The organism is Niallia circulans NBRC 13626, assembly GCF_001591585.1.
In the GTDB taxonomy this organism is placed as follows: domain Bacteria; phylum Bacillota; class Bacilli; order Bacillales; family Cytobacillaceae; genus Niallia; species Niallia circulans.
This window is the reverse complement of sequence record NZ_BCVE01000007.1, coordinates 1-57671: the sequence shown is the minus strand read 5'-3', so window position 1 is coordinate 57671 and position 57671 is coordinate 1. Positions and strand designations below refer to the sequence as shown.

46 protein-coding genes, 2 tRNA genes, 1 riboswitch and 2 other annotated features (1 of these 51 running past the window's edge) are annotated in these 57671 nt (G+C 36.0%); of the genes, 41 read left to right on the top strand and 7 right to left on the bottom strand.

Features of this window, described 5'->3' with window-relative positions; translation table 11 throughout:
• Positions 1-480 carry the 3' portion of an excinuclease ABC subunit UvrC gene (gene uvrC, locus BCI01S_RS10830; protein WP_047941927.1) on the top strand. 1293 nt of this gene lie to the left of the window's left edge, so 480 of the gene's 1773 nt are visible here — the last part of the coding sequence; its start codon lies beyond the left edge, outside the window; its stop codon occupies positions 478-480.
• Between the two features lie 60 nt (positions 481-540).
• Positions 541-723: riboswitch (Lysine riboswitch) on the top strand.
• A 169-nt stretch (positions 724-892) separates the two neighbouring features.
• Positions 893-2122, top strand: coding sequence for an aspartate kinase (locus BCI01S_RS10825; RefSeq protein ID WP_047941928.1), 1230 nt, complete (start codon positions 893-895; stop codon positions 2120-2122).
• Positions 2123-2198: 76 nt separating this feature from the next.
• Here the strand turns inward: BCI01S_RS10825 and BCI01S_RS10820 are convergent, their stop codons facing one another.
• Positions 2199-2660, bottom strand: coding sequence for a YslB family protein (locus BCI01S_RS10820; protein ID WP_061798693.1), 462 nt, complete (start codon positions 2658-2660; stop codon positions 2199-2201).
• A 587-nt stretch (positions 2661-3247) separates the two neighbouring features.
• Between BCI01S_RS10820 and BCI01S_RS10815 the strand changes: the two genes are divergently transcribed.
• The 3 genes from BCI01S_RS10815 to sdhB are packed head-to-tail and all read left to right on the top strand — an operon-like array spanning position 3248 to position 6427.
• On the top strand, positions 3248-3856 hold the full coding sequence (locus tag BCI01S_RS10815) for a succinate dehydrogenase cytochrome b558 subunit (protein WP_047941930.1): 609 nt from the start codon (positions 3248-3250) through the stop codon (positions 3854-3856).
• Positions 3857-3903: 47 nt separating this feature from the next.
• The gene (sdhA, locus tag BCI01S_RS10810; RefSeq protein ID WP_047941932.1) at positions 3904-5667 is read left to right on the top strand and encodes a succinate dehydrogenase flavoprotein subunit; all 1764 of its coding nucleotides are present in this window, start codon (positions 3904-3906) and stop codon (positions 5665-5667) included.
• Position 5668: 1 nt separating this feature from the next.
• Positions 5669-6427: a succinate dehydrogenase iron-sulfur subunit gene (gene sdhB, locus BCI01S_RS10805; protein ID WP_047941933.1), complete on the top strand. Its 759-nt coding sequence runs from the start codon at positions 5669-5671 to the stop codon at positions 6425-6427.
• Positions 6428-6462: 35 nt separating this feature from the next.
• On the opposite strand, the gene BCI01S_RS10800 is transcribed toward sdhB, so the two are convergent.
• Positions 6463-7611 (bottom strand): hypothetical protein, encoded by a 1149-nt coding sequence (locus BCI01S_RS10800; RefSeq protein WP_047943545.1) that lies wholly within the window; start codon positions 7609-7611, stop codon positions 6463-6465.
• A gap of 345 nt (positions 7612-7956) precedes the next feature.
• Here BCI01S_RS10800 and gerE point away from each other — a divergent pair, with 345 nt between their 5' ends.
• The 4 genes from gerE (at position 7957) to BCI01S_RS10780 (ending at position 10937) form a co-directional block, all read left to right on the top strand.
• Positions 7957-8181, top strand: coding sequence for a spore germination transcription factor GerE (gene gerE, locus BCI01S_RS10795; RefSeq protein WP_016201768.1), 225 nt, complete (start codon positions 7957-7959; stop codon positions 8179-8181).
• Between the two features lie 248 nt (positions 8182-8429).
• Positions 8430-8888 (top strand): MarR family winged helix-turn-helix transcriptional regulator, encoded by a 459-nt coding sequence (locus BCI01S_RS10790; protein ID WP_047943546.1) that lies wholly within the window; start codon positions 8430-8432, stop codon positions 8886-8888.
• Positions 8889-8897: 9 nt separating this feature from the next.
• Complete coding sequence (gene racE, locus BCI01S_RS10785; protein ID WP_047943547.1) at positions 8898-9695, top strand: glutamate racemase; 798 nt, start codon at positions 8898-8900, stop codon at positions 9693-9695.
• A 174-nt stretch (positions 9696-9869) separates the two neighbouring features.
• The gene (locus BCI01S_RS10780) at positions 9870-10937 is read left to right on the top strand and encodes a GerMN domain-containing protein (RefSeq protein WP_047943548.1); all 1068 of its coding nucleotides are present in this window, start codon (positions 9870-9872) and stop codon (positions 10935-10937) included.
• A 103-nt stretch (positions 10938-11040) separates the two neighbouring features.
• Here the strand turns inward: BCI01S_RS10780 and BCI01S_RS10775 are convergent, their stop codons facing one another.
• Entirely contained in the window at positions 11041-11820 is a 780-nt protein-coding gene (locus BCI01S_RS10775; RefSeq protein ID WP_047943549.1) for an alpha/beta fold hydrolase, read from the bottom strand.
• A gap of 337 nt (positions 11821-12157) precedes the next feature.
• On the opposite strand from BCI01S_RS10775, the gene BCI01S_RS10770 reads away from it, so the two are divergent.
• The 4 genes from BCI01S_RS10770 to BCI01S_RS10755 all read left to right on the top strand — a co-directional run bounded on the left by BCI01S_RS10770 (position 12158) and on the right by BCI01S_RS10755 (position 13724).
• Positions 12158-12763: an XTP/dITP diphosphatase gene (locus BCI01S_RS10770; RefSeq protein ID WP_047943550.1), complete on the top strand. Its 606-nt coding sequence runs from the start codon at positions 12158-12160 to the stop codon at positions 12761-12763.
• Between the two features lie 6 nt (positions 12764-12769).
• On the top strand, positions 12770-13279 hold the full coding sequence (locus tag BCI01S_RS10765; RefSeq protein ID WP_047943551.1) for a metallophosphoesterase family protein: 510 nt from the start codon (positions 12770-12772) through the stop codon (positions 13277-13279).
• A gap of 131 nt (positions 13280-13410) precedes the next feature.
• Positions 13411-13484, top strand: a tRNA-Arg gene (locus BCI01S_RS10760).
• A 166-nt stretch (positions 13485-13650) separates the two neighbouring features.
• Positions 13651-13724 (top strand) — tRNA-Arg (locus BCI01S_RS10755).
• 318 nt (positions 13725-14042) lie between these two features.
• Here the strand turns inward: BCI01S_RS10755 and BCI01S_RS10750 are convergent.
• Positions 14043-14438 (bottom strand): general stress protein, encoded by a 396-nt coding sequence (locus BCI01S_RS10750; RefSeq protein ID WP_047943552.1) that lies wholly within the window; start codon positions 14436-14438, stop codon positions 14043-14045.
• A 530-nt stretch (positions 14439-14968) separates the two neighbouring features.
• Here BCI01S_RS10750 and BCI01S_RS10745 point away from each other — a divergent pair.
• The 14 genes from BCI01S_RS10745 (at position 14969) to yihA (ending at position 34066) form a co-directional block, all read left to right on the top strand.
• Positions 14969-15160: a YolD-like family protein gene (locus tag BCI01S_RS10745; RefSeq protein ID WP_047943553.1), complete on the top strand. Its 192-nt coding sequence runs from the start codon at positions 14969-14971 to the stop codon at positions 15158-15160.
• Between the two features lie 431 nt (positions 15161-15591).
• Positions 15592-15845 (top strand) — a binding site (T-box leader).
• Positions 15846-15970: 125 nt separating this feature from the next.
• Positions 15971-17686 (top strand): acetolactate synthase large subunit, encoded by a 1716-nt coding sequence (gene ilvB, locus BCI01S_RS10740; RefSeq protein ID WP_061798691.1) that lies wholly within the window; start codon positions 15971-15973, stop codon positions 17684-17686.
• The gene (gene ilvN, locus BCI01S_RS10735) at positions 17683-18201 is read left to right on the top strand and encodes an acetolactate synthase small subunit (protein WP_047943555.1); all 519 of its coding nucleotides are present in this window, start codon (positions 17683-17685) and stop codon (positions 18199-18201) included. Before ilvB ends, ilvN begins: the two co-directional genes overlap by 4 nt.
• 48 nt (positions 18202-18249) lie before the next feature.
• Positions 18250-19272, top strand: a complete 1023-nt coding sequence (ilvC, locus tag BCI01S_RS10730; RefSeq protein ID WP_061798688.1) for a ketol-acid reductoisomerase — start codon at positions 18250-18252, stop codon at positions 19270-19272.
• The gene (locus BCI01S_RS10725; protein WP_061798685.1) at positions 19259-20794 is read left to right on the top strand and encodes a 2-isopropylmalate synthase; all 1536 of its coding nucleotides are present in this window, start codon (positions 19259-19261) and stop codon (positions 20792-20794) included. The genes ilvC and BCI01S_RS10725 overlap by 14 nt, the downstream gene beginning before the upstream one ends.
• 47 nt (positions 20795-20841) lie before the next feature.
• Complete coding sequence (leuB, locus tag BCI01S_RS10720; RefSeq protein WP_061798682.1) at positions 20842-21942, top strand: 3-isopropylmalate dehydrogenase; 1101 nt, start codon at positions 20842-20844, stop codon at positions 21940-21942.
• 261 nt (positions 21943-22203) lie between these two features.
• On the top strand, positions 22204-23616 hold the full coding sequence (gene leuC / locus BCI01S_RS10715; protein ID WP_061798680.1) for a 3-isopropylmalate dehydratase large subunit: 1413 nt from the start codon (positions 22204-22206) through the stop codon (positions 23614-23616).
• Between the two features lie 14 nt (positions 23617-23630).
• Positions 23631-24221 (top strand): 3-isopropylmalate dehydratase small subunit, encoded by a 591-nt coding sequence (leuD, locus tag BCI01S_RS10710; RefSeq protein WP_047943560.1) that lies wholly within the window; start codon positions 23631-23633, stop codon positions 24219-24221.
• 186 nt (positions 24222-24407) lie between these two features.
• Positions 24408-25430 carry a tetratricopeptide repeat protein gene (locus tag BCI01S_RS10705; RefSeq protein ID WP_047943561.1) on the top strand — a complete coding sequence of 341 codons (1023 nt, stop codon included), beginning with the start codon at positions 24408-24410 and terminating at the stop codon, positions 25428-25430.
• Between the two features lie 215 nt (positions 25431-25645).
• Positions 25646-26932 (top strand): trigger factor, encoded by a 1287-nt coding sequence (gene tig / locus BCI01S_RS10700; protein WP_047943562.1) that lies wholly within the window; start codon positions 25646-25648, stop codon positions 26930-26932.
• Positions 26933-27295: 363 nt separating this feature from the next.
• On the top strand, positions 27296-28561 hold the full coding sequence (gene clpX, locus BCI01S_RS10695; protein ID WP_047943563.1) for an ATP-dependent protease ATP-binding subunit ClpX: 1266 nt from the start codon (positions 27296-27298) through the stop codon (positions 28559-28561).
• A gap of 396 nt (positions 28562-28957) precedes the next feature.
• Positions 28958-30631 (top strand): ATP-dependent protease LonB, encoded by a 1674-nt coding sequence (lonB, locus tag BCI01S_RS10690; RefSeq protein ID WP_047943564.1) that lies wholly within the window; start codon positions 28958-28960, stop codon positions 30629-30631.
• A 523-nt stretch (positions 30632-31154) separates the two neighbouring features.
• Positions 31155-33482, top strand: a complete 2328-nt coding sequence (gene lon, locus BCI01S_RS10685) for an endopeptidase La (RefSeq protein ID WP_047943565.1) — start codon at positions 31155-31157, stop codon at positions 33480-33482.
• On the top strand, positions 33479-34066 hold the full coding sequence (gene yihA, locus BCI01S_RS10680; RefSeq protein ID WP_047943566.1) for a ribosome biogenesis GTP-binding protein YihA/YsxC: 588 nt from the start codon (positions 33479-33481) through the stop codon (positions 34064-34066). Before lon ends, yihA begins: the two co-directional genes overlap by 4 nt.
• A 176-nt stretch (positions 34067-34242) precedes the next feature.
• Here the strand turns inward: yihA and BCI01S_RS10675 are convergent, their stop codons facing one another.
• A complete protein-coding gene (locus tag BCI01S_RS10675) occupies positions 34243-34731 on the bottom strand; it encodes a LiaI-LiaF-like domain-containing protein (protein WP_061798678.1) in 489 nt (162 codons plus the stop codon).
• A 366-nt stretch (positions 34732-35097) separates the two neighbouring features.
• On the opposite strand from BCI01S_RS10675, the gene hemA reads away from it, so the two are divergent.
• The 8 genes from hemA (at position 35098) to BCI01S_RS10635 (ending at position 43201) form a co-directional block, all read left to right on the top strand.
• Positions 35098-36447, top strand: coding sequence for a glutamyl-tRNA reductase (hemA, locus tag BCI01S_RS10670; RefSeq protein ID WP_061798676.1), 1350 nt, complete (start codon positions 35098-35100; stop codon positions 36445-36447).
• Positions 36448-36652: 205 nt separating this feature from the next.
• Positions 36653-37477, top strand: coding sequence for a cytochrome C assembly family protein (locus BCI01S_RS10665; RefSeq protein ID WP_047943569.1), 825 nt, complete (start codon positions 36653-36655; stop codon positions 37475-37477).
• A gap of 38 nt (positions 37478-37515) precedes the next feature.
• A complete protein-coding gene (gene hemC, locus BCI01S_RS10660; RefSeq protein ID WP_061798674.1) occupies positions 37516-38451 on the top strand; it encodes a hydroxymethylbilane synthase in 936 nt (311 codons plus the stop codon).
• Positions 38444-39208, top strand: a complete 765-nt coding sequence (locus BCI01S_RS10655; RefSeq protein WP_061798672.1) for a uroporphyrinogen-III synthase — start codon at positions 38444-38446, stop codon at positions 39206-39208. The genes hemC and BCI01S_RS10655 overlap by 8 nt, the downstream gene beginning before the upstream one ends.
• A 15-nt stretch (positions 39209-39223) precedes the next feature.
• Positions 39224-40198, top strand: a complete 975-nt coding sequence (gene hemB, locus BCI01S_RS10650; RefSeq protein ID WP_047943572.1) for a porphobilinogen synthase — start codon at positions 39224-39226, stop codon at positions 40196-40198.
• Between the two features lie 14 nt (positions 40199-40212).
• Entirely contained in the window at positions 40213-41502 is a 1290-nt protein-coding gene (gene hemL, locus BCI01S_RS10645) for a glutamate-1-semialdehyde 2,1-aminomutase (RefSeq protein ID WP_061798668.1), read from the top strand.
• A gap of 206 nt (positions 41503-41708) precedes the next feature.
• Positions 41709-42452 (top strand): ABC transporter ATP-binding protein, encoded by a 744-nt coding sequence (locus BCI01S_RS10640; RefSeq protein ID WP_061798666.1) that lies wholly within the window; start codon positions 41709-41711, stop codon positions 42450-42452.
• On the top strand, positions 42449-43201 hold the full coding sequence (locus BCI01S_RS10635; RefSeq protein WP_235844484.1) for an ABC transporter permease: 753 nt from the start codon (positions 42449-42451) through the stop codon (positions 43199-43201). The genes BCI01S_RS10640 and BCI01S_RS10635 overlap by 4 nt, the downstream gene beginning before the upstream one ends.
• 286 nt (positions 43202-43487) lie before the next feature.
• Here BCI01S_RS10635 and BCI01S_RS10630 read toward each other — a convergent pair whose 3' ends face one another.
• Both BCI01S_RS10630 and BCI01S_RS10625 read right to left on the bottom strand, forming a co-directional pair.
• Positions 43488-44453: an ABC transporter substrate-binding protein gene (locus tag BCI01S_RS10630; RefSeq protein ID WP_061798664.1), complete on the bottom strand. Its 966-nt coding sequence runs from the start codon at positions 44451-44453 to the stop codon at positions 43488-43490.
• A 10-nt stretch (positions 44454-44463) separates the two neighbouring features.
• Positions 44464-45219, bottom strand: coding sequence for a polysaccharide deacetylase family protein (locus BCI01S_RS10625; protein WP_235844483.1), 756 nt, complete (start codon positions 45217-45219; stop codon positions 44464-44466).
• A gap of 292 nt (positions 45220-45511) precedes the next feature.
• Between BCI01S_RS10625 and spoVID the strand changes: the two genes are divergently transcribed.
• The 6 genes from spoVID (at position 45512) to BCI01S_RS10595 (ending at position 57589) form a co-directional block, all read left to right on the top strand.
• A complete protein-coding gene (gene spoVID / locus BCI01S_RS10620) occupies positions 45512-46735 on the top strand; it encodes a stage VI sporulation protein D (protein ID WP_047943577.1) in 1224 nt (407 codons plus the stop codon).
• A 191-nt stretch (positions 46736-46926) separates the two neighbouring features.
• Complete coding sequence (ysxE, locus tag BCI01S_RS10615) at positions 46927-48015, top strand: spore coat protein YsxE (RefSeq protein ID WP_235844482.1); 1089 nt, start codon at positions 46927-46929, stop codon at positions 48013-48015.
• 167 nt (positions 48016-48182) lie between these two features.
• Positions 48183-48412, top strand: a binding site (T-box leader).
• Positions 48413-48478: 66 nt separating this feature from the next.
• Positions 48479-51124, top strand: coding sequence for a valine--tRNA ligase (locus BCI01S_RS10610; protein ID WP_061798660.1), 2646 nt, complete (start codon positions 48479-48481; stop codon positions 51122-51124).
• A 145-nt stretch (positions 51125-51269) separates the two neighbouring features.
• Positions 51270-52571 (top strand): bifunctional folylpolyglutamate synthase/dihydrofolate synthase, encoded by a 1302-nt coding sequence (locus tag BCI01S_RS10605; RefSeq protein WP_061798658.1) that lies wholly within the window; start codon positions 51270-51272, stop codon positions 52569-52571.
• 182 nt (positions 52572-52753) lie between these two features.
• Positions 52754-54469, top strand: a complete 1716-nt coding sequence (locus BCI01S_RS10600) for a sensor domain-containing diguanylate cyclase (RefSeq protein ID WP_053215746.1) — start codon at positions 52754-52756, stop codon at positions 54467-54469.
• A 267-nt stretch (positions 54470-54736) separates the two neighbouring features.
• Entirely contained in the window at positions 54737-57589 is a 2853-nt protein-coding gene (locus BCI01S_RS10595) for a vWA domain-containing protein (protein ID WP_061798656.1), read from the top strand.
• The last annotated feature ends 82 nt before the right edge of the window (positions 57590-57671 follow it).

The window sequence follows — 57671 nt, the reverse complement described above, 5'->3', positions numbered from 1 at the left end:
GTTCGAAGAAGATATCAGCGCGTTTTAAAAGAAGGGCTGCCACTTCCAGATTTACTATTAATTGATGGTGGAAAAGGGCATCTTGAAGCAGTTAGAGAAGTTCTACTCGACGAATTAAGCTTAGATATTCCAGTTGCTGGCTTAGTAAAGGATGATAAGCACCGCACTTCTCAACTACTATTCGGAAATCCATTGGAGATTATCCCGCTTGAGCGAAATAGTCAGGAATTCTATTTATTACAAAGAATCCAAGACGAAGTTCACCGCTTTGCAATTACGTTTCATCGTCAATTAAGAGGGAAGAATGCTTTTCAGTCTTTATTGGATGACATTCCTGGAATTGGAGAAAAGCGCAGAAAATTACTTTTAAAAACCTTTGGATCTGTGAAGAAAATGAAAGAAGCTACGATCGAAGAATTTGTGGAAGCAGGTATTCCCGCAAATGTGGCTGAACAATTACTTGCTAAATTAAAGGAATAAAAAATTTATTTGTCGGAATGAATCCACTGTGCTATAATGATGGCAACTTATAACTTAATAAGTGAAGGTAGAGGTGCGAACTTCAAGAGTAATAATTCGGAGAAGAATGAGCTTCAGGGAAGAATTATGAAAGGGATAGATCGCCGAAGTAAGGAAAGTTCTCATGACTTTCTTTGCTGGTTTTGCATTGAATAAATGTAAGACTGTCAAAACAAGGAACTGTTTTGGAGAGCTATCTCACTGTTTGTGCATAAATATATTATATTCAACTGCACGGCAATGAGATATTCTCATTGCTTTTTTTATTTGTCTTTTATTCATTAAGATAGCCAAAGAGAAATAAAAAGTACATAAAGAAAAGTAATGAGAAATAAAAAGAAACCTCTAAGATTACAAGAAGGTAGGGAATGAAGTGGGATTAGTTGTACAAAAGTTTGGTGGTACTTCCGTAGGCAGTGCAGAAAGAATTCTTCATGTAGCAGAAAGAGTAATCGAAGAAAGAAATCGTGGCAATGATGTAGTCGTCGTCGTATCCGCTATGGGGAAAACAACCGATTCGCTTGTAACGCTTGCAAGTGAAATAAATCCAAAGCCATCTAAAAGAGAAATGGATGTCTTACTATCCACAGGAGAGCAAATTACCATCAGCTTACTATCTATGGCTTTACAGGCAAAAGGAGTAGACGCCATTTCCTATACTGGCTGGCAAGCAGGAATAGAAACAGAGGATGTTCATGGGAATGCGCGAATAGTAAAGATACAAACAGAAAAAGTACAAGAACAGCTACAACAAGGAAAAGTAGTAGTAGTTGCTGGATTTCAGGGAGTGACTGACACAGGGGATATAACAACACTTGGACGAGGTGGATCTGATACAACGGCGGTTGCGATTGCAGCAGCTTTAAAAGCAGATAAATGTGATATTTACACAGATGTAACAGGCGTTTTTACAACCGACCCTCGTTTTGTGAAAAGTGCACGAAAACTATTAGCGATTTCTTATGATGAAATGTTGGAATTAGCTAATTTAGGGGCAGGAGTCCTACATCCAAGAGCAGTAGAATATGCAAAAAACTATCAAGTACCATTAGTGGTTCGCTCAAGTATGGAACAAGAAGAAGGAACAATCATCGAGGAGGAAGTTTCCATGGAACAAAATTTAGTTGTACGCGGAGTGGCATTTGAGGACAATATTACGAGTGTGACGGTATTTGGCTTAAGAAATCCCTTAACAAGTCTCTCTACTATTTTCACCACCCTTGCGTCCCATCATATAAATGTCGATATTATTATTCAAAGCTTAACAAATGACCAGCTGACAAACTTATCTTTTTCGATAAAAGATAGTGACTTAGAAGAAACATTGAATGTGCTAGAAGAAAATAAAGCGGAATTAGGATACGATAAAGTAACTTCTGAACAAGGATTGGCAAAAGTATCGATAGTCGGTTCTGGAATGATTTCAAATCCTGGTGTTGCAGCAGATATGTTTAAAGTATTATCACAAGAAAAAATTATTATTAAAATGGTAAGCACATCCGAAATTAAAGTATCAACAGTAATTGAGAAAGAGAAGATGGTGAAAGCTGTAGAAATTCTTCACGATGCATTTGAATTAAGCAAATTGCCTGTGCATGTATAAGAAATGATTAGTAGAAGCAAAAAAGACTCCAAAGGAAGGAAGACTATTAAAATTCTTCTCTCCTTTAGAGTTCTTTTTACTCTTCTATAGGATCTTTACTATCCCAGCGAACCGTTATGGTTACTTTTTTTTCTTTTCTTTTTGGATCTTCAAAGGCTTCAGCAATAACCTTTTTTGTATGTTCATATTGTTGAGCTAAATAACCTGCTTCTAATTGAAATGTGCATTTCCCTTTTTCCTTTAATCTTTTTTCAATCAGCTCGCTGGATAATTGATAGATAATTTCGTTTTTTGTTTGCTTAACTACTTCTAAATTTCCCCATCCGACTTTTTGAAAAAAAGCGTACGCTTCTTCTACAGCATTTAAAGGAAATAATCGGGCAATACGTTTACCGGCCCAATATAACAGATCAGGCGTATCCCGGCCTAATAATTCGGGGATAAGTATCTCTCGAATTAATTCATATCCATATGCGGGAACAGTAAGGGGATCTGACTCCACCTGTGTTTTTTCTTCTAAGGATGTTAAATCACTCAATATGCTCTCCTCTTTCTATGATTCTATTATATTTACATAATTACAAGATAGTCTCTTCATAAAAGTAATCATTTTGGCATTTGCGATATTTCCATACATTGGTTATGCCAAAAGTACGGAATCCAAATAAAATAGAATAAAATATATTGTCTAAATAGTATACTGTAAAAACGGAAAAAAATCATAAGAAAAGGGAACGATTTTTGAATTAGGGTGACTAAAAAACGGGAAAAATCTATTTGAAAATAAGCGATTTTTTAAATTATGTTTTAAAATATCTTTTCCTTTTAAAGGAAAAAGTTTTGCTTTCATAACGATAAAATCAATATTTGTTCATGTCCTTTGCATTGATTCTATTATTTGATTTGTATGTTAAATTTATGCGAAGAAGAGAAAAGAGGAAATTTTTCCTTTTTTTGGACATATAGATAGAAAAAAAGCGAAAGAAAATTTATTTAATGTATCCGTTTTCTTGACCGCATTTTTTTTTAAGAGTACAATTAAATTGTCACTAAATTGTAAGAATTTTTGGTTATGTTATCGCTTTATGGGCAATGGGAGTATGTCATCAATTAGGGGGGAATTTTATGGCAGCAAATCGAGAGTTTTTATTCAGAAGGCTTCACTCGTTATTAGGAGTGATCCCAGTAGGTGTATTTTTAATCCAACATTTAGTTGTCAATCACTTTGCAACTAGAGGTCCAGAAGCTTTTAACAAGGCAGCTGGCTTTATGGAGCATTTACCTTTTCGGTATTTTCTTGAAATTTTTGTAATATTTTTACCGATTTTGTATCATGCAATTTATGGAATTTATATTGCGTTTACAGCCAAAAATAATACAAAAAATTATAGTTTCTTTCGAAATTGGATGTTCTATATCCAAAGAGTGACAGGGATCATTACGTTAATTTTTATCGTTTGGCATGTTTGGGAAACAAGAGTAGCAGCTCAATTAGGCCAAGAAGTAAATTATGACATGATGAGTGAAAATTTAGCAAATCCTTGGATGCTTGCATTTTATTTAGTGGGTGTAATCTCCACGATTTTCCACTTCTCAAATGGTTTATGGTCATTCTGTGTAAGCTGGGGAATTACTGTTTCGCCAAAGTCTCAACGAATTAATACATATGTAACGCTAGGAATATTTGTTGCATTATCAATTGTAGGTGTACGAGCAATCTTCGCGTTTGTTTAATAAATACTAGATTAGTAGAGCAATAGATGAAGGAGTGAACGTTTGTTATGAAGAAAGGGAAAGTGATCATCGTTGGCGGTGGTTTAGCAGGATTAATGGCAGCAATCAAAGTAGCAGAGACAGGGACTCCTTTAGAATTATTTTCCCTTGTGCCTGTAAAAAGATCACATTCTGTTTGTGCTCAAGGCGGGATCAATGGAGCGGTGAATACAAAGGGAGAAGGAGATTCTCCATGGGAGCATTTTGATGATACGGTTTATGGCGGTGACTTCTTAGCAAACCAGCCACCGGTTAAAGCAATGGCGGAGGCAGCCCCGGGCATTATCCACTTGATGGACCGAATGGGAGTTATGTTTAATCGTACACCGGAAGGATTACTGGACTTCCGCCGTTTTGGAGGAACACAGTATCACAGAACCGCTTTTGCAGGTGCAACTACAGGACAACAGCTTCTATACGCATTGGATGAGCAAGTAAGAAGATACGAAGTCGACGGGCTTGTCGTGAAATATGAAGGCTGGGAGTTCCTTGGAATTATCACAGATGATGAAGGGGTATGCAGAGGAATTAAGGCACAGGATTTAAAAACAATGGAGATTAAGTCCTTCCCTGCAGACGCTGTTATTATGGCAACTGGCGGCCCTGGAATTATCTTTGGGAAATCCACAAATTCCATTATAAATACTGGTTCAGCAGCATCTGTTGTTTATCAGCAAGGAGCTTATTATGCAAATGGTGAATTTATTCAAATCCATCCAACTGCAATACCTGGTGATGATAAATTACGTTTAATGAGTGAATCAGCTCGTGGAGAAGGCGGTCGTATCTGGACGTATAAAGATGGAAAGCCATGGTATTTCTTAGAAGAAAAGTACCCAGCTTATGGAAACCTTGTACCAAGGGATATTGCCACACGCGAGATTTTCCATGTATGTGTCGATCAAAAGCTCGGCATCAATGGAGAAAACATGGTGTATTTAGATTTATCCCATAAAAATCCAAAAGAGCTTGATATTAAACTGGGCGGCATTATCGAGATTTACGAAAAATTCACTGGTGAAGATCCTCGTAAACTTCCGATGAAAATTTTCCCTGCTGTTCATTACTCCATGGGTGGATTGTGGGTAGATTACGATCAAATGACAAATATTCCAGGCTTATTTGCTGCTGGTGAATGTGATTATTCACAGCATGGAGCAAACCGCTTAGGTGCCAATAGCTTGCTTTCAGCAATTTATGGCGGCATGGTAGTTGGTCCGAATGCGGTTAAATATATAAGCGGATTAAGCAAAAGCGCAGAAGATTTATCATCATCCATATATGATTCCGCTATTAAAGCAGAAGAAGCTAAATGGCAGGGTATTTTGAAAATGGATGGAACAGAAAATGCCTATGTGCTTCATAAAGAATTAGGGGAATGGATGACAGATAACGTTACAGTAGTTCGTTACAACGATAAGCTGCTGGCAACAGATGACAAGATTCAAGAGCTGTTAGAGCGTTATAAAAATATTAATATCAATGATACAGCAAAATGGTCTAACCAAGGAGGCGTATTTACGCGTCAATTAGAAAATATGCTTCAGCTAGCACGTGTGATTACCCTCGGTGCATATAACCGAAATGAAAGCCGTGGAGCACATTATAAACCAGAATTTCCAGAAAGAAATGATGAAGATTTCTTAAAAACAACAATGGCTAAATTTGTGGGCGCAAATGAGGCACCAGATTTCCATTACCAAGAAGTAGATACCTCCTTAATTAAACCGAGAAAAAGAGATTATTCAAAGCAAAAAGAGGGAGTGAAATAAAATGGGGGAGCAAAAAACAGTAACATTACAAATTGAAAGACAAGATGACCCTAATTCACCATCTTATGTAGAAGAATTTACTTTGCCTTATCGTCCTAATATGAACATTATTTCTGCATTAATGGAGATTCGCAGAAATCCAGTTACAAGCGACGGAAAAAAAACCTCTCCAGTTGCTTGGGATATGAACTGTTTGGAAGAAGTTTGCGGAGCCTGTTCTATGGTCATCAATGGTAAACCACGCCAATCCTGTACAGCGCTTATTGATCAATTAGAACAGCCGATTCGTCTAGAGCCAATGAGAACATTCCCTGTGGTGCGCGATCTGCAAGTCGATCGAAGCCGCATGTTTGACAGCTTAAAGAAAGTTAAAGCATGGATACCAATTGATGGCACATATGATTTAGGACCTGGACCAAGAATGCCAGAGAAAAAACGCCAGTGGGCATATGAGCTATCGAAATGTATGACATGTGGAGTCTGCTTAGAAGCTTGCCCGAATGTAAATAGTAAATCTAATTTCATTGGACCAGCACCGCTTTCTCAAGTTCGTCTCTTTAATTCACATCCAACAGGAGAGATGAATAAAGAGGAAAGACTGCATGAAATAATGGGAGATGGCGGACTAGCTAACTGCGGTAACTCTCAAAACTGTGTGCAGTCCTGTCCAAAAGGCATTCCACTGACAACGTCGATTGCAGCCTTAAACCGAGAAACAACGTTCCAAGCATTTAAAGAGTTCTTTGGAAGTGATCATTAAACAAAAGACCACCAGTTAAGGTGGTCTTTCTTGTGTTAATATTTTTCCTTAAATTGATGATAAGTGAAAATGAATTCCTCTGCTATTGTTTGTTCCTCGCTAGCTAGTCTACTAACATTTGTCTCTAGATATTCAATGGCATCTTCCAGGGCTTGCAGATTCTCTGTTAAGATACGTTTATCTTCCTCATTTTTTATATCAGCAGTCTTTTGCCCGTAATCATACTGGTATAATGTATCATATACTTCATTATTACTGGCCGCTAAGGCCATTTTTCTTTGCAAGCATGGCAGACAAATTCCGCATGGTACTTTCGCTGATATATACCCATCTCCTCTCATCCGGAGACACTCTGCCGTGTTTTTTATTTGTAGCTTATATTCTTTAGGCATCTCATTGATCACACGATAGAAGGGGCGATGTAAGATAGGCGTTTGGATAGTCAAATCAAGCTCCAAACCGGAATAAAGAGCATTTAATAAATTAAATGTTTTTGGATGAGTAGCTTTAAGCAGTACATTCCCATCGATAGAAATGTCCTTATTAATTTTGCTATTTTGATAGACATATACATTGCCTTTCCCGTTAAAATATGTTTTTGCTGCTGCAATCGATACAAGCAAGCATATGCTTGCGGCTGATCGTTTTCTTCTGACCTTCTTGCAAATCGCCGAACCTAAATGAATGATCTCTCCAGAATCTGAAACATTACTGCGCAAAAAAGCAGCTAGTTTTTCCTGTTTACTCTGTTCATTGTTCATGTTTTTAAGTCGAATGTAGTCTGAGGCGATGGGTAGATCTGGGAATTTATTTTTCGCAACACCCACAAGTGATGCCATATCATCCAAAAACAATGTTACTTCCTGATTATTTGGAAGGAAAAATGATGGAGCCAACAGCGCTGCTTCATTTTGCTGGAAATTCAGATAAACTGGTTCATCCATTATCCAATCTATTAGCTCTTTTAAGACATCGTTATTTTTTTCCCAGAGACTTAAATTAAAAACAGGTACAATTAAGTGATTATTTTTTCGCGCCTTTTTCGTTTGTTGTTCAAAGTAAAATAGACTCCCCATAATCGTTACCATATCAATATATGGAGTACTGTTCTCTTCATAATCAAAATACATATCCTGAAGAATTTTTTTATGTAAATTTGTCAATAATTCAATGTTAAAGTCCATCTATATCACCAAAACTTTCTTTGATAACAGAAATTTACTACGATACCAAGGTTCATTGTTTAAATTATAACACGGTTTTTTAGAAAGTTTGGAAAAAGTGATTATAATTGCACGTACTACATTTTGACTATTTCATCCTGAAAATTCGTGTGTTGAAAGTTCATAAGTACGTAAAATTATAGTCAAATGATGGAAATGGAGTACTAATGATGAAAAACCGAAAAAACCTTTCCTAATTTGCTTAAATCCAGTCACTCCAAGGTGTCATCCTACATAATATATTCAGACTATAACTATACCCATCCCAAAGTTCATAGCTGGCAAAGGCAAGGAGGGTTACACTACTTGAAGGAGAATGAATTTACTCACAAGCCATTATTAACTAAAAGAGAAAGAGAAGTATTTGAGCTGTTAGTCCAAGATAAAACGACTAAGGAAATCGCGAGTGATTTATTCATAAGCGAAAAAACAGTTCGAAATCATATTTCTAATGCTATGCAGAAGCTGGGCGTGAAGGGGCGTTCACAGGCTGTTGTAGAACTCCTTAGAATGGGAGAACTAGAACTATAATAAAGAAGATGATCATGTATAAGCAGGCAGGAAATTCCACTCCTTACCCCGCTTATATGGGTCATCTTCTTTTTAATGTGAATAAGTAGTGGAATCATGGCTTTATTCGGCAATTTTTACATGGACATTAACTTTTCACCTTATACATTTACGAGGGAAGAATTGTAGATTATAATTAAAGGTACTGATTTATAGAAAATTGTCGGATATTCATTATATTTGTATATTTATATATGGGAGTTGTAATCATGATGACTGAAGAGAAAGATGTAAAGGAATACTTAGAGAATATAGCTACAATCGAAAAGGATATGCGCTACATATCTGGTATTATCAAACAAAAGGGGAGAGAGATTTTAAGTAATTATACGATGACTCCTCCTCAATTTGTGGCCTTACAATGGCTATTTGAAGAAGGAGATATGACGATTGGGGAATTATCTAATAAAATGTTCCTTGCGTTTAGTACTACGACAGATTTAGTTGATCGAATGGAAAAAAATCAGTTAGTCCAAAGAGTGAAGGATCCCAATGATCGACGTGTGGTTCGTATTCATATGCTAGAAGAAGGAAAAAGATTAATTGACGAAGTTATCAAGAAGCGTCAGGGCTATCTTCAAGAGGTATTAAATGAGTACTCAACGAAAGATATTGAAGAATTAAAGAAAAATTTTATGCGGTTACATCAAGTAATGCGAGAAAAATGAGGCGGTTTTTTGGAAAGAGCAATAGGGGTTATAGATTCTGGGGTTGGTGGATTAACAGTTGCAAAGGAGATAATGCGCCAGCTTCCTTTTGAAAATATCGTTTACTTAGGGGATACGGCAAGATGTCCATATGGCCCAAGAACGGGAGAAGAAGTGAAGAAATTCACATGGGAAATGACTAGGTTCCTGTTGAAGAAAAATATAAAGATGCTTGTGATTGCCTGTAATACAGCTACTGCGGTCGCACTAGAGGAGATACGCGAACAGCTGTCTATTCCGGTGATTGGCGTAATCGTTCCAGGTGCACGGACAGCAATAAAGGTAACGAAAAATAATTATATAGGCATGATTGGAACAATAGGTACTGTTCGAAGTCGGGCATATGAAACAGCACTAAAGAAGATTAATAATCGAGTTAGAACAGTTAGTTTAGCATGCCCGAAATTTGTCCCTTTAGTGGAGAGCGGCGAATATGATGGACCAGTCGCAAGGAAAATTGTGAAAGAAACGCTGTGGCCATTAAAGAATAAAGAGATAGATACTCTAATTCTTGGCTGTACCCATTATCCTTTGTTAGCAAAAGTTATACAGGAAGAGATGGGAAAAAAGGTTAAGGTAATTAGTTCTGGAGCAGAAACTGCCCGCGAAGTTAGTACTATTCTCAACCATCATGATGAACTTGCTTCTGAAGAGAATCAAGTAGAACATTATTTTTATACAACTGGATCAAAAGAGATGTTTGCCCGCATCGCGTCCAATTGGCTGAATCAAGAAATACATGCTGTTGAAACAGTTAAATTAACATAATAAAGAAGACTGCCTTCTGTCTCATTACATCATGTTTAGACGATTTTCTATCTAGACATTTTGCAATGAAAATAGGGAGACAGTCTTTTTTTTGAAAAAAATATCCTAAAGACGGTCTAAAAAAAATATAGGCTCGTATATATATTAGTACAAACTGTCTTAGGAGTGATGAAGATGTCTAAGAATAACAAATTGACCATTGTTTCAGCGGTTATCATATCATCTGTGTTGATCTCTGGTTGTAGCTTGTTAGGAGATAAAGAAAAAGTCGATCCACCGCAAACTACTTCGTATGAAGAGGATGCAGTTAAAAAGGAGGCGGACAAGGAAACGACAGGTGAAGTTGCGAAAGAGGATTCAATGCCAGTTGAATTATACTTAATGGATAAAAACGGGTATGTTGTTCCTCAAACTTTAAACCTGCCAAAAACGAATTCGATTGCAAAAGAAAGCCTAGAATATTTAGTTAAGGGTGGGAAAGTTTCTGAATTGCTGCCAAATGATTTCCAAGCAGTAATTCCTCAAGATACAAAAATAAGTATTAATGTAGATAAAGATAAAGTGGCTACTGTAGATTTTTCTAAGGAATTCAAAGAATACGAGGCTAAAGATGAAGAGAAAATCCTGCAATCCATTACATGGACATTGACACAATTTGATTCCATCGATAGTGTGAAACTTTCATTAAATGGTCATGAGCTGACAGAGATGCCTGTAAATAAAACGCCAATTCAAGGTGCATTAACAAGAGCTGATGGCATCAACATTAATACAGATGATGTCACAGACATTACAAACACAAGACCATTGACTGTTTATTATATTGGCGGAGAGTTGGACTCCTATTATTATGTGCCAGTAACGAAGCGTATTAGCAATGGCGAAGAAAATAATGTCGCTGCTGCAGTAGGAGAGCTAATAGAAGGACCTGGTATGGGCGGAGCAGCAGCACTAACAAGTTTATTACCTAATGACGTAAAGCTGTTGGATGATCCAATTGTAGAAGATGGCAAGGTTACGTTAAACTTTAACGAGAATATATATTCTAGTGGCTTAAATGGAGAAGAAAAGGTACTGGCTGATGAAGTATTAAATTCATTAGTATTATCCTTAACAGAGCAAGAAGGCATTGAAAGTGTTGCTGTTACTGTGAATGGAGAAGCAGATTTAGTGAACGCAGAAGGGGAAAGCTTAACTAAACCAGTGACTCGTCCAGAAAATGTAAATACTGGTAGCTTCTAATATTAATGGGTAAAGGGGATGAGAATGGTTATATTCTTATCCCCTTCTTCGTATGAGCGTTATTTTTTAGGAGACAAAAACTTTCCTTAGCAAATAATAAATATTACCTTATCACTTTACATTCATTTGGTAAAACACCTTTTTGAATCCACGTTTCGACCATATGATTAAAAAAATCAGGCATAGCGAAAGATACTCCATGGCCAATATTAGGGATAATCACGCCGATTCCATTCGAATTTGCCTCCACAATATCTTTTGCGGATTTTTTCATCATGGCTTTTTCCTTTTCACCAACCGTAACCAATATTTTTCCAGTGGCCTCTGCAAAATTTTTAGGGAGTTGAAAGGACATATTTTCTTCCAATACTCGAACAAGGGTATCAGAACTTATTTGACAACTTTCTTCATAATATTTTTCAAAATAGTCATCGCTGATATATAGTGTACTGGCTTGCAGTTTGGAAAAGGTTTTATTTTGAATTAATGGGTAGGTTAATGCAATAGTAGGTTTTATTATTTTCTTTGCCCATAAAATCGGTCTAACTGAAGCGCTATTGATTATGGCAAGATTCATTATATCTGGTTTCATACTGATCATTTCCACAATGACTTGAGAACCTAAAGAAAATCCAATTAAGATTACTTTCTTTCCTCTGGCTTTATCTTCCACTAATTTAATTAATGCTTCTGCACTCCCTTTTATAGTAAATTTAACTTTATCATTATTCAATCCATGTTCAGGTAAGAGGGGAACAACACAGTGATAATGAGTGAAGTATTGAATTTGCTTATCCCACATCCAATCACTTACTCCACCACCATGTATAAATAGCATCAGTGGAGCACTTTTATCACCATATTCCTGATAGTGTAAAGACATGTTTTACCTCTTTTCTTTGATTAGTGGTATAAATTGGCTTGTTATAATAAATACGTTCTAAGGGTGAAATTGTTTCGTTCAAATGAAATAACAATTTTATTTGAAGGTGTTATTTTTATTTAGTGATAAGTGATTCTAGGAATAATGGTTTGCTTTCTGTAGGTGAGCGAATGGATATCATCGCATAAACTTCACAAAACTGCCTTTGGAAATAAGAAAGAAAGGGTATATACTGATATTAGACGGATGATTTTAAGCGTAGTAAACTATAAGAAAGTACATAATTTACATAGTTCAACATAAGAAAATAACAAATAGAGACTAAAGGAGTTTTACAATGAAAGAAATTATTATTGCAACTAAGAATACAGGCAAAGCAAAAGAATTTGTACAAATGTTTTCACCACTTGGCTATGAAGTAAAAACACTATTAGATTTCCCAGATGTCCAAGATGTAGAAGAGACAGGAACAACATTTGAAGAAAATGCTCTCCTTAAAGCAGAAACGATTTCTAAGCTGCTAAATCGTGTCGTTATTTCAGATGATTCTGGTCTTGTTATTGATGCATTAAACGGGAGACCAGGAGTATACTCCGCACGTTACGCAGGAGAACAAAAGAATGATCAAGATAATATGGACAAGGTTTTGCATGAATTAGAGGGTGTACCATTAGAAAAACGAACTGCTCGTTTTTGTTGTACATTAGCAGTTGCGATTCCAAATGAAGACTCCTTAACATTTACTGGAACTTGTGAAGGGGTTATTCTGGAGGAAAGAAGAGGAGAATATGGATTTGGCTATGATCCAATCTTTTATGTAGAAGCAGAAGAAAAGGCAATGGCGGAATTGCCGCCTGAGAAGAAAAATAAAATTAGTCATCGTGCAAACGCATTGAAAAAACTAAAAGAACAGCTTCCGACTGTTTTTAAAGAAGGGAAATAGAACTGGATGAAAATTTTGATTGTAAGTGACAGTCATGGATTGGTATCCGAGTTAGGTACTTTAAAAAAAAGACATGAAGAAGATGTCGAGTTATTTCTGCATTGTGGAGATTCTGAACTATCAGCAAGTGAAGAAGTGATGAAGGGATATATTACTGTTCAAGGTAACTGTGATTATGAAGACAAATTTCCAACAGAGACCACTCAAGAAATTGCAGACAAAAAGATTTTTTTAACACATGGACATCTATATGGCGTCAAATCCTCCCTTAATAACTTGCTGTATAAGGCAAAGGAAGTGGGAGCAAATATTGCCTGTTTCGGCCATTCTCATTTCTTGGGGATGGAAGTAGTTGATGATGTTCTTTTCATTAATCCCGGTAGTTTAAGACTGCCTAGAGGAAGAAAAGAACAAACATATGTTATTTTAACTATTGAAATGGACCGATTTGTAACGGAAGTTTATGATTTTTATAGTGGATTGCTACCAGAATTAACAAGTGAATTTCCTTTTTAGTCGGCTTTTTCCTAATGAGGAAGAAAAAAATTCCTCATTAGGAAAAAAAGCTTCACTAAACTATTGACTTTATGTTGCTATAATCATATAATAACTATTGTCCTCATAAGGACCGAATAAATACATAGCATGTCCCAGTAGCTCAGCTGGATAGAGCAACGGCCTTCTAAGCCGTCGGTCGGGAGTTCGAATCTCTCCTGGGACGTATTTTTGTAAGTATTTAAATAGATTGTTTCAGGATGTATGTTTGTATGTATTACAGATGAATAATGAACCAGAAGATTTGCTTAGAAGAACTATTCTAATTACCTGGTATATGATATACTATTAAAGGTAGTTATCGCTGAAATAATTAATTACAAATAAAACATGTCCCAGTAGCTCAGCTGGATAGAGCAACGGCCTTCTAAGCCGTCGGTCGGGAGTTCGAATCTCTCCTGGGACGTACCAATTAAGGATTCTGTCATGACTTCGGTCATCGATTCAGAATCCTTTTTTCTATTATCCAAGCATTTTTAAATGTGCTTGAAATGACCTCCAGTTTTAAATGTAACTGAAGGATTTTTATGTACAAGAAGAATAAATTTCACCTAATTAAAAGAAATTACTTCTTGGTCTACTTTTCTTAAAATAAAGTAGATAACGAAATCCTTTGGAACGGAGCATTGACTTTTTTATAATTAGAGGCTTGACTATAACGGAATAAGTTAGAGGTGAATTTAATCTCAAAAAAAAGAGGGTTTAGTCCACCCTCTTTTTCTATTTATACTTTTTTGCGTTCTACTGTTGTATTCATCGTTTGAGATGGCATAACTTCTACTTCATTATTATCGAAGTTTAATTTATTTAGCTTCTCTTCTTCTGATTCGGCGTCATTATCAAGAAGAACAATGTATTTCCCTTCTTGTAACTCTTTTTCATAGGGCTCTGTATCAGTATCGGAAAAGAAAGTCTTTAACCGATCTAAAAAAGATGTGGGTTCTACTTCATCAATTCCACTTGCAGTGTCTACATTAGTCTCTTGCTCGATTAATGCAGTTTGTTCACTTCTTGTAATAACGGAAATATGATTTGGTGAATATCCTTTAGAGAGTAGTTCCTCAATAGCATTTACTGTAGCTTCAGGAGAATCATATATACCTACAATACTTTTTGTCATATACCTATTCCTCCTTTAAACAATTAATTCTTGCATATAGTATATATTCCCACTTATGAAAAGAATAAACGGTAAATATCTTTGGCAAAAAAGATTCCTTTTTATAATTGTTGACAAGTTTGTTTTTCAAATGGAAAGAAAATACTTCTATCTTATTTTAGAATAATGATGGAGAAATATCCTTTATTAAATCCTTTTATAAGCTCTTTATTAGTTATCTTTTTTAACAAACAATGTAAGAGTTGAAAAGATATAGCTCTTTCCTATTTAAGTGTTTGTTCGCGCTTAATTTCCAATCCCTTCAGGATACAAATTTCCAGGAAAGAGGATGATGAAATTACCTGCAAAGGTATAAAGAGAAATAAAATAGGTAATAATGGAAGTAAGAAAAATAATGTTCAGAAAATCACGTAAATTACTTGAAAACGCTTACTATTATTGTGTATAATAGATTTAAGTTAAATAAACAAGAAATGAAATAATGTGAATAGATGAACATTAATATAAAAATGTAGAAGGAGATATGCACCATGATTCTCAAGGAATTAGGAAGAAGTAGGCTTATAGTCATTAACTATTATAAGAATGGATTATTAGAAACAATTAAAGGACAGGTTCAGAAGTTAAATCTCATCGATCAAACGATTGATTTAAAAGATGACAAAGAAAATACGTATCAAATCCGCTTATCGTGGATTCAAGATATTTGTGCTGTATCTTAATTTAACCCACTAATGCAATCGCTTTCTTCGGGAACGATTGCATTTCTTTTTTTAGGGAGAAGGTTCCATAATGAAAATACCATGTTAGATTTTTTAACACTTTTCTTTAAAAGAAAGAATTATTTTATTATAATGAGCACCATAGGAAAATGAAAATGTAAGAAAGTAGATATATTTTCAGTAAAAAAAGAATTTTAAAAAATTTTTTAAACGATTAAAAAGTACAGGCATTCTTTATAGACCAATAATGTAAGCGTTTCCTGATTAGTGGATTGTTGTTTAAATAATCAAATAATTCTCAAAAATGGTGTTGACTCTTGTTTAAATTCAGCGTAAGATAACCTCAATAAATGAAAAACACAAGATGTTTAACTTGTAAAAACATCCAAAAGACAACATGACAAACTGACTTTGTTTAACATAGTAAATATAGTAATTCGATGAAGAGGATAAGTAGTTTTCTATTTGGATTCCAAAGAGAGCCGGTGGTTGGTGTAAATCGGTGAACCAATAGTTAATGAACTCACCTCAGAGTGTTAGCTTGAAAGGTCTCCCTATTAGAGCTAACCGAGTGTTTCCACTCGTTATCAAAAGAGAACGAACCGTTCATAAAGTGCATACACTTATCCGTTAGTGTATGAATGAGGGTGGTACCGTGGAAAGGAAATGCCTTTTCACCCCTTTGTTTACTAAAAAACCATTAGTAATCATTGGAGGTGGGAAGGTTTTTTTATTAGCAAAGCCTTTCTTGGTAGTATTTATGTAAAGTAGTAAGAAGTAAAAGGAAAGTATTTTAGGGAGGTTATACAAATGTTACAGGAGACTGCCTTTGAAAATACAAAGGCCCAAGTGAAACCGTTAACTGGTGCTGATCTCTTATTGCAGGCTTTGGAGAAAGAAAATGTAGAATTTATTTTCGGATACCCAGGGGGAGCTGTCTTACCAATTTATGATAGGATCTACGATTCGAAAATATTTCATGTTCTACCTAGACATGAGCAAGGCGGTATTCATGCAGCAGAAGGGTATGCGAGAATTTCCGGTAAACCAGGAGTAGTCATTGCGACATCAGGTCCAGGGGCAACTAATATTGTAACAGGGCTTGCCGATGCGATGATGGATTCATTACCGCTAGTTGTCTTTACAGGCCAGGTAGCAACAGGGGTGATTGGTACAGATGCTTTTCAAGAAGCAGACATTTTAGGGATCACTACCCCAATAACAAAATATAATTGTCAGGTTCGTAACCTTGAAGATATTCCACGAATCATTAAAGAGGCGTTCTATATAGCGACAAGTGGAAGACCTGGTCCTGTATTAATTGATATTCCAAAGGATATTGCTGCAACCATTTCGGATGTTCCTGCTGAACAGGATATTGAGCTTCCTGGTTATCAGCCAAAGACACAGCCGAATTACTTGCAGATTCGAAAATTAACTGAAGCTGTAAGTGCTGCAAAAAAACCAGTAATTTTGGCAGGTGCTGGTGTCAATTTTGCAAAAGCGAGTGCAGAATTACTCGAATACGCAGAACAACAACAAATTCCAGTTGTACACACGCTTCTTGGATTAGGCGGTTTTCCAGCTGATAATAAGTTGTTTGTTGGGATGGGAGGAATGCATGGGTGTTATGCCGCTAATATGGCCTTATATGAGGCAGATTTGTTAATCAATGTCGGAGCAAGATTTGATGATCGATTAACAGGAAATCTAGTTCATTTTGCACCAAATGCTATTAAAGCCCATATCGATATTGATCCAGCAGAAATCGGCAAAATTATCCCAACGAAAATTCCAATTGTTGCAGATGCGAAAGAAGCATTAACTATGTTAATAAAGCAAAAAGGCTTGCAATCAGACCATAAAAAATGGTTAGAAAAGATTGAAAATTGGAAAAATGAGTATCCATATTATTACAAAGAATCCGATCTTCTAAAACCGCAGCAAGTATTGGAGATGCTCTTTGAAAAAACAAAAGGGGAAGCGATTGTTACAACAGATGTTGGACAGCATCAGATGTGGGCAGCGCAATACTATCATTTTAAAGAATCCAATCGATGGGTAACATCTGGAGGTTTAGGAACAATGGGATTTGGTCTTCCATCCAGTATTGGAGCGCAATTAGCAGATCCAAAAGCAACAGTGCTTGCAATCAGCGGGGATGGCGGCTTCCAAATGTGCAGTCAAGAGCTTGCCTTAATAAGAGAATTGAATTTGCCAATCAAGATTATTATCTTTAATAATCGGGCGTTGGGTATGGTAAGACAGTGGCAAGAAATTTTCTATGAATCTCGTTTTTCACATAGTAAAGAATCTTATCAACCGTCGTTCGTTGCTTTAGCAGAAGCATATGGAATAAAGGGATATCAGATCTCATCAGTTGATGAAGCTGCTAATATTCTAGATGAAGTGTTAGCGATAAGAGAACCCGTATTATTGGATTTCCGTATTGATCCAGATGAGAATGTCTATCCAATGATTGCACCAGGTAAAGGATTACACGAAATGGTAGGGATGAAGCCATGAAGAAAATAATTAGCCTAACTGTTATGAATAAATCTGGTGTGTTAAACCGAATTACTAATCTTTTTTCAAAACGAAACTACAACATTGAAAGTATATCGGTAGGGCATACGGAGCATGAAGGAATTTCAAGGATTACTTGTGTGGTGCATGTTGAGAGTGATGGCATCATTGAACAAATCACAAAACAGCTAAATAAGCAGATTGATATTTTGAAAGTGGTGGATATCACCGATCAAGCAATTGTCCAAAGAGAGCTAGCTTTAATTAAAGTACTTGCAACACCGCAGACAAGGCATGAATTATATTCTGTAATTGAACCATTTAGAGCTTCTGTAATCGATGTAAGTAAAGAAAGTCTCGTTATTCAAATTACAGGAGAATCATCTAAAATTGAAGCTTTTATTGAACTGCTTAGACCATATGGGATTAAAGAATTGGCTAGAACAGGCACAACCGCCTTCCCTCGTGGCTCTCAAAAAATAGCAGCTCATAAAAGTAACTATTCTATCGTTTAATTCTAATATTAAATAAATCTAATTTTACAGACGAAAGGGAGATTAATTATGGCAAAAATGTATTATAACGGAGACGCAAATTTAGGATATTTTAACGGAAAAACAGTTGCAGTGATTGGTTATGGATCACAAGGCCACGCACATGCTCTAAATATGAAGGATAGTGGTGTTTCAGTAATCATCGGGTTAAGAAAAGGGAATTCATGGAATAAAGCAGTGGAAGACGGATTTGACGTATTCCCAGTTGGAGAAGCAACAGCAAAGGCTGATATTGTGATGATTTTGCTTCCAGATGAATTACAAACAAAAGTATATAATGAAGAAATTAAACCTAACTTAACAAATCAAGCTTTAATGTTTGCCCATGGATTTAATATTCATTTTAATCAAATTGTCCCACCAAGTGAGAGTGATGTACTATTAGTTGCTCCTAAAGGTCCAGGTCACCTAGTAAGAAGAACATATGAACAAGAAGCAGGAGTTCCAGCATTATTTGCAATCTATCAAGATGTAACTGGTGAGGCGAGAGAGCTTGCACTTGCTTACGCAAAAGCGATTGGGGCATTACGTGCAGGTGCGCTGGAAACAACGTTCAAAGAAGAAACAGAAACAGATCTTTTTGGTGAACAAGCGGTTTTATGTGGAGGGCTTACAGCACTAGTAAAAGCAGGCTTTGAAACATTAGTAGAAGCTGGATATCAACCAGAATTAGCATATTTTGAATGTTTACATGAGTTGAAATTAATTGTTGACTTGATGTATGAAGATGGAATGGCGGGAATGAGATATTCTATTTCCGATACAGCACAGTGGGGCGATTTTGTAACAGGACCACGTATTGTTACAGATGAGGTGAAAAAAGAAATGAAAGCTGTCCTTACAGATATTCAAGAAGGAAAATTTGCAAAAGGATGGATTCTTGAAAATCAAGCGAATAGACCAGTATTCAACGCAATTAATGATAGAGAGAGCGAGCATCTAATCGAGAAGGTTGGGAAAGAATTGCGTGCAATGATGCCATTTGTTAAAAGCTCGCGAAAGAAAGAAGTGGTTGGTAGTGGCAAAAATTAAGATATTTGATACGACATTGAGAGATGGGGAACAATCTCCCGGCGTAAATTTAAATTTGGCTGAGAAGCTGGTTATTGCTGAACAGTTAGAAAAATTGAATGTAGATATTATAGAGGCAGGCTTTCCTGCTGCCTCTAAAGGTGATTTTCAATCTGTTCAACAAATTGCACGCACTATTAAAAATAGCTCTGTTACTGGTCTAGCAAGAGCAGTAACATCCGATATCGATGCTGCTTGGGAAGCATTAAAAGACGGAGCAGAACCGAGAATTCATATATTTTTAGCAACAAGTCCCATCCATCGAGAATATAAGCTAAAACTTTCGAAAGAGCAAGTGATTGAAAGAGCGGTTTCAGCTGTAAAGTATGCAGCCGAAAGATTCCCAGTTATTCAATGGAGTGCAGAGGATGCATGTCGGACAGAATTGCCTTTTTTAGCAGAAATAATAGAAGAAGTTATTCAAGCAGGAGCGCGGATTATTAATATTCCAGACACAGTAGGCTATATAACACCCAACGAATATGGAGAAGTTTTTCAATATTTAAAAAATAATGTGCCGTCTATTGACAAAGTTTCTCTCTCTACTCATTGTCATGATGATTTAGGGATGGCAACAGCAAACTCATTGGCAGCTATCGAAAATGGGGCAACACAAGTAGAATGTACGATTAATGGTATCGGAGAGCGTGCTGGCAATGCTTCTATGGAGGAAATTGTGGTAGCGCTTCATATTAGAAATGATCATTATCAAGAAAAGACAAGAATTAATTTAAAAGAAATTAGTAGAACAAGCGGACTTGTGAGTGAATTAACCGGTATGCTAGTTCCTGGAAATAAAGCAATTGTTGGTCGCAATGCTTTTGCTCACGAATCTGGTATTCATCAGGATGGTGTTCTTAAGGAGAAAACAACTTATGAAATTATTTCTCCAGAGCTTGTAGGCAATGTAAATAACAATAATATGGTTCTTGGGAAACATTCAGGCAGCCATGCATTCAAAACAAAGCTGAATGAACTAGGGCTGGGAGTGAATGAGGAAGATGTGAAAGATCTTTTTATGGCATTCAAGGATTTAGCAGACCATAAAAAAGAAATTTCTGATGAAGACATTATTGCTATTGTATTAGAGAAAAAGCTGGCTAAAGAAGAGAAATATTATGAGTTAGTGGACGTAAAGGTTCAACATAAAAATGATAATGAAGCAGATGCAACAGTGAAAATTTCCGGTCCGAAAAATGAACTGATTATTCAACATGGCACTGGTTCTGGAAGTGTTGAAGCATTATATAACACATTGGAAATGTCTATATCTGGCCAAGTGCAGTTGGAAGATTATCGAATTCAGTCACTGGGTGCTGGCAGAGATGCGTTAGCTCAAGTATTTGTCAGAGTTCAATATGACGAAAAAGAAAGTACTGGAAGAGGTTTAGACCAAGATGTATTAATAGCATCTGCAAAGGCCTATATAAATGCGATTAATAGAGGGATTCTTGCCAAAGAACAATTTCTTGAAAAGGTGTAGGTTTCCGTGGCTAAAACATCAAGGTTTGATATAGGGAGCGAGTAGAAATGAAAAAAAGAATCGCCGTATTGCCAGGTGATGGAATTGGACCTGAAATAGTAGCAGGCGCTATAAAGATTTTGCACACAATAGAGACATTATTTAGTCATCAGTTTGAAATTACATTCGCAGATATTGGTGGATGCGCGACAGATAAAACAGGTACGCCATTGCCTAATGAGACGATTGCCATTTGTAAAAATAGTGATGCAATTCTTTTAGGGGCAGTAGGGGGACCGAAATGGGATGCGCTTCCTGTTGAAAAACGTCCAGAACAAGGATTATTAAAAATAAGAAAAGAATTGAACTTATTTGCAAATATTCGTCCAACAACCTGTTATGAAAGCTTGGCGGAAGCATCTCCCCTTAAAGCAGATATTATTGAAGGAGTAGATTTGGTTGTTGTCCGCGAATTGACAGGCGGCATCTATTTTGGAAAGCCAAGCGAACGAACGACTATCGATGGGAAACCTGGTGCTGTAGATACACTATTATACAAAAATGAAGAAATCGAGCGAGTTATCGAGAAAGCATTTGAAATTGCTAAAACGCGTTCAAAAAAAGTTACATCTGTTGATAAAGCAAATGTTTTAGAGACTAGTAGAGTATGGCGGGAAATCGCAAGCAAAATAGCGGAAAAATATCCAGATGTTATGCTTGAACATATGCTTGTAGATAATGCAGCAATGCAGCTTGTTCGAAATCCAAAACAATTTGATGTGATTGTCACAGAAAATATGTTTGGCGATATCTTAAGCGATGAAGCATCTGTTTTAACAGGGTCATTAGGAATGCTGGCATCTAGCAGCATGTCAGCAGATGGACCATATCTTTATGAACCGATCCACGGATCTGCTCCAGATATTGCCGGAGAAAATATCGCTAATCCCCTTGCGACAATTTTATCTGTAAGTATGATGCTGCGATTATCTTTTCAAATGGAGAAAGAAGCTGCGATTATAGAAGAGGCGGTAAATAATGTTCTAAATCAAGGTTATAGAACAAGAGATATACTTTCACCGAATTGTAAAATTGTTTCGACAACTGCGATGGTGGAAGCAGTAGAGAAAGAAATTCATCAGCTTGTTAAAGTGACACAAGTTATATAAAAAGGCTGCTGTTATGCTGTGGGATTATGAGTTTGGCTGATAACAAGTTAGCTGAAAAAAATAGAAAACCACCTTGAGAACAGCTCATATTTATGAAAACTGCATAACAGGCATATAAAAAAACACAGTTCGTCAAAAGTGGCAGTGATTGGATAAGGGACTAATAATAGAGAGATAGAATGTTAAAGGGCTCGTCAAAAGAATACTTTGACAGCCCTTTAATCAACAACAGGGAAAAAATATGGATTGGAGGGTAAAGTAATGGGAAAATCCATTATCGATAAAATTTGGGAAAAACATGTAGTACATAGAGAAGAGGGAAAACCGGATTTATTATATATTGATTTGCATCTTGTCCATGAAGTAACCTCACCACAAGCATTTTCCGGATTAAGAATGAAAAATCGCAAAGTGAGAAGGCCAGACCGAACGTTTGCCACAATGGATCATAATGTGCCAACGATTAACCGTTTTAAGATAGATGACGAAGTTGCCTTAAATCAAATGACGACATTAGAAAAGAACTGTTTAGAATTTGATATCCCATTAGCTGGTCTGCAAAGTCCGGAGCAAGGGATTGTTCATGTGATTGGTCCGGAACTTGGATTAACACAGCCAGGTAAAACAATCGTCTGTGGGGATAGTCATACATCAACACATGGTGCGTTTGGGGCGCTAGCATTTGGAATAGGCACAAGTGAGGTAGAACATGTACTCGCCACGCAAACGTTATGGCAGACAAGACCAAAAACATTAAAAGTAGAGGTCAATGGAAAGCTAGCATTTGGTGTAAATGCGAAAGATGTTATTCTTTATGTGCTTTCTAAGCATGGAGTCAACTTTGGAACTGGTCACGTTATTGAATATACAGGGGAAGTAATTCGCAATTTATCGATGGAAGAAAGAATGACTATATGTAATATGTCTATTGAGGGCGGAGCGCGTGCAGGCTTAATTTGTCCAGATGAAACGACTTTTGCCTATTTAAAAGGTAGAAAACACGCGCCAAAAAATTGGGAGGAAGCAGTACAAGAATGGCGTAATTTAGCTTCAGATGAGGATGCTATTTATGATAAAGTTATCACGATTGATGGCAATGATATTGCGCCAATGGTAAGCTGGGGTACCAATCCATCTATGACTGCTAAAGTAGACGAAAAGATTCCAACAGCAGATTCTTACCAAGAGGAAACGGATCGCCGCGCTTTACATAGTGCCCTTCAATATATGGGTCTAAAAGAAGGAATGGCGATCACCGATATCGAGATACAGCATGTGTTTATTGGTTCTTGTACGAATTCAAGAATAGAAGATTTAAGACAAGCTGCATCGGTGGTTAAAGGACAAAAAGTTTTTCCAGGAGTAAGAGCACTAGTTGTACCAGGTTCACAGCAAGTTAAAAAACAGGCAGAAGCAGAAGGCCTAGATAAACTGTTTGTTGAAGCAGGGTTTGAGTGGCGGGATGCAGGATGCAGTATGTGCTTAAGCATGAATAACGATGTAGTTCCAAGCGGTGAGCATTGTGCTTCCACTTCTAATCGTAATTTTGAGGGAAGACAAGGAGCTGGTGCTAGAACCCATTTAGTCAGTCCCGCAATGGCAGCAGTAGCAGCGTTAAATGGGCGATTTGTTGATATTCGCAAAATGAATGCAGAATTACAAGCAACAGTGTAAAGGAGGAGTCTCTTATGAGTGGTTTTAAGAAGCTTTATGATAAAGCAGTAGCAATGGATCGAGTAAATGTGGATACAGATCAAATTATCCCTAAACAATTTTTGAAGCGTATCGAAAAGACTGGATTTGGTAGATTTGCGTTTTTTGATTGGCGCTATTTGAAAAATGGCGAACCGAATCCTGAATTTGAACTGAATCAACCTGAAAATCAAGGAGCCTCTATTTTAATTGCGAATAAAAACTTTGGATGTGGATCGTCAAGAGAGCATGCACCATGGGCATTGCAGGATTTTGGCTTTTCCGTTGTTATTGCTCCCTCTTTTGCAGATATCTTTTATCAAAACTGTTTGAAAAATGGGATGCTTCCTATTCAATTGCAGACAGACGAAGTAGAATATCTTTTAAAAGCTGCCCAAAGTCAACCCTATTTTCTTGATATAAATCTTGAAGATGAAACGGTAGAGGATGACCAAGGGTTCTCCACATCATTTTCTATTCATCCATATTGGAAAAAAATGTTGATTAACGGCTGGGATGAAATCGAAATCACCCTTCAATATAGTGATAAAATAGCAGAATACGAAAATAAAACCATTTCAAAGTAATCGAATGAAATAGATAGGACCCTTAGGAGATCACATTATTATTTTCTAAGGGTCTTTCCTTTTGCTTTATGGTTATTTGTAGATTGAAAAAATTACTGCAACCACATTATGGAAGAGTCAAGTTGCATCTGAGAGAAAAAAAAGCTACACTAGCAACAAATAGAATATGTATAGGCGGTTAAAAGAATGAAGAAACGGGAGCAGGAAAAAAAGGATAACGTTGTTTTTTTTCCCGATTTAGATAAACGGTTATTGCAAAAAGGACTAGATGCAATTCAAGAAAAGCAATTCAAAGAGGCTATTTTATTTTTAGAAGAAGCAAAAGAGCGAAATCCATTTCATCGTGACATAAACATTGGACTCATTCTCGCTTACTATGAATTAGGATTGTTGGAACAGGCAAAACATCTAGCGAAAGAAACACTGAAACAAGATGACGGGGACTATATTCATGTACTTGAATTGTATATTATGATTCTGGTCCAGTTACATGAATATGAAGAAATAGTTACTACGATTGAAGGTTTGTTAGAAGAACACCAAATCCCAGCAAATAAAATAGAGCATTTCTCTAAAATGCTTTTATTTAGTAGAAAAATGGCTGAGTCTGCATCCCAGTCGCAAACAGATGATTATCGAGAAGAGGAATCTGAAGACATAAATAATAGCTTAATGAACTTAGGTGATCCACAGGAAGAAATGCTGCAAATAGCTAAAATGTCCAGCCAAAATATTCGTGCATATATAGAAGAAGTAAAGCAGTATCTTCTTGATATGGAGAAAAATCCTTTTTTAAAAACGATGCTAATCAATATTTTAAGAGAGCAAGAATATGAAAAAGAAATAGAAATTCAGAAGTTTGACCGAAAGATTGTCATACAACCAACAGCACTAAAGGATATGAAGGAACAGGAACAATATAAGAAAATTATTACTATTCTTGTTGATTATGTGGAAAGTAATAACCCTATTTTATTTGAAAATATTAAAATGTTAATTGATCGACAAATGTTTTTACTTTACCCATTTGCACTAGAAGAATACAAGGATGAAACATGGGCTGCGGCTTATCATGCAGTTGTAAACCAATATTTTGGCCAAGAGGATGAGGAAGAAATATTTGTATTATATGAACTAGATGAGACTGAATTTGAACAAGCAAAAACGTTTATTTATCAGTTGGAGCAAATTTCTTATCCTAATATTTAGGCAAGGATGTTGAAACAACTAGAACCTATGATATAATGTAATGGTTGCATTTAGAAAATGCGAAGATGCATATTTCTTACTAGATAACTTTTTTCCCATTAGGAGGTTCTTTCTGTTTCGATAGAAATAGTAGCCAAACAAGAATAAAGAAGTTAATCTATACATTAGTAGAAGTAATGAAAAAGTAGAATAGATTGTTGGAGGGAATTTATAGTATGTCAGCTAAATGGGAAGTTTTAGAAGGGAACCGCGGTGTTCTTACAATTGAATTAGATGCAGAAAAACTAAACGAAGGTTTAGATTTAGCATTTAAAAAAGTAGTTAAGCAAGTAAACATTCCAGGTTTCCGTAAAGGTAGAATTCCACGTGGAATGTTTGAACAACGCTTTGGTGTGGAGTCTTTATACCAAGATGCAATTGATATTCTTTTACCAGAAGCTTATGCAAATGCAATTGATGAAACTGGAATCGAGCCAGTTGATCGTCCTGAAATCGATGTAGAACAAATCGAAAAAGGAAAATCTTTAATTTTCAAAGCAACTGTTACTGTTAAACCTGAAGTAACATTAGGTGAATACAAAGGGTTAGAAGTACCTGCTGTAGAAACAACAGTTACAGATGAAGAAGTAGAAGCAGAAATTAAAGCATTGCAAGAAAAACAAGCTGAATTAGTAGTAAAAGAAGAAGGAACTGCTGAATTAGGAGATACAGTTGTTATCGACTTCGAAGGATTCCAAGATGGAGTTGCTTTTGAAGGTGGAACTGCTGAGAACTTCTCATTAGAACTTGGTTCAGGTCAATTTATCCCTGGATTTGAAGAAAAATTAGTGGGAGTTGCAACTGGTGAATCAACTGAAGTTGAAGTTACATTCCCTGAAGAATACCATGCTGAAGATTTAGCTGGTAAGCCTGCTACATTTAAAGTAACGGTTCACGAAATCAAAGGGAAAGAACTTCCTGAATTAGATGATGAATTTGCTAAAGATGTAGATGAAGAAGCAGAAACATTAGCTGAATTAAAAGAAAAAATTAAAACTCGTTTAGAAAATGATAAAAAACATCAAGCAGAGCACACAGTTCGTGATACAGTTGTAGAAAAAGCTTCTGAAAATGCGAAAATGGATATTCCATCAGCAATGATTGATACAGAAATTGACCGCATGATGAGTGAATTTGAACAACGTTTACAAATGCAAGGGATGAATCTTGAGCTATACTTCCAATTCTCAGGACAAGATGAAGCAGCACTTAAAGATCAAATGAAAGAAGACGCTGAGAAGCGTGTTCGTTCAAACTTAACACTTGAAGCAATCGTCGCTGCAGAAAACATCGAAGTAACAGAAGAAGAAGTGAATGCTGAACTTGAAAATATGTCTCAAATGTACAATATGCCAGTAGATGCTATTAAACAAGCACTAGGCGGCGTTGAAAACTTACAAATGGACATAAAAATGAGAAAAGCAATCGATTTCCTTGTAGAAAACAGTAAAACTGTTGCATAATAGAAGTAAGTAAAAAACTAAGGCGCGACTATTTCGTGCCTTAGTTTTATATTAGTGTTAAATAACATATAATATGGGTAACTATAAAATAAGTTACTCTAACCGTACAGGAGAATACAATCAAATAAGAGATAATTTTCCAGATTTAAAGAAGCGAAATCTGGTTATGATTAAAGAAGTATATCCATTTTACCGTTATTGGATGATAGAGAACTGCAAATCCGAGTTGTATTATTTCCTGTACATTACTATCATGTGATACAATTCAATACATAACTGTTGAAAAAAGTAAAATTTGTTTCTGAACAAATAATAATCCGTAACGGTAAAAATATACAAAAAGAAGTTTTAAGGGGTGAAGGCATGTTTAAATTTAATGACGAAAAGGGCCAGCTAAAATGTTCATTCTGCGGAAAGACACAGGATCAAGTTCGTAAATTAGTTGCTGGACCTGGTGTATACATTTGTGACGAATGTATAGAACTATGTACAGAAATCGTAGAAGAAGAATTAGGGACAGAAGAAGAAGTAGAATTTAAAGATGTACCAAAGCCAGCAGAAATTCGCGATATTCTTAACGAATATGTAATTGGACAGGATCAAGCGAAAAAGGCTCTTTCTGTTGCAGTGTATAATCATTACAAACGTATTAACTCAAATAGTAAAATTGATGATGTAGAATTATCAAAAAGTAATATTGCGTTAATCGGACCAACTGGTAGCGGTAAAACACTTCTTGCCCAAACATTGGCAAGAATATTAAATGTACCATTTGCTATTGCAGATGCAACTAGTCTAACAGAAGCTGGATATGTAGGAGAAGATGTCGAGAATATTCTTTTGAAATTAATCCAGTCTGCAGATTATGATGTAGAAAAAGCAGAAAAGGGTATTATTTATATCGACGAAATTGATAAAGTAGCACGTAAATCTGAAAATCCTTCTATTACACGTGATGTTTCCGGTGAAGGGGTTCAGCAAGCATTATTAAAAATTCTAGAGGGTACCGTAGCAAGTGTTCCACCCCAAGGTGGCAGAAAGCATCCTCATCAAGAATTCATTCAAATTGACACAACGAATATTCTCTTTATTTGTGGTGGAGCATTTGATGGCATTGAACCAATCATTAAAAGACGCCTAGGTCAAAAAGTAATTGGATTTGGTTCTGATGGTAAACAAGCTGAAATAGAAGATAAAGATTTATTATCTAAAGTACTTCCAGAAGATTTATTACGTTTTGGGTTAATACCTGAATTTATTGGGCGTCTTCCAGTTATTGCTAGTCTTGGTCAATTAGACGAAGAAGCATTAATGGAAATATTAACAAAACCAAAAAATGCATTAGTAAAACAATTTAAGAAAATGATGGAATTAGATGATGTCGAATTAGAATTTGAAGAAGAAGCACTGAAAGAAATTGCAAAAAAAGCAATTGAAAGAAAAACAGGTGCACGCGGATTACGTTCTATTATCGAAGGCATTATGTTGGATGTAATGTTTGACCTGCCTTCAAGAGAAGACATTGTTAAATGCGTCATTACGAAAGAAACAGTAACGGATAATGCTTCACCTAAGCTTGTTCTAGAAGATGGAACAGTGGTGGATAAAGAAACAAAAACTTCAGCTTAACAACAGTTACAAGAAAGAATCAATGATATCTATCATTGGTTCTTTTTTTTGGTGAAAGTTGAAGGATGCAACAATTCCTCCAAGATCATACTCAATTTCTAATCATCAATTATCTTATCGTTCCTATATATTTTTTCCATGAAATCTTGTTTATTCCAACAAAGGGAAGGAGATACTATTTTTTATAGACAAGGCACAATTTGTATATAGTATTTATGGAAGAATTTATTTATAGACTGATATGACTGCCGAATTAATTGCAGGCATTCAGTCTAAAAAAAATTCCTTCCCATCCAAGCTGTAGGGATAGATACATATCGCTAACCATTGAAGGAAACTTGAGCTAATACATGTGCGAAGTTTTAAAACAACAAGATTTCAGGAGGTAATTTTTTTATGAGTTGGGCGGAGATTGCTTTATTTGTACAACTATTCTTTGGAATTATCATCGGACTATATTTCTGGAATTTATTAAAAAGCCAGAGAACCCAAAAAGTTTCGATTGATCGGGAATCAAAAAAAGAAATGGATCAATTAAGAAAGATGCGCGCCATATCATTAACGGAACCTCTTTCTGAAAAAGTACGTCCAACAAGCTTCTCAGATATTGTGGGACAAGAAGATGGAATCAAAGCTTTAAGAGCCGCTCTCTGTGGACCCAATCCCCAACATGTCATTATTTATGGACCACCAGGGGTTGGAAAAACAGCGGCAGCTAGGCTTGTATTAGAAGAAGCGAAGAAAAATCAGAAGTCACCCTTTAAACCAAACTCTGTATTTGTAGAATTAGATGCTACGACAGCTAGATTTGATGAAAGAGGGATAGCGGATCCATTAATCGGTTCTGTACACGATCCGATTTATCAAGGGGCTGGAGCCATGGGACAAGCTGGAATCCCACAGCCAAAACAAGGTGCTGTTACAAATGCACATGGTGGTGTTCTATTTATTGATGAAATCGGAGAATTACATTCTACACAAATGAATAAGCTTCTAAAAGTGTTAGAAGACAGAAAAGTTTTTTTGGAAAGTGCTTATTACAATGAAGAGAATACGCAAATTCCTTCTCATATACATGATATTTTTAAAAATGGACTTCCGGCTGATTTTCGGTTAATAGGGGCAACGACAAGAACGCCAAACGAAATACCTCCAGCAATTCGCTCAAGATGTATGGAAGTATTTTTTCGAGAATTAACGAAAGAAGAAGTGATTCAGATTGGCAAAAAAGCTGCTGATAAGGTGAAGATGCGGATAAGTGAGAAAGCCCTTGATACACTTTCTGAATATGCAAGAAATGGAAGAGAGGCTGTTAATATGGTCCAGATATCTGCTGGACTAGCAATTGGAGAAAATCGTGATTTTATAAAAGATGATGAAGTAGAATGGGTGATTCATTCTAGTCAACTTTCTCCAAGAATGGAAAGGAAAATTAATAACCATTCCGTTATTGGAGCGGTTAATGGACTAGCAGTATATGGTGCTAATATCGGGGCACTGTTGGAAATTGAAGTAACGGTAATTCCAGCAAAAGATGGAAAAGGAAGCATAAATATTACGGGAATTGTCGAGGAAGAGAGTATTGGTGGACAAGGCAAGTCTATTAGACGGAAAAGTATGGCGAAGGGTTCCATTGAAAATGTCATTACTGTTTTACGTTCTATGGATGTTCCCGCTGATCAATTTGATATCCATGTAAACTTTCCAGGCGGTATACCAATTGATGGACCCTCTGCGGGCATTTCAATGGCTACAGGGATTTATTCAGCGATCTACAAGCAACCTGTTGATCGCCAAGTAGCGATGACTGGTGAGATCAGTATTCACGGAAAAGTGAAGCCTATTGGCGGAGTTGTTGCAAAGGTGAAAGCTGCTAAAGCTGCGGGCGTTCAAAAAGTTATTATCCCGCAGGAAAATATGCAGGCGATATTAGAGGAAATAAAGGATATCACCATTATACCTGTGCAAACATTAAATGAAGTGTTGGAGAATGCGCTCCTTAAAGAAGAATGGAAAGAAGAAGCAATCCCAGCTTCCACCATTGCATTATCAAAGAAAGATAGTATCTAATTTTAAGCTAAAATGCTACTTAAATAAAGCATTGTCATGGTCGGCTAATTCGGTATAGGGAGAGTTAGTCGGCGTTTTTTTTTGCGGAAAATAATCTAAACGAGCTTTATATGTATTTCGTGCAGAAAGATCCCTCTAAATGAAGGCTATATTTTCATAAATCCAATTATTATTATATAATTGAATATATATGTATAAGCATAAAAACAGTCTTTTTTCTTGAATGGAAATCGTCTAAATAAGCCATTTTAAATAAGGAAGGCTTGTTTTTAATTGCAATCTTCTCTTTTTATCTTTCTGCTTTCTTTAAGGAGCCATATCCATAAGGATCAGCAAAAAAATCGAGGGAGAAAAGTAGTTCTATTTTTACGGCTTGTCTAATAACCCTAGTTAATAGACACATTATCATAAATAAGATAGAATTGTACAAAGCATTAGAATGCAAAGGGAGCCTATGTGGTAAATAATGATTAGAAATAGGCGATATAAGGAAAGAGATTTTTAAAGCTGGAGGTGCAACGTGATGGAGGAAAATAAAAAAACAGTAGTCCCCCTCCTGCCGCTTCGAGGTTTGCTGGTTTATCCAACGATGGTGCTTCATTTAGATGTTGGTCGTGATAAGTCAGTGCAAGCTCTCGAAAAAGCAATGGTAGAAGACCATTTAATTTTTCTTACAATGCAAAAAGATATGGATATAGATGAACCTGAAGAAGAGGATCTATATAAAATGGGAACTTTAACAAAGGTAAAGCAAATGTTAAAGCTGCCAAATGGAACAATTAGAGTTCTTGTTGAAGGGGTACAAAGAGCAGAATTAGAAGAATTGATAGAGGAAGATGGTTATTTTGCTGCAAGTCTACGTTTGTTTGAAGAAGAAACTACCAAAGACGTAGAAGATGAAGCATTAATGAGAACAATGCTTCAATATTTTGAGCAATACATAAAAATTTCTAAAAAAATATCGCATGAAACATATGCAGCTGTTTCCGATATGGAAGAGCCTGGAAGAATGGCTGATATCATTGCTTCCCATCTACCGATTAAATTAAAAGAAAAACAGCAAATTTTAGAAACTTTAAATAATAAGCAGAGAATGAATTATGTTATCGACATTATTCAAAACGAAAAAGAGGTGTTAAACCTCGAAAAGAAAATAGGTCAGCGCGTAAAGAAATCAATGGAAAGAACACAAAAGGAATACTATTTACGCGAACAAATGAAAGCCATTCAAAAAGAATTAGGCGACAAAGATGGCAAAACTGGCGAAGTCAGTACACTGCTTGAAAAAATTGAAGAGGCTGGTATGCCAGACCATGTAAAGGTAACTGCATTAAAAGAATTAGATCGCTATGAAAAAATTCCTTCCACCTCTGCAGAAAGTTCTGTCATCCGCAATTATATTGACTGGCTCTTGGCATTACCATGGACCAATGCAACAGAGGATGACTTGGATCTTATTAAGGCAGAAAAAATCCTTAATGACGATCACCATGGCTTAGAAAAGGTAAAAGAAAGGGTATTGGAGTATTTAGCTGTACAAAAGCTGACAAATTCTTTGAAAGGACCCATTCTTTGTCTTGCAGGACCTCCTGGAGTGGGGAAAACAAGTCTTGCTCGTTCGATAGCTCGTTCTTTAAATCGTAACTTTGTCCGCATCTCTTTAGGTGGTGTGCGTGATGAATCAGAAATTAGAGGGCATAGACGAACTTACGTTGGAGCGATGCCAGGAAGAATCATTCAAGGAATGAAAAAAGCAGAAACCATTAATCCAGTATTTTTATTAGATGAGATTGATAAAATGTCTAATGATTTCCGCGGTGATCCTTCTTCGGCTATGCTAGAAGTACTTGATCCAGAACAAAACCATAACTTCAGTGATCATTATATTGAAGAAACTTATGATTTATCGAAAGTTATGTTTATCGCAACAGCTAATAATTTAGCTACCATTCCTGGTCCATTACGTGATAGAATGGAAATTATCTCGATAGCTGGATATACAGAAATCGAGAAAATTCATATTGCGAAAGATCATCTATTGCCTAAACAAATTAAAGATCATGGATTATCGAAAGCACAGCTCCAAATTAGAGAAGATGGATTCCAGAAAATTGTTCGTCTCTATACTAGAGAAGCGGGAGTACGTACTTTAGAAAGACAATTAGCTACAATTTGCCGCAAAACAGCAAGAATGATTGTAACAGCTGAGAAGAAAAAAGTCGTTATTACAGCTAAAAATGTGGAGGATTTCCTAGGTAAGCCAATTTTTCATTATGGTCAAGCAGAGGAAGAGGATCAAGTTGGCGTAGCAACTGGCCTTGCCTATACTACAGTTGGCGGTGATACTTTGCAAATTGAAGTATCCTTGGCACCGGGAAAAGGTAAATTAGTCTTGACGGGAAAATTAGGGGATGTAATGAAGGAATCTGCCCAAGCGGCATTCAGCTATATACGTTCTAAATCGGAAGAACTGGGCATTGATGCGAATTTCCATGAGAAATATGATATTCATATTCATGTTCCAGAAGGTGCTGTTCCAAAGGATGGTCCATCTGCAGGAATCACCATGGTAACCGCACTTGTTTCTGCTCTTTCTGGAAAGCCAATCAAGAAAGAGGTTGGAATGACGGGAGAGGTAACATTGAGAGGCCGTGTTCTTCCAATTGGAGGATTAAAGGAAAAATCTCTTGGTGCTCATCGTGCTGGATTAAAGACAATTATTATCCCGAAAGATAATGCGAAGGATATCGATGATGTTCCTGAAAGTGTAAGAGAAGAACTAGACTTTATCCTTGTTTCACATGTAGATGAAGTATTAAAACACGCGTTGAACGGAAGTGTAAATCTTTGAAAGTAAATCAAGCAGAAATAGTAATTAGTGCCGTAAAACCCAATCAATATCCGGAAGGAAATCTGCCAGAGTTTGCTTTAGCGGGTAGATCGAATGTTGGTAAATCTTCTTTCATTAATCGCATGCTTGGGCGAAAAGCGTTAGCTCGCATTTCCTCGAAACCAGGGAAAACACAAACATTAAATTTTTACTTAATTAATGAAATCATGCACTTTGTAGATGTACCTGGTTATGGATATGCAAAAGTTTCGAAAAAGGAACGAGAAGCATGGGGAAAAATGCTGGAAACGTATTTCACCTCAAGAGAACAATTAAAAGCAGTAGTTTTAATTACGGATCTTCGCCATCCGCCAACTGCTGATGATATTTTAATGTACGACTTTTTAAAGCATTATGGGATTCCATGTGTGGTAATTGCGACAAAAGCCGATAAAATATCAAAATCTCAATGGCAAAAACATTTAAAGGTAACAAAAGAAACATTAGGACTAAGTGCAGATGATTACCTTATCCTATTTTCTTCTGAAACTGGAGAAGGAAAAGATAAAGTGTGGTCATTACTAGAGCATTTAGCTAATAAATAAAAAAAGCGACTCACATCAGCTAGTAAGGTTGAAAAGTGAGTCGCTTTTTTTATTTGTGTATAAATGAAATATTTTCCTGATTAGCCAGCCTATAGAACTTCCGACCCGCGGAAAGCGAAGAGGAAATCAGGCAGTGAGTTTTCCTGAAAGACACCCTGCACTATGTATGAACATCTTTATTTCCCCTTTTTCGAAACTAAATAATATCCCCCCAGGATAATGAATAAAATAGGTATTAAATTATTTAACGTGTGAGGACTTATCTTTAAGAATGTTAGCGAACCAAGAATTTCTTGATAGAAGAGCAAAAGAACAGCTAACAAAAGAAAAAGAAGACCATTTAATAAGCCATGACCTGTTTTATGATTTTGAAGAATAAAGCCAAGGGCGATAATCAGAATAAAAGTGCCCGTATGATCAGGCCAAATAGCAAGTTTATTCACTAAGTGAAAGTGTAAACCAAAGCCAGTTAAAATCACACCTGGCAAAATGACGCCATAATCCTTTCCCCCATAACCTTGAAAAAGAAAAGCAATTCCAATGATAATTAACAGGGTTGGCCAAGTATACAGATTGGGTAGAATAGTAATATCAAATTCCTTTAAGACAAAATAAATTCCAAAACCGATTAATACGATACCAGAGAACCATTTTTGTGTTTTCATTATTTCCTCCACTTCCAAAAAACTAAGCTTGAATACATAGAAGATTTTTGTTACTGTACAATGAGTAAAGTGCTATATTGTACAAAAAAAACGAATAAAATAACGATAATTTTGCAAAAGAAGTACAAACTATTATAGTAAATAACGTAAGTATAATTCTTTTTCTATTATCAATACTATATCTTACCATATGAATTCACAATTTGTTCACAATTAATAGGCAAATTGTTACCCATTTTTGAAATGATTTTGTTATAATAACTACATGTTAATAATTATTATAATTTAATCCATTTATATAAAGGGTTTAAAAATATTCGATTGGAAAAATTAGGTACTAACTTACTTTGGGGGTGTCATAAAGAAATGCATATAGTAGCTGTCGGACTAAATTTTAAAACGGCCCCAGTAGAAATTCGTGAACGTTTAACATTTGATTCAGAGCAAATAGGGGAAGCTATGAATCAATTACAAAATAAAAAAAGCATTTTAGAAAATGTGATTATATCAACATGTAATCGTACGGAAATATATGCAGTAGTAGATCAGCTTCATACTGGTCGCTATTATATCAAACAATTTTTAGCAGAGTGGTTTCAATTGGAACAAGAAGAGTTTGTTCCTTATTTATTTGTGTATGAACAAGATGGTGCATTAAACCATTTATTCCAAGTGACATGTGGCTTAAATTCCATGGTTGTTGGAGAAACACAGATTTTAGGGCAGATACGAACTAGCTTCTTAACAGCGCAATCCATTAAATCGACTGGATCGGTATTTAATCAGTTATTTAAGCAAGCTATTACCTTTGCGAAAAAAGCACATACAGAAACAGACATTGGTGCGAACGCTGTCTCTGTAAGTTATGCTGCGGTAGAATTGGCGAAAAAAATATTTGGGACCTTGCTAAATAAGAATGTCCTTATATTAGGTGCAGGAAAGATGGGCGAGCTTGCTATTCAGAATCTGTATAGCAATGGAGCAAAAAACGTAACTGTGATAAATCGCACATTTGAGAAGGCGGAAGTTCTTGCTCATCGTTTCGAAGGTCAGGCCAAACCAATGAATGAACTTCAATGTGCATTAATAGATGCAGATATTGTGATTAGTTCAACTGGATCCAATACATTTGTTATTACAAAGGCAATGATGAAGGCTGTGGAGAAAATTCGTAAAGGAAATCCGCTATTCATGGTTGATATTGCTGTGCCAAGAGATTTAGATCCGGAAATCGCGGAGTTAGATAGCGTATTCCTTTATGATATTGACGATTTGGAAGGAATTGTAGAAGCAAATCTGCAAGAACGACTAAAAGTAGCAGAAAAGATTATGATCATGATAGAGGCAGAAATTATCGAGTTTAATCAATGGCTTCACTTATTAGGGGTGGTGCCGGTCATTTCTGCTCTTCGTGAGAAGGCACTTGCTATTCAAAGTGAAACAATGAAAAGTCTAGATAGAAAACTGCCTAACCTTACTGAAAGAGAAAGAAAGATTTTAAATAAGCATACGAAGAGCATTGTGAATCAAATGCTAAAAGATCCAATTCTTCAAGCGAAGGAATTAGCGGCTCAACCTGATGCAGATCAATCGATGCAGCTATTTATGAAAATCTTTAATTTAGAAGCCGATGCACCGAAAGAAGTGAACGATATAGGAAGGAAAGAAGAAAAAGAAGCATTTTCTCCAATTGCACAGCCATCTATTCAAGTGTGATGGTGATAATGATTGGAGGGCTTATCCTGTGTGTGAATGAAGCACTTGATTCCTTTCCTTTAATCAGCCGATAATAAACTTTGTCGGGGCAGAGTTTCACTTTCCTTTTCCTAGGTTAAAATATAGATGGGGTTACAGAAATAAGAGTTATATTAAGTTAAAAAACTTGGTATTATGATCTTTTATGTTCGAAGGGGAAGCGTTGATGCAGGATATTTTTATGACTAGGCTCCATGAATTCACGATTATTCTTTATGCGTTATCTGTGCTATTATATTTTTTTGATTTTATGCATAATAACCAGAGAGCAAATCGAGTCGCTTTCTGGTTACTTTTATTTGTCTGGATATTACAATCATCTTTCCTAATTATCTATATAATGGAGATGAATAGGTTTCCGATTCTCACAATTATGGAAGGACTATACTTTTATTCTTGGGTATTGGTAACCTTTTCTTTGGTAATAAATAAGTGGTTGGAAATTGATTTTATTGTGTTTTTTACTAATGTTGTCGGATTTATTGTTATGGCAATACATACTTTTGCGCCTGCACGCGATTCTGCGATAACTCATGCGGAACAGGTTGTTTCTGAGTTACTGTTCATTCATGTAACAGCAGCCCTTTTAGCCTATGGTATGTTTACGATCTCTTTTATTCTTTCTGTTCTTTATTGTATACAATATGATTTATTGAAACAGAAAAAATGGGGAAGGAGAGTTATGCGGATCGCTGATTTAGCCAAACTAGAACATATATCTTACTTATTAAGTGTGTTTGGTGTACCATTATTATTAATTGGTTTAATTCTTGGGGTGCAATGGGCCATTATTCAAAAACCAGATTTTCTCTGGTATGATCCGAAAATAATCAGCTCCTTTATTGTGTTACTCGTCTATAGCAGCTTTTTGTATTTACGAGTTTCCCAAAAAATGAGGGGGAAAAATATTGCCCTCTTAAATATTGCTAGTTTTTTAATTATGTTAATTAATTTCTTGTTAGTAGGTAATTTTTCCACCTTTCATTATTAAAAGGAAGACTACATAACGGAAATGTTGGAGGTACTTTTATGCGTAAAATAATTGTTGGTTCGAGGAAAAGTAAGCTTGCCATTACTCAGACGAATTGGGTAATTAATCAGCTGAAGAAATTAGATTCTTCTTTTGAATTTGAAGTGAAGGAAGTGGTTACAAAGGGAGATGTTGTGCTCGATGTCACTTTATCCAAGGTTGGAGGAAAGGGGCTATTTGTAAAAGAAATCGAGCAAAGTATGCTGGATAAGGAAATTGATATTGCTGTTCACAGTATGAAAGATATGCCGGCTGAGCTTCCAAAAGGATTAACCATTGGCTGTATTCCTGAGCGTGAGGATTATCGAGATGCTTTGATTAGTAAAAATCATATCTCTTTAAAAGATTTAAGAGAAGGGGCAGTCATTGGGACAAGCAGCTTGCGAAGAGGTGCTCAATTACTTGCAGTTCGTCCTGACCTTGAAATCAAATGGATACGCGGAAATATAGATACCCGTCTAAATAAGCTAGAAACAGAAGAATATGATGCCATCATATTAGCTGCTGCTGGGTTAGCGAGAATGGGATGGACAAGTGATGTAGTGACAGAGTTTTTAGAGCCTGAAGTCTGCTTGCCGGCAGTTGGTCAAGGTGCCCTTGCTATTGAATGCCGTGAAGATGATAAAGAGGTATTAGAACTTCTAAGCAAGCTGTCCAACCAAGATACGACGCGTACTGTTTATGCAGAAAGAGCCTTTTTACAGCGTATGGAAGGCGGCTGCCAAGTTCCGATCGCAGGATTTGCACAAGTGAAAGAAAATGAAGTGTCATTAACAGCATTAGTTATTTCACCTGATGGGAAACAGATATATAAGGAAGAAGTATCAGGAGAAAATCCAGTAGAAGTAGGGGAGCAGGCAGCAGCCATTTTAACAGACAAAGGTGCAAAGGGCTTGATTGATCGATTGAAAGAGGAGAATATTATCGATGGCTAATCAGCTTCTTGGAAAAAAAATTCTCGTCCCACGATCAAAAAAACAAGCGAGTGTCTTGTCAAAGCAGATTATTGATTTAGGCGGTATTCCAGTTGAAGTACCATTAATCGCGTTTCGAGAAAAACAACTTCCAGATGAAGTAATTGCTTCTTTAAAAAATAAAGCATATGATTGGCTTGTCTTTACGAGCCGTAATGGAGTCGATGCTTTTTTTAAAGAAATGCACAGATTAGAATTAACCATTGTTGCTCAAATAGCCGTTATCGGTGAAAAGACGACAGCTGCTATTGCGGAATATGGGTATCAAGCAGATTTTATGCCGACATATTTTGTTGCTGAACAGTTTGCAACAGAGTTTGCAGCAGTGCTGGAAAAAAAACAGAGAGTTTTAATTATAAAAGGAAACAGATCAAGAGAATTTCTAGCAGAGCAATTAAAGAAAATATGTTTACAAGTAGATGAAGCTATATTGTATGAAACGTATTTCCCACTAGAGAGTGAAGAGCTGCTTGTTGATGAAATAAAGAAGAATGATATAGAGGTATTGCTTTTTACCAGTTCCTCCACCGCCCATCATTTTATGCAAATCATCAAAAAACATCAATTGATTGATAGGGTGGAAAGGTGTATTGTGATTAGCATTGGGCCAATCACAACAGAAACTTTGCACAGCTATGGGATGCATGTAACGATTACAGCAAAACCATATACAACTGATAGTATTCTGGAACATTTAGTGCAGTATTTAACAAAATAATTTGGAGGTAAGACCATGGTTGAATTTAAACGTCATCGCAGATTAAGACAATCTGCTTATATGAGAGCATTAGTGAAAGAAACATATGTACATTTGGATGATTTAATTTATCCGATTTTTATTACAGAAGAAGAAAATAGCAAGACTGAAATTTCTTCTATGCCTGGCATTTATCAGTTTTCAATTGATCGGTTGAAGGAAGAAATGGATGAAGTTCAGGCGCTGGGAATCAAATCTGTGTTATTATTCGGTATTCCAAAGGAAAAAGACGAATGTGGAACACAAGCATTCCACGATCATGGTATTGTTCAGGAAGGTATCAAATATATTAAAGCCAACTATCCGGACATGATTGTCATTGCAGATACATGCTTATGTGAATATACTAGCCACGGACATTGTGGTGTAATTGAAGCTGGAAGAGTGCTTAATGATGAATCATTAGAATTGCTTGTGAAGGCTGCGGTCAGCCAAGCGGAAGCTGGAGCGGATATTATTGCTCCTTCTAATATGATGGATGGCTTTGTAGCAGCTATTAGAAAAGGTTTAGATGAAGCTGGATTCATTGATATACCAATTATGAGTTATGCTGTAAAATATGCTTCTGCTTTTTACGGTCCATTCCGTGAAGCTGCTGATAGTACCCCACAATTTGGCGATCGCAAAGCCTATCAAATGGATCCCGCTAATCGTCTGGAAGCATTTAGAGAAGCAGAAAGTGATGTCGCAGAAGGAGCAGATTTTCTTATTGTTAAGCCAGGTCTTCCTTATTTAGATATTGTTCGTGATATGAAAAATGAATGGAATTTGCCGATTGTTACCTATAATGTAAGTGGAGAATACAGCATGGTAAAAGCTGCGGCACAAAATGGCTGGATTGAGGAAGATAGAATTATAATGGAAACTATGACTAGTATGAAACGTGCTGGAGCAGATTTAATTATCACCTATTTTGCTAAAGATGTTGCACGTATGTTAAAAGAACAATAAAGGAGGAAAGTTAAATGCGTTCCTATCAAAAATCAGAAGCTGCATATAAAGAAGCAGTAGAGTTAATGCCAGGAGGGGTAAATAGCCCGGTCCGTGCTTTTAAATCTGTTAAAAGAAACCCAGTGTTTATGGAGGCAGGGAAAGGCTCGAAAATCTTTGATATTGATGGCAATGAATATATTGACTATGTTTTATCATGGGGGCCGCTTATTTTAGGACATGCTGATGATCGAGTAGTCGAGGGAATTAAAAAGGTTGCTGAAAAAGGAACTAGTTTTGGAGCACCAACGTTAATTGAAAACGAGCTTGCTGCTCTTGTAAAAGAACGTGTGCCGAGTATCGAAATCGTTCGGATGGTTTCCTCCGGCACAGAGGCTACAATGAGTGCAATCCGTTTAGCTCGCGGCTATACGGGTAGAAATAAAATTCTGAAATTTGAAGGCTGTTATCATGGACATGGCGATTCTTTGCTTATTAAAGCAGGATCTGGGGTAGCTACACTTGGTTTACCAGATAGTCCTGGAGTGCCCGAAAGTGTTGCAGCAAATACGATTACAGTTGCTTATAATGATTTAGAGAGTGTAAAATATGCCTTTTCTATGTATGGGGAAGACATTGCAGCTATTATTGCGGAGCCGGTTGCGGGAAATATGGGAGTTGTTCCTCCAAAGCCAGGATTTCTGCAAGGACTGCGTGATGTGACAACAGAATATGGTGCATTACTTATTTTTGATGAAGTCATGACAGGATTCCGTGTGGACTACGGATGCGCGCAGGATTACTTTGGCATTACCCCTGATATAACTTGTCTCGGAAAAGTAATTGGAGGAGGATTACCTGTTGGTGCATATGGTGGAAAAGCAGAAATTATGAACCAAATTGCACCAAGCGGACCGATATACCAAGCTGGTACATTATCTGGTAATCCACTTGCAATGACAGCAGGTTTTGAAACAATATCGCAATTAACAAAAGATACGTATAAAGAGTTTATCCGAAAAGCGGATCGTTTAGAAGAAGGCTTAAAAGCAGCAGCTGCAAAATATGAAATTCCGTTTACAGTAAATCGTGCTGGCTCTATGATTGGTTTCTTCTTTACTAATGAAGATGTAAAAGATTATGAAAGTGCAAAAACATCTAATCTAGATTACTTTGCAGCCTTTTATAATAGTATGTTAGAACAAGGCGTATTTCTTCCTCCTTCTCAATTTGAAGGGATGTTTTTATCTACGGCATTATCGGATGAGGATATTGAGCATACGATTCTTGCTGCTGAACAAGCTTTTTCTACGTTGAAAGCTTAAATTAAAACTGTAAAATAACTTATTAGTTATAGCAAAATAAAACAGCCTAAAATCCCCATGGCAATTTATCGGGATTTTAGGCTGTTTTAGTTGTTCCCATCTTTCTATGCGTTCAAATTACCTAGAACTGTCGATTTTTTGCCACTTTATGAAGGGAAATAGTATGTTATGATGCAACTATTAATAGGACAAGAAGGGATTTTTTCATGGATTCATTTGTAAAGATGCAGGACGTTAGTTTTACGTATGATCATACTACTATCTTAAATAAAATCAATTTGAATTTAGAAAAGGGCAAATCATATGCTTTAATTGGTAAGTCTGGAGTGGGGAAAAGTACACTTCTCCATCTTCTCGCTGGTTTCTTAAACCCAACGGAAGGAGAAATATTAATGGATGGGAAGAGAATCCAGCATCCACAAAAGGATATTGGCTTTATGTTTCAAGATTTAGGCCTTTTTCCTTGGTTAAATGTATTTGATGCTATTTCAATGCCTTTAAAATTAGATAATAGAAAAGCGAAACAGGAAATAAAGGATAGGGTAACAGCGTTAATAAGAGAAGTTGGGTTAAGTGGGATGGAGAGTAAATATCCAACGGAGTTAAGTGGAGGGCAGCAGCAAAGGGTAGCTTTAGCAAGAACACTTATTAATAAACCTGATTTGTTGTTAATGGATGAGCCAACATCTACATTAGATGAAATGACAAAAGAACAAATTCAACAGTTAATTGCTGAGCAGGTGGAAAAACGGCAGACCACGTTACTGTTTGTTACGCATAATATTGAAGAGGCAGTCCTTCTGGGGGAGTTTATTTTATTGCTACAAGATAATGGGGATATCGAGACGATTGAAAATCCGCTATTTAGAGTAGAGAGAGCAAAGGACAATTTATCCTTCTATAAGGCTTGTATTGAAGTACGAAAAAGATTAGCGGCGGTACATGTATGAACAAAATTATGAAAAAAATCATCGTGAATCAACTATTCTTAGGTTTTATAAGTGTCGGTTTATTTTGGTATACTGTCTATTTTCTCCTCCAGTCTCACACTATCCCCTCCCCGCTTTTAACAGTTACTTATATGTGGCAAGAAAAATATATATTGCTTCTTCATTCAGGAGCTAGTTTGTTAAGAATTTTCATTGCTTTATTCATTTCTTTGGTAATAGGTATTCCAGTGGGAATTATTTTAGGGAAAAATAAGCGAGTTAATACCTGGCTATCCCCTTTTTTATATTATATATATCCAATTCCCAAAGTAGCATTTTTACCGATATTTATGATTTTGTATGGTCTAGGAAACCAGTCTAAAATCATGTTAATTATTTGGATTATTATTTTTCAAATCATTTTGTCTGTCAGAGATGGTGTCTTACAAATACCAGCAAGCTATTTCAAAGTGATGAACGGCTATCGGGCATCTATTTTCCAGCAATTTATCTATTTAATTTTTCCAGTAATACTACCAGCGATATTTACGGGGATAAGAATCAGCATAGGGATTAGTTTAGCAACCTTATTTTTTGCCGAAAACTATGCAACGACATATGGAATTGGCTACTATATTATCAGCGCTTGGACAAAAATGAATTATGAAGAAATGTTCGCAGGAATTGTAGCCTTAGGATGTATTGGTTTATTGCTATTTATTTTATTAGATAAACTAGAATTAAAAACGACACCTTGGAATTATAAGTAAAAAGAGATAAATATAGTTTAGGGGGAAGGGGATAATTTGCCCCATTTAAATTTAAGAAAGTAGGCTGGGGAAATCACCCGCAGATTGAATACATTTGGCTTGGTTTTCTCACAACTCTTATAGGAGCGTTTTAGGGCTTGTATAAATAAAAAGATTCTCCTATATGCTGCATGTATCAATGCAATCAATACGCAGTAAGGAGAATCTACTATGATAATAACCGTAATCAAAATAAATCAAGTATACTTGTATTCAGTCTGCTCTGTTTTCCTAAAAATTGTCCCTTTTAATTTGGCAACAAAGTAAAGTCTGTTAAATCTTCATAGGAATAGCTTTCTTTAATTTGCCCTTTCTCTTTTGTCCATTGAACAATGGAATCAAAGGAATTTTTTGGCACTACACTTGCATAAGGAAAGCTTTCTTTTGTTGTTAAATAGTTGCTCATAGCTTCAGGAAATTGGTATTTAGTTAATATATCAGCATATTCCTTTGCTTTTGTATTGTTCATATAGTCAATAGCTTCATTATAAGCTTTATAAAACGCTTTGATATCTGCTGGTTTAGAGGATATTAGTTCATCTGAAAATAGAATGGATCCTCCTTTAATTCCTGCATCTGTTGAGCTTCCTAAAAGGTGAGCACCTTGGCTGACTAGCATGCTAGCCTGTGGTTCTGTAAAGACAACTCCATCCACTTTGTCTGCCATAAGTGCTTCTGCACGACTAGAAAAAGAAGGGATTTCCACGATATTATAAGTGAAGTCTTCTTTCGCTGCAAAATCATCCATAATATATTCCAAGATAAAATTCGGCACAAGGGAAACATTTTTTCCATCTAACTCTTTCATCTCTGTCACTCCTGAGTTTGGAGAGGATAGTATTTTAAAATCTTCACTTATATCAGAAGTAATCTTCATCTTTATGCCATTTTCCATAAAAGCTGCTGCTGTCATGACATCTGCGATTGTTCCGTCTACTTCATTCGCTTGGATGGCAACATTTCGATCAGTTGGAGCAGAGAAGGATTTGATGGAAACCTTTATTCCTTCTTTATCAAAGTAGCCATTTTCCTTTGCTAAAATAATTGGTATTGCTGATTCTGCTGGCAAAATGCCGATAGTTAGTTCTTCACTGGATGGTTTTTCAGACGTGTTATTTTCTGGATTAGCTGTTTTAGTTGTGGCTGTCTTTTCACAAGCAGCAGTAATTAAAACGAAAACGAGTATGAAGGATAGTGTCCATATTTTTTTCATCATCTTCCTCCTAAATGGTTACAATTTTCTTAAATGCCTCTAAGTCTATTAAATAAGGAATGGCATTTCTTTTTAGTAAAAGGGGATTACTCTGCATATCATTGTGACCATTTTCACAAGTGAATGCAAGTTTAAATTCTTTTTCTTTTAAAGTGAGTATATTGGATTCATTGAATAGGCCAAATGGATAGGCAAATACATTTTTATGGTTGATTAGAATATGTTCGTTGCATTCGTCTAGATCTTTGGCAAAAGTTTCTTTACTAGAAGTCATTAATAGACTTTCTGACTCACTTGTACGTATATGCATTTGATGTGTGTGATTGGCATATTCAAATACGTCTTTCATTTCCTCTAGGTCTCTTGTAGATAAACAGACAGATTTATCTTTTGCAAATATGCGTTTGTTATCATGCAGCCATCCTGTTACCACAAATGCTGTTGCGTGAAATTGATATTTTTTTAGAATCGGATAAGCATATTCTTTGATGGATTGAAAGCAGTCATCAAAAGTAAGTAATATTGATTTTTCGGGTAAGGAATTGCCTCCTTCATAATATGCCTTTACTTCCTCTAAAGATAAAGTGTGGAAACCATTGTTAAATAAATACTCCATTTGTTGTTCAAATTTTTCTAGTGTAATGAAAAGGGGAGAGGGCAAGAAATCCTTATATGCTTGTTTGACATCAATTGGATGTAGTTCTGCTGCTTGAAAATCTTCCTCTTTTCTTATTTCGTGGTACATTAACACAGAAAAAGCCATCATAAAACCTCCTCTTTAATAAAATGCAGAATTCCTGCATTTCCAATTTAAGTAATTTTGTTAACTTACAAAATCTTCTTTTATTATATCGGACCATAATGGGAAAAAACGGCTAGAAGTATAAATAGTTTTAACAATTTGGTGTATAAATTCAGAAAAATAAGATTTTTTGTTGAGATTCGATTCTTTCTTAGCCAAACAAATAAAAGAAATATTCATAAAGTGTTACAGATAATCATAAGTTTTTAAAGACAATAGTGATATACACGTGAAAGGAATGAGAGGAGGAGTCGCTTTGTCTCAAGAAAATTCGTCTATTTTACGGTTTTCATTGGAAGAGTCCGTCTGGTTTCAAAAAGGACAGGAAGTAGCAGATCTGCTTTCCATTTCACTTGATCCCAATATAACGATCCAAGAGAACGATCAGTATATTATCATTCAAGGCTCTTTAGAGCTTAGTGGTGAATACAAACGCTACAATGAAGGGGAACAAGAAGAGGAGGAGGTTTTTAAGGCTCCTAAATTAGTTCATTCTGTAATGGAGAGAGAGGAAGGGGTATGTGAATTTTTACACCATTTCCCTGTTGATATTACGATTCCTCTTGAAAGAGTGACAAGTCTTGATGATGTGGAAATCGAGATTGACACTTTTGATTATGTTTTTCCCGAAAGAAGCTGCTTAAATTTAACGGCTGATTTAACTATTTCTGGCTTGGCTGCTGAAGAAGTGGAGGAAGATATAGCGGAGGAAATAGAAGAAGAGTTGGAAGTAGCACGGCATACGGAAAAAGAGGCAGAAATAGTGGAAGAGAAGGCAGAAGAAGTGGAACTAGTACGGGATCATTCGAAGGAAGAGGAGGAGGACGTTTTAACTGATTCCATAGAAGAACCTGTTGAAATTGCGGTTAGTCCATTTCAAATTGTTAGTCCCTTACTAGAAGAATTGCGTGAAGAGAAGGAAACAGAGGATGACTTATACTCTTCCTTCGAGTTAGAGGTTAGAAAGACTCCAGAAGAGGAGGATGAATGGAGCACAAACGAACATACAAAGATCCCTTATTTTTCTGAGGCAGTTAGAAAGGAGGATGAGACTACTCCTGCAGAGCCAGAGATGAAAGTTTCCATATTACGGAGTGAAGAAAAAGTATTTTCTGCAGAAGAAGTCTTTCAAAAACCAGATCACGAATCCTCCACTGAAGTAAAGCAAGAAGAGGTTGTTTTGGAAGAAGAGGAACTAGAAGAATCATCTTCTTCTCCTAATGAGGAGCCTAAAAAGAAGAAAGGCTTCTTTAATAAAACAAAGTCTCTTACTTTTACAGAGTTTTTTGCTAGAAAAGAAGAAGAGAAGCATACAAAAGTGAAAGTTTGTATTGTACAGCAAGGCGATACATTAGAAAAATTAAGTGACCGATATAATGTAAATATCCATGCATTGTTAAAAGAAAATCGCATGGAAGCAAATCAAGATATCTATGAGGGGCAAGTTTTGTATATTCCTAGGAATTTTGTAGAGAAATAGGGCACAAACAGCAGGCAGGAGAAAATCCTGCTTGACTGTTTTTCTTGGCTTTTCAACCGTCTTTTGCTCTTGAAGTTTAAACAGTAAGAGAGTGAAAGGAATTGGGGAGGAAAACAAAATAGAGTCGATTGTTAATCGAATATATGATAAATGCCCGAATCGTCAACTAACCATCGATAGAAACGGAGAAGATGGCAGTTTCACTTTATGAGAAAGTGTGGGCGGATATGAATGAACAAAATATATTAAAGAAGTATACACCAATTTTGAAGCCATATGCAGTCGAACCGAATTTTGTAGAGGAGTTCGGAAAAGTAGCGAAGATTTACAGTAGTAAAGGAACTTTTGCTTTGAAACGAATGGATCCTCATCAAGGTGCAGATTTCACCCGTCATATTCGAATGCTATATCAAAAAGGATATAATCGGATTGTCCCGATCTATCCAGCTGTGGATGGAAGATACGCTATTTTTTATGACAATAAGCTGTTTTACTTAATGCCATGGTTACCAAATGAGGAAAGAGAGAATTATTCCAGGAAGCATCAGCAAATGTTTCGCGAGCTTGCACGACTTCATATCTTATCTTCGAAAGAAGTGAAAATTGAGAAGGAAGATCGACAGGAGCATTTTGAAAATACACAGTTAGATATTGAAAAAGAACAAGAGTTTTTAAATGGTTTTATTGAGCTATGTGAAAATAAAGAGTATATGTCACCATTTGAATTAATGTTCTGTCTGTATTACCATGACATTCGGCAGGCGTTGATCTATTCGGAAACAAAGCTAAAAGAATGGTATGAGGAAACGAAAGAAGATGAAAAGGCAAGAGTCTCCATTATTCATGGGAAACTGTCATCAGAGCATTTTCTTTATGATGATAGAGGATATGGTTACTTTACTAATTTTGAAAAAGCTAGGTATGGAACGGCAAGTCATGATTTACTTCCATTTCTCTCACGCTCCTTAAAAACTGGACCGAAGCAGAATGATGAATGCATTGAGTGGCTATATACGTACTTTAAGCATAATCCATTAAAATACGATGAAATGCTATTATTTTTAAGTTATTTAGCTCATCCTGGCCCCGTTATTCGAGTTTGTGAGAAATATATGAAAGCAAATAAGAAAGACATTAATGAACGGAAATATGTTCAAAAGCTGCTTAAACAATATTGGCTTTTAAAAAATACCGAATATGTTGTCATGCGGGTGGATGAGATAGAAAGACAAAAAAAAGCACAGCAGGATGCTGCGGAACAAGCAGAGACCCAGGATTAAAAAACTTGGGTCTATTATTATTGGGTACTATAATTGTCACCATTTTTTCTCGTGTTCATAAAGTAAAGACAAACAAAAAAAGGAAATGAATAAAATTAAAAAATTTAGGCAATCCTTATTGACGAGATTAAGTTATTTTCGGTAGTATAGCATATATAAAATAAATTATTAAAGCAATGACAGGGAGTAGTACAGTGTAAGTTGTTTCAAAGAGAGGAAATCATTTGCTGTGAGATTTCTATTCAACCCATTGGAAGGTAGCCCTCGAGCTTCTTTTGCGAACGGTGTGCTTATTAGTAAAAGACGGACAGTATCCGATATCATCTTTTAAAGAGCCAATACCTATTTTGTATTGGAAAAAAGGTGGTACCGCGAACAAACTCCATTCGTCCTTTTAAGACGAGTGGAGTTTTTTTATTTGCTTTTAAAAAGTACGAAGGAACAGGATAAGGAGGAAATTAGGATGGAAATGAAAGAAATCTCCATGCCGACAAAGTATGATCCAGCAAGTATTGAAAAGGGTCGCTATGATTGGTGGTTAGAAGGCAAATTTTTTGAGGCAAAGCCAGATGAAGGAAAAAAGCCTTATACAATCGTAATCCCGCCTCCAAATGTAACAGGTAAACTGCATTTAGGGCACGCATGGGATACAACATTACAAGATATATTGACAAGAATGAAAAGAATGCAAGGCTATGATGTACTATGGTTACCTGGAATGGACCACGCCGGTATTGCTACCCAAGCAAAAGTAGAAGAAAAGCTGCGCGCCCAAAATATTAGCAGATATGATCTTGGCCGTGAAAAATTTGTAGAAGAAACATGGAAATGGAAAGAGGAATATGCAAGTCACATTCGTGCCCAATGGTCTAAATTAGGTCTAGGATTAGATTATTCTCGTGAAAGATTCACATTAGATGAAGGGCTATCCAAAGCAGTTCGTGAAGTATTCGTTTCTTTATATAATAAAGGGCTTATCTACCGCGGAGAATACATTATCAACTGGGACCCAGCTACCAAAACAGCGCTCTCTGATATTGAGGTAATCTATAAGGATGTACAAGGTGCCTTTTATCATATGAAATATCCTTTAGCAGATGGATCTGGTTATATTGAAGTAGCGACAACTCGTCCAGAAACAATGTTAGGCGATTCAGGTGTTGCTGTTCATCCTAAAGATGAAAGATACCAGCATTTAATTGGTAAGAAAGTAGTTTTACCGATTGTAGGAAGAGAAATTCCGATTGTTGCGGATGATTATGTGGAAATGGACTTTGGTTCAGGCGCTGTTAAAATGACTCCAGCCCATGATCCTAATGATTTTGAAGTTGGAAACCGTCATAATTTAGAAAGAATCCTGGTAATGAACGAAGACGGTACAATGAATGAGCGTGCTGGTAAATATGAAGGAATGGACCGTTTCGAGTGTCGTAAACAAATCGTCAAAGATTTACAAGAAATGGGTGTTTTATTCAAAATCGAAGAACATATGCATTCTGTTGGTCATTCTGAGCGAAGTGGGGCAGTAGTAGAGCCATATCTATCTACCCAATGGTTCGTTAAAATGCAGCCATTGGCTGATGAGGCAATCGCCTTGCAAGATAAAGAGGATCAAAAAGTTAACTTTGTTCCAAATCGCTTTGAAAACACATATATGCGCTGGATGGAAAATATTCGTGATTGGTGTATTTCTCGTCAGCTTTGGTGGGGACATCGTATTCCTGCTTGGTATCATAAAGAAACAGGTGAAGTTTATGTAAATCATGAAGCACCAGCAGATATAGAAAATTGGACACAAGAGACAGACGTATTAGATACATGGTTCAGTTCAGCGTTATGGCCATTCTCTACATTGAACTGGCCAAATACAGAGGCAGAAGACTATAAGCGCTATTATCCTACTGCTGCTTTAGTAACTGGATATGATATTATTTTCTTCTGGGTATCTCGCATGATTTTCCAAGGTCTTGAGTTTACTGGGGAAAGACCATTTAAAGATGTATTAATTCATGGACTTGTTCGGGATGAACAAGGTCGCAAAATGAGTAAGTCTTTAGGAAACGGTGTCGATCCTATGGATGTAATTGCTAAGTATGGTGCAGACTCCTTACGTTATTTCTTATCAACAGGAAGTTCACCAGGTCAGGATTTACGTTTCAGTATTGAAAAAGTAGAGTCTACTTGGAACTTTGCGAATAAGATTTGGAATGCTTCCCGTTTTGCGTTAATGAACATGGATGGTTTAACGTATGATGAGATTGATTTATCAGGTGAAAAATCAGTTGCGGATAAGTGGATCTTAACGAGATTGAACGAAACAATTGAAACAGTGACACGTCTATCTGAACGCTATGAGTTTGGAGAAGTAGGAAGAGTCCTTTATAACTTTATCTGGGATGATTTCTGTGACTGGTATATTGAGATGGCGAAGCTTCCATTATACGGTGATGATGAAGCGACAAAACTAACAACTCGCTCTATTTTAGCGTACGTGCTTGATAATACAATGCGTTTATTACATCCATTTATGCCATTTATCACAGAAGAAATCTGGCAAAACCTTCCGCATGCTGGCGAATCGATTACCGTTGCGGACTGGCCAGAAGTAAATCAGTCATTCACAGATGAGAAAGCTGCAAATGATATGAAACTGCTTGTTGAGATTATTCGCTCTGTTCGTAACAGCCGTGCAGAAGTAAACACACCAATGAGCAAGAAAATCAGCATTTTATTAAAAGCTAAAGATGAAGAGGTAAAAGCTACCCTTCTTGAAAATAAATCTTTTATTGAGCGTTTCTGCAACCCGGAAACATTAAGTATTGATACAGATATTGCTGTTCCGGATAAAGCTATGACGGCTGTAGTAACAGGTGCTGAAATTATTCTTCCTTTAGAAGGTTTAATTAATATGGAGGAAGAAATAGCTCGATTAAATAAAGAGTTAGAGAAATGGAATAAAGAAGTAGAACGTGTTCAAAAGAAATTAAGCAATGAAGGCTTTGTAAAAAAAGCGCCAGAAAAAGTAATTAACGAGGAAAAGGCAAAAGAAAAAGATTATTTAGAAAAACGTGCTGCAGTGGAAGCGCGTATTAATGAACTAAAAGGTTAATTTCATAGTAGAACGAAGGGTGTCTCCGCTATCAAACCTTTGAGGCACCCTTCTTCTATGGAGGAAGCATTTACTTTTCATAATACTAGTTAAAGTTAATTAGAGCATATACTGGCAATCATTAATCTTATAAGAGGGTGTAGCAATGTTTCATAATTATGAAGAAGCATTAAATTGGATTCATTCTCGTTTGCGTTTTGGAATAAAGCCTGGGTTAACAAGAATGGAAATGATGATGGAAAAGCTAAACCATCCGGAAAAACAGATAAAGACAGTTCATATAGGTGGAACAAATGGAAAGGGATCTACTGTAACTTACTTAAGAAATATTCTGCAACAAGCAGGATTAACAGTTGGAACCTTTACCTCTCCATACATCGAACAATTTAATGAGAGAATTAGTGTAAACGGAATAGCAATTAGCGACGAAGAAATTTTAGTATTAGCAAATAAATTATTACCAATTGTCGAAGAAATGGATCAGATGGAGATTGGCGGACCAACTGAATTTGAAATTATTACAGCGATGTCTTTCTACTATTTTGCTTATATCAATAAAATAGATATTGTCATTTATGAGGTAGGATTAGGTGGTCGTTTTGACTCAACAAATATCATCTCCCCTTTGCTTTCTATTATTACAAGTATAGGATTAGACCATACAGCGATTTTAGGAGACACCTATGAAAAAATCGCCTTTGAAAAAGCTGGCATTATTAAAACAGATACACCGATTATTGCAGCAGTGAGACAAAAGGGTGCTCAAAAAGTAATCGTAAATCAGGCAAATGAAAGGAAAGCGCCTATCTATCTATTAGATAAAGATTTTATGATAGATAAATACCATTCAACACCTACTAGTGAATCATTTGGATTAAAGTCCATATTTTTTAAATGGGAAGATTTACAGATTACCATGTTTGGTAAGCACCAAGTGGAAAATGCATCACTAGCTGTAATGGGTGCCCATCTATTGCAGGATACCTTTGAATCCATAAATGAAGATAGTATTCGAAAGGGATTATTTCAATCCAAATGGCCTGGCAGATTGGAAATTCTGTCAGAACATCCTTTTGTCGTAGTAGATGGGGCACATAATGAAGAAGGAATCGATGCACTGGTAGATGTATTAATTAATCGCTATAAAGATAAGAAAAAGCATATTATCTTTGCAGCACTTTCTGATAAAAAAACGGACAAAATGATTGCTAAATTGGATCAAGTGGCAACAACAATTACTTTTGTTACATTTGATTTTCCACGAGCTGCAAGCAGCAAGACATTATATGAAGAAAGTAATCATCCATTAAAGGATCAGAACAGTGATTGGAAGAAAGCTATTCTCAATCAATTGGAAAAGCTTACAGCAGATGACCTATTCCTCATAACGGGATCTTTGTACTTTATTTCGGAAGTGAAGGAATTTTGGAAAAATTATCAGAAATAACTACATCGCTTAAAAAAATATAGATTATTAGAATAGAAAAAGGTAGTATATATTTATTAGGCTGAAAATGTGGGAATTTTAAGAATATGATGGGGTTTTCACTTTTCATATAGTAAATAAAAATGATGAAATACAAACTTAATTGATAGATGAATGGATACAAAAGGGAGGGGGAGATGTGTATGATTAACCCAGTCTACAAAAAATTAATATGGACAGTTTGGACACTCCTCCTTCCTTTTGGTTTGTGGTTTTCTTATACATTGTATCCTCCGCAAATTTATGATAAGGGTTGGGAGTTAGTTGCTTTTTTACTATTTATGACAATTGTCGCTAGTATGCCGATGATTATAAATGGCATTCCAGTGTTTTTTCTGCAATGGGCAACTTTATCTGTTTTCTTAATCTTTGGATTAGTTATGGAAATCATTCTTGTTCAAATCGCATTATTAGCTGTACTCTATCAAGCTAAATTAGATAGGAAGTCGCTATTCCGCTTACCGATGAATTCTATTATGTTTTTCCTTGTTTCCTTTATTAGTGGGATTATTTACTATAGTTTCGGAGGCGGACATGGATTTGATATTGCCTTAAATTTTAAATCATTTGCTTTAATTAGTGTATATCTCATTTCCTATCTCTTACTCAATACTTTGGGGATATTTTTTATTGTTCGCTTTATCTATAAGCGAAAGCAACGATTTATCACCAAGGATTTGGTGTGGGAAATATTCACAACGATTATCACATATCCGGTAGGCATCGCTTTATATCTTATGTATGAATATATCGGGCTAGCTGCCTTAATCTTAATCGGTGTTCCATTTATCACGTTATCACTTATTTTAAAACTATATCATTCTAGTCAAACGGCGAATGATTATTTACGAAAAACAGCAGAGATTGGCCATCAGCTTTCTCAAAATTTGTATGTAAATGAAACAATCGATTTTTTTATCGAAAAGCTTTATGAATTATTTAAAGTTGATTTCGTGTTTATTCATCAAGTTAATACGAATGAAGATTTAGAAATGATATCACGTGTGGAGCAGCAAGAGAGATTACCTCTATTACCTGAAATAATGAAAGAAAATGAGGGGATTTGTGGGAAAGTGCTGGCGTCGAAAAAAGCAGAAGTATACCATTCTAAGCAGGAATGGCAGATCGTAAACAAGGGATATATGCCGGAGGGCGTTCAAAGTGTACTCTGTATGCCGCTAAATAAAAATAATAAAGTAATTGGTGTATTATTGCTGGGAAGCAGACAAAAGAAGGCATTTGCAAACATCAAGTTAATGGTTTTAGACCTTTTATGCAGCCAATTTGCCATTGCGCTTGAGAACGCTAAATATTTTGAAAAAACAAAGGAAAATAGTGAGAGGTGTGCTCTGACGAAGCTTTATAACTACCGCTATTTTGAAAAAATATTAAGTGAGCAGTTTACTAAATTGAATGAAAAGAATTTGGACAATCTTGCGCTCATCATGTTGGATATTGACCATTTTAAAGCGATTAATGATCAATATGGTCATCAAGCTGGAAATGAGATTTTAATAGGTTTCGCCAAAAGAATTCAAAATCTTATTGGTGACCACGGATTGGTTGCTAGGTATGGTGGAGAAGAATTTGTCATCCTATTAAGCAATATAGAGAATAAAGAAGCATTTGATTTAGCTGAGTTTATCCGCAAGAGGATTGCCTCTAGGCCATTTGTCATTAAACAAAATATCGACGATCGTCAACAAATAAAGAATGTAAATATAACTGCTTCCCTTGGATTAGCTTATGCGCCAGTAGATGCGGATGAGCCGTTAGCTTTGATTCGTCATGCGGATCGAGCATTATATGTGGGCGCTAAACGAGCAGGACGTAATCGTGTCGCAGGTTATGTAAAATAAAGGCTTCTTGCAAAAAGGATCGAATAACCTGAAAGTTTTTTATCTAACTGATGGATAGTTGGATGAAAAGACAATGAATTAAAAGCTCTTTGAACTTCCTAGGTGAAGTTCATTTTTTTTGGAGAATTTATCGTGAACGATTAGAGAATGCAACTTATTCCCCCTATAAAAAGGCTATACTAGTTCAAAAGTACTTGATATAATGATGGTAATATTGTGTTTATAAAATAAAACTAGTAAAAGGGTAATAAATAGGGGTGCGATTTTATGAGGAGAACGAAATTAGCTAGTAAATTTTTCATCGTGTTATTGATATTATTATTCATCTTACCTACTACAGAGACTAATGCATCTGCCACTACTCCATCTGTAGGCTTTTCTGTTACCCCATCTCAAAATATTATTGTAAAACCTAGTGGTGGAGTAGCACAAGGAAATTTAGATGTTCGTTTGACTCCAGAAGGGAAAGTGACCAGCAGCAATCGTTCTCCCATTGAATTAGCATTTGTATTCGATAAATCAGGATCGATGGACGAGCTTGGTTATAATCCAAATAAATTTAAAAGTGCAAAAAATGCAATTACACAGGCTGTTGATTACTTTAGTGAAGATCCGAATATATATGATAGATTCGCATTTATTCCCTTTTCAACGGATGTAGAAAAAGAAAAAATGGTTTATTTTCCTATTTATGCATATAATTCAGCGGATAATGTTAGAGAAAATTTAAAGACTATTAATAATGTAGCGAATCGTCTCGTTGCAACTGGGGGAACAAATTATACTCAGTCCTTTCAAACAGCGGGATCTATGCTGGCAAGCGGCAATAATAATGCTAATAAATATATTGTATTTTTAACAGATGGCGAACCAACTTCTTCTATTATGGAGGAAACATTTACAGATAAAGTTTGCACAAATTATTATTTCTGGCAAACATGTTCAAATAAGCAGGTTAAGGATACGGTTACGTATACTATTTATACAAATAACACTGCTAGAGCTGTTAGATCCAATGGAACTATCGTTTCAACAAGTTTAAGTTATGTGGAAAAAGCAATAAAATCTCATATCGAAACAGAAGTAAACAATCTTGCCGCCAATAACTATAAACTCTATTCCATCGGTTTTGGAACAAACAAGGAAGTAGATATGAGTTATTTGAATAAATTGTCCGAAACAACAGGCGTAACAGCCCAACAAGCATCTGAACAATCTATTGCAAAAATATTTGAGACGATTTCGGAAAAAGTAAATACACCTACTATTTCAGCTGCGATAAAAATAAATATTTCGAAGTTTGGTGACAAGGTCAAATTAAGTAATAATGCAAACGTAACAACAGATAGTGTGGGAGATATCATTATTAAGAAAGACATTCTTTTCCCTGTCAATCAAGATCCATCAGGTTCTATTGATATATCTTTGCCGTTGACTTTTAGTGAAACGGGAACGTATGTATTTGATGATATAACTTTGCAATATAAAGATTTAGACGGAAATACGCAAACAAAGAAAACAAGTACAACAATCCAAGTAAAAGAGGATGCGCCAGCTAGTTTTTCTTCGACCATGACGTTAGAAAAAGTAGTAAATGAACTAAATGATTTAATCAAGACAAGCAATTCATCAGATAAAACGAATTATTTTAATGTCAAATACACGTTGAATCCAATTGGTCTTGTGAATAATACAGTAAGTGGCACGCTAGCTAATTTAATTATCGAACAACCACTACCAGATAGTGTATCCATAGTCACCACAGATAGCGTTAAAGAAATTACAAAAAATGGTAGTCGATATGCCGTTATTACTTTACCGAATGAGATTCATTACTCGAATGGAAGTTTTATTCCTTCGACAATCAATAGAACAGTTGAATATAAGATCAATTATGCTGTAAATAATTTAAGTATGCCAAGAGCAGACTTATATTTTAAGGATTCTCGTTTCCAGTTTATAAATGCCACAACTATATCTCCATCTGCGCAAACAATGAATATGAAAGTACAATTAAAAGAGTTTACGATGATTAAATATACTGGAGATGCAGCAGGGATAATCGAAAAAAGGGAACAAGAAACAAATAAGAAATTAGCTAATACCGAATATCCAAATGATTATAATCTTGCCAATAAGTCTGTAAAAGAAATGGTATTTGAACAAGAATCTAAAAATCAAACTATTGAAATTACGTATTCGGATAACAGTAAAGCATATTTGCACTTTTTACCTGACTTTGAATTAATTGGACAGGATACAAAAAAACATTATAAGAGTGGTTCTACTTCAACAGAGTTTATTGATACTGTATTAACCCAGAAAATACCAGGACAAGATGTGACTTATGCTTATAAAATCGATAACGGTTCTGATAGTACTGGCTGGAAAACGTTCAAGCCAAAAGATAAAATCAGCATTGAAACATCAGGAGAAAATACAATATCGATTAAAGCAGCTGGTGGGTTTGCGAATAATACAGAGATCGTAAAAACGATTAAAATAGCATGGCCGATAACTTCCATAACAATCGAGCCTAATCCGATAGAAATAAACGTTGATGGCACAAAGAGTTTTACGATAACAATCGAGCCGAATAATGCTACGAATAAGACTTTGGATATAGCTGTGGCTAATCCATCTATCTCAAGCTTAATTCCTGGACAAAATACACTAATAGGAAATACAGCAGGAACGACTGAATTAATTGTGAAGACGACAGATGGATCCAACCTTATACAGCGGATTCCGGTGCATGTTAGAGATCCCTATGTAAAACTAGAGAATATTTCATTTACGAAGCCAGTTTATACAATCGAACGTAGTGCTGGAACAAATGACAAGCTTATAGCGGTAGATGATCTCTTAATCTTTAATCCTTCTAATGCGACAGATAAAGATATAGAACAAGTTCTGTCTAATGCTCCTGATACAGTGGAAGTAATTAGGCAGGATGGACAATATTATTTGAAAGCAGCAGATGTTGGTTATGCAGAAATAATCGCTATTGCAGAAAAGCAAAAAGATGGTACCCAGCCTAAAGATTCTACCCTTTTCAAAGTAGTAAAAGAAAAGGAAGGAAATAATGGCAATGGAGAAGACGGAGATGGACGCTGGTAAATTGTTTGTACCCTAGCGGAACCAAAGATTGGGACACAAGTATCCCACAAGTAAAACCCGAATGATTACGGAGAGGTAAATT

Bases quoted from the DNA above. Each gene is read 5' to 3' on its own strand.
- BCI01S_RS10815 (WP_047941930.1), top strand. From the start codon at position 3,248: ATGGCAGCAAATCGAGAGTTTTTATTCAGAAGGCTTCACTCGTTATTA.
- sdhA (WP_047941932.1), top strand. From the start codon at position 3,904: ATGAAGAAAGGGAAAGTGATCATCGTTGGCGGTGGTTTAGCAGGATTA.
- sdhB (WP_047941933.1), top strand. From the start codon at position 5,669: ATGGGGGAGCAAAAAACAGTAACATTACAAATTGAAAGACAAGATGAC.
- BCI01S_RS10800 (WP_047943545.1), bottom strand. From the start codon at position 7,611: ATGGACTTTAACATTGAATTATTGACAAATTTACATAAAAAAATTCTT.
- BCI01S_RS10790 (WP_047943546.1), top strand. From the start codon at position 8,430: ATGATGACTGAAGAGAAAGATGTAAAGGAATACTTAGAGAATATAGCT.
- BCI01S_RS10780 (WP_047943548.1), top strand. From the start codon at position 9,870: ATGTCTAAGAATAACAAATTGACCATTGTTTCAGCGGTTATCATATCA.
- BCI01S_RS10775 (WP_047943549.1), bottom strand. From the start codon at position 11,820: ATGTCTTTACACTATCAGGAATATGGTGATAAAAGTGCTCCACTGATG.
- BCI01S_RS10770 (WP_047943550.1), top strand. From the start codon at position 12,158: ATGAAAGAAATTATTATTGCAACTAAGAATACAGGCAAAGCAAAAGAA.
- BCI01S_RS10765 (WP_047943551.1), top strand. From the start codon at position 12,770: ATGAAAATTTTGATTGTAAGTGACAGTCATGGATTGGTATCCGAGTTA.
- BCI01S_RS10750 (WP_047943552.1), bottom strand. From the start codon at position 14,438: ATGACAAAAAGTATTGTAGGTATATATGATTCTCCTGAAGCTACAGTA.
- BCI01S_RS10745 (WP_047943553.1), top strand. From the start codon at position 14,969: ATGATTCTCAAGGAATTAGGAAGAAGTAGGCTTATAGTCATTAACTAT.
- ilvB (WP_061798691.1), top strand. From the start codon at position 15,971: ATGTTACAGGAGACTGCCTTTGAAAATACAAAGGCCCAAGTGAAACCG.
- ilvN (WP_047943555.1), top strand. From the start codon at position 17,683: ATGAAGAAAATAATTAGCCTAACTGTTATGAATAAATCTGGTGTGTTA.
- ilvC (WP_061798688.1), top strand. From the start codon at position 18,250: ATGGCAAAAATGTATTATAACGGAGACGCAAATTTAGGATATTTTAAC.
- leuB (WP_061798682.1), top strand. From the start codon at position 20,842: ATGAAAAAAAGAATCGCCGTATTGCCAGGTGATGGAATTGGACCTGAA.
- leuC (WP_061798680.1), top strand. From the start codon at position 22,204: ATGGGAAAATCCATTATCGATAAAATTTGGGAAAAACATGTAGTACAT.
- leuD (WP_047943560.1), top strand. From the start codon at position 23,631: ATGAGTGGTTTTAAGAAGCTTTATGATAAAGCAGTAGCAATGGATCGA.
- BCI01S_RS10705 (WP_047943561.1), top strand. From the start codon at position 24,408: ATGAAGAAACGGGAGCAGGAAAAAAAGGATAACGTTGTTTTTTTTCCC.
- tig (WP_047943562.1), top strand. From the start codon at position 25,646: ATGTCAGCTAAATGGGAAGTTTTAGAAGGGAACCGCGGTGTTCTTACA.
- clpX (WP_047943563.1), top strand. From the start codon at position 27,296: ATGTTTAAATTTAATGACGAAAAGGGCCAGCTAAAATGTTCATTCTGC.
- lonB (WP_047943564.1), top strand. From the start codon at position 28,958: ATGAGTTGGGCGGAGATTGCTTTATTTGTACAACTATTCTTTGGAATT.
- lon (WP_047943565.1), top strand. From the start codon at position 31,155: ATGGAGGAAAATAAAAAAACAGTAGTCCCCCTCCTGCCGCTTCGAGGT.
- BCI01S_RS10675 (WP_061798678.1), bottom strand. From the start codon at position 34,731: ATGAAAACACAAAAATGGTTCTCTGGTATCGTATTAATCGGTTTTGGA.
- hemA (WP_061798676.1), top strand. From the start codon at position 35,098: ATGCATATAGTAGCTGTCGGACTAAATTTTAAAACGGCCCCAGTAGAA.
- BCI01S_RS10665 (WP_047943569.1), top strand. From the start codon at position 36,653: ATGCAGGATATTTTTATGACTAGGCTCCATGAATTCACGATTATTCTT.
- hemC (WP_061798674.1), top strand. From the start codon at position 37,516: ATGCGTAAAATAATTGTTGGTTCGAGGAAAAGTAAGCTTGCCATTACT.
- BCI01S_RS10655 (WP_061798672.1), top strand. From the start codon at position 38,444: ATGGCTAATCAGCTTCTTGGAAAAAAAATTCTCGTCCCACGATCAAAA.
- hemB (WP_047943572.1), top strand. From the start codon at position 39,224: ATGGTTGAATTTAAACGTCATCGCAGATTAAGACAATCTGCTTATATG.
- hemL (WP_061798668.1), top strand. From the start codon at position 40,213: ATGCGTTCCTATCAAAAATCAGAAGCTGCATATAAAGAAGCAGTAGAG.
- BCI01S_RS10640 (WP_061798666.1), top strand. From the start codon at position 41,709: ATGGATTCATTTGTAAAGATGCAGGACGTTAGTTTTACGTATGATCAT.
- BCI01S_RS10635 (WP_235844484.1), top strand. From the start codon at position 42,449: ATGAACAAAATTATGAAAAAAATCATCGTGAATCAACTATTCTTAGGT.
- BCI01S_RS10630 (WP_061798664.1), bottom strand. From the start codon at position 44,453: ATGAAAAAAATATGGACACTATCCTTCATACTCGTTTTCGTTTTAATT.
- BCI01S_RS10625 (WP_235844483.1), bottom strand. From the start codon at position 45,219: ATGATGGCTTTTTCTGTGTTAATGTACCACGAAATAAGAAAAGAGGAA.
- ysxE (WP_235844482.1), top strand. From the start codon at position 46,927: ATGGCAGTTTCACTTTATGAGAAAGTGTGGGCGGATATGAATGAACAA.
- BCI01S_RS10610 (WP_061798660.1), top strand. From the start codon at position 48,479: ATGGAAATGAAAGAAATCTCCATGCCGACAAAGTATGATCCAGCAAGT.
- BCI01S_RS10605 (WP_061798658.1), top strand. From the start codon at position 51,270: ATGTTTCATAATTATGAAGAAGCATTAAATTGGATTCATTCTCGTTTG.
- BCI01S_RS10600 (WP_053215746.1), top strand. From the start codon at position 52,754: ATGATTAACCCAGTCTACAAAAAATTAATATGGACAGTTTGGACACTC.
- BCI01S_RS10595 (WP_061798656.1), top strand. From the start codon at position 54,737: ATGAGGAGAACGAAATTAGCTAGTAAATTTTTCATCGTGTTATTGATA.